The 54,582-nt window shown below is 64.8% G+C and carries 59 protein-coding genes and 1 riboswitch (2 of these 60 running past the window's edge); of the genes, 31 read left to right on the top strand and 28 right to left on the bottom strand.

Annotated features, from left to right (window positions below; translation table 11 throughout):
* A protein-coding gene (locus DEIPE_RS24470; protein ID WP_015235683.1) for a polymer-forming cytoskeletal protein crosses the window boundary here: on the bottom strand, positions 1–170 show its 5' portion. 1,243 nt of this gene lie to the left of the window's left edge; only the first 170 of its 1,413 coding nucleotides appear in the window; it begins with the start codon at positions 168–170; its stop codon lies beyond the left edge, outside the window.
* Positions 171–185: 15 nt separating this feature from the next.
* Positions 186–767 (bottom strand): RNA polymerase sigma factor, encoded by a 582-nt coding sequence (locus DEIPE_RS09105; RefSeq protein WP_015235682.1) that lies wholly within the window; start codon positions 765–767, stop codon positions 186–188.
* 196 nt (positions 768–963) lie between these two features.
* On the opposite strand from DEIPE_RS09105, the gene DEIPE_RS09100 reads away from it, so the two are divergent.
* Entirely contained in the window at positions 964–1,284 is a 321-nt protein-coding gene (locus tag DEIPE_RS09100) for an FUN14 domain-containing protein (protein ID WP_015235681.1), read from the top strand.
* Between the two features lie 60 nt (positions 1,285–1,344).
* On the opposite strand, the gene DEIPE_RS09095 is transcribed toward DEIPE_RS09100, so the two are convergent.
* Complete coding sequence (locus DEIPE_RS09095) at positions 1,345–1,824, bottom strand: FKBP-type peptidyl-prolyl cis-trans isomerase (RefSeq protein WP_015235680.1); 480 nt, start codon at positions 1,822–1,824, stop codon at positions 1,345–1,347.
* 368 nt (positions 1,825–2,192) lie between these two features.
* Between DEIPE_RS09095 and der the strand changes: the two genes are divergently transcribed.
* The 4 genes from der (at position 2,193) to DEIPE_RS09075 (ending at position 6,707) form a co-directional block, all read left to right on the top strand.
* A complete protein-coding gene (gene der, locus DEIPE_RS09090) occupies positions 2,193–3,527 on the top strand; it encodes a ribosome biogenesis GTPase Der (RefSeq protein ID WP_015235678.1) in 1,335 nt (444 codons plus the stop codon).
* A gap of 179 nt (positions 3,528–3,706) precedes the next feature.
* Positions 3,707–5,392: a long-chain fatty acid--CoA ligase gene (locus DEIPE_RS09085; RefSeq protein WP_015235677.1), complete on the top strand. Its 1,686-nt coding sequence runs from the start codon at positions 3,707–3,709 to the stop codon at positions 5,390–5,392.
* A gap of 37 nt (positions 5,393–5,429) precedes the next feature.
* Positions 5,430–6,308, top strand: a complete 879-nt coding sequence (locus tag DEIPE_RS09080; protein ID WP_015235676.1) for an AP superfamily protein — start codon at positions 5,430–5,432, stop codon at positions 6,306–6,308.
* A gap of 9 nt (positions 6,309–6,317) precedes the next feature.
* Positions 6,318–6,707 (top strand): RuvX/YqgF family protein, encoded by a 390-nt coding sequence (locus tag DEIPE_RS09075; RefSeq protein WP_015235675.1) that lies wholly within the window; start codon positions 6,318–6,320, stop codon positions 6,705–6,707.
* 58 nt (positions 6,708–6,765) lie between these two features.
* Here the strand turns inward: DEIPE_RS09075 and DEIPE_RS09070 are convergent, their stop codons facing one another.
* Positions 6,766–7,341, bottom strand: a complete 576-nt coding sequence (locus DEIPE_RS09070; protein ID WP_041230805.1) for a peptidylprolyl isomerase — start codon at positions 7,339–7,341, stop codon at positions 6,766–6,768.
* Between the two features lie 85 nt (positions 7,342–7,426).
* Positions 7,427–8,245 carry a peptidylprolyl isomerase gene (locus tag DEIPE_RS09065; protein WP_015235673.1) on the bottom strand — a complete coding sequence of 273 codons (819 nt, stop codon included), beginning with the start codon at positions 8,243–8,245 and terminating at the stop codon, positions 7,427–7,429.
* 103 nt (positions 8,246–8,348) lie between these two features.
* On the opposite strand from DEIPE_RS09065, the gene cmk reads away from it, so the two are divergent.
* Genes cmk through DEIPE_RS09045 form a run of 4 tightly spaced genes read left to right on the top strand, consistent with a single transcriptional unit; the run spans position 8,349 to position 11,050 of the window.
* Positions 8,349–8,969, top strand: coding sequence for a (d)CMP kinase (gene cmk, locus DEIPE_RS09060; protein WP_041231352.1), 621 nt, complete (start codon positions 8,349–8,351; stop codon positions 8,967–8,969).
* Positions 8,966–9,568: a lysophospholipid acyltransferase family protein gene (locus tag DEIPE_RS09055; RefSeq protein WP_015235671.1), complete on the top strand. Its 603-nt coding sequence runs from the start codon at positions 8,966–8,968 to the stop codon at positions 9,566–9,568. The genes cmk and DEIPE_RS09055 overlap by 4 nt, the downstream gene beginning before the upstream one ends.
* Before the next feature lie 48 nt (positions 9,569–9,616).
* Positions 9,617–10,591, top strand: a complete 975-nt coding sequence (locus DEIPE_RS09050; RefSeq protein WP_015235670.1) for an SDR family oxidoreductase — start codon at positions 9,617–9,619, stop codon at positions 10,589–10,591.
* A gap of 18 nt (positions 10,592–10,609) precedes the next feature.
* Positions 10,610–11,050 (top strand): Fur family transcriptional regulator, encoded by a 441-nt coding sequence (locus DEIPE_RS09045; protein WP_015235669.1) that lies wholly within the window; start codon positions 10,610–10,612, stop codon positions 11,048–11,050.
* A gap of 88 nt (positions 11,051–11,138) precedes the next feature.
* Here DEIPE_RS09045 and DEIPE_RS09040 read toward each other — a convergent pair whose 3' ends face one another.
* The 5 genes from DEIPE_RS09040 to purE form a co-directional block, all read right to left on the bottom strand.
* Positions 11,139–11,702, bottom strand: coding sequence for a 5-formyltetrahydrofolate cyclo-ligase (locus DEIPE_RS09040; protein WP_015235668.1), 564 nt, complete (start codon positions 11,700–11,702; stop codon positions 11,139–11,141).
* Positions 11,703–11,782: 80 nt separating this feature from the next.
* A complete protein-coding gene (gene mltG / locus DEIPE_RS09035) occupies positions 11,783–12,781 on the bottom strand; it encodes an endolytic transglycosylase MltG (RefSeq protein WP_015235667.1) in 999 nt (332 codons plus the stop codon).
* Positions 12,778–13,770 (bottom strand): carbohydrate kinase family protein, encoded by a 993-nt coding sequence (locus DEIPE_RS09030; protein WP_015235666.1) that lies wholly within the window; start codon positions 13,768–13,770, stop codon positions 12,778–12,780. The genes mltG and DEIPE_RS09030 overlap by 4 nt, the downstream gene beginning before the upstream one ends.
* A gap of 59 nt (positions 13,771–13,829) precedes the next feature.
* Positions 13,830–14,933, bottom strand: coding sequence for a 5-(carboxyamino)imidazole ribonucleotide synthase (gene purK / locus DEIPE_RS09025; protein ID WP_015235665.1), 1,104 nt, complete (start codon positions 14,931–14,933; stop codon positions 13,830–13,832).
* Positions 14,930–15,415 carry a 5-(carboxyamino)imidazole ribonucleotide mutase gene (purE, locus tag DEIPE_RS09020; protein WP_041231349.1) on the bottom strand — a complete coding sequence of 162 codons (486 nt, stop codon included), beginning with the start codon at positions 15,413–15,415 and terminating at the stop codon, positions 14,930–14,932. Before purE ends, purK begins: the two co-directional genes overlap by 4 nt.
* Before the next feature lie 119 nt (positions 15,416–15,534).
* Between purE and DEIPE_RS09015 the strand changes: the two genes are divergently transcribed.
* On the top strand, positions 15,535–16,713 hold the full coding sequence (locus DEIPE_RS09015; RefSeq protein ID WP_015235663.1) for a bifunctional folylpolyglutamate synthase/dihydrofolate synthase: 1,179 nt from the start codon (positions 15,535–15,537) through the stop codon (positions 16,711–16,713).
* An 85-nt stretch (positions 16,714–16,798) separates the two neighbouring features.
* Here DEIPE_RS09015 and DEIPE_RS09010 read toward each other — a convergent pair whose 3' ends face one another.
* Positions 16,799–16,990: a hypothetical protein gene (locus DEIPE_RS09010; RefSeq protein WP_015235662.1), complete on the bottom strand. Its 192-nt coding sequence runs from the start codon at positions 16,988–16,990 to the stop codon at positions 16,799–16,801.
* A gap of 324 nt (positions 16,991–17,314) precedes the next feature.
* Between DEIPE_RS09010 and DEIPE_RS09005 the strand changes: the two genes are divergently transcribed.
* Both DEIPE_RS09005 and DEIPE_RS09000 read left to right on the top strand, forming a co-directional pair.
* Positions 17,315–17,554 (top strand): hypothetical protein, encoded by a 240-nt coding sequence (locus tag DEIPE_RS09005; RefSeq protein ID WP_015235661.1) that lies wholly within the window; start codon positions 17,315–17,317, stop codon positions 17,552–17,554.
* A gap of 144 nt (positions 17,555–17,698) precedes the next feature.
* Positions 17,699–18,037, top strand: a complete 339-nt coding sequence (locus DEIPE_RS09000; protein ID WP_015235660.1) for a cupin domain-containing protein — start codon at positions 17,699–17,701, stop codon at positions 18,035–18,037.
* Between the two features lie 145 nt (positions 18,038–18,182).
* Here the strand turns inward: DEIPE_RS09000 and DEIPE_RS08995 are convergent, their stop codons facing one another.
* Positions 18,183–18,818: an HD domain-containing protein gene (locus DEIPE_RS08995; protein ID WP_015235659.1), complete on the bottom strand. Its 636-nt coding sequence runs from the start codon at positions 18,816–18,818 to the stop codon at positions 18,183–18,185.
* 293 nt (positions 18,819–19,111) lie between these two features.
* Here DEIPE_RS08995 and DEIPE_RS08990 point away from each other — a divergent pair, with 293 nt between their 5' ends.
* The 6 genes from DEIPE_RS08990 to DEIPE_RS08965 all read left to right on the top strand — a co-directional run bounded on the left by DEIPE_RS08990 (position 19,112) and on the right by DEIPE_RS08965 (position 29,314).
* Positions 19,112–19,525 (top strand): GPW/gp25 family protein, encoded by a 414-nt coding sequence (locus tag DEIPE_RS08990; protein ID WP_015235658.1) that lies wholly within the window; start codon positions 19,112–19,114, stop codon positions 19,523–19,525.
* Between the two features lie 2 nt (positions 19,526–19,527).
* On the top strand, positions 19,528–21,549 hold the full coding sequence (locus DEIPE_RS08985; RefSeq protein ID WP_015235657.1) for a putative baseplate assembly protein: 2,022 nt from the start codon (positions 19,528–19,530) through the stop codon (positions 21,547–21,549).
* A 130-nt stretch (positions 21,550–21,679) separates the two neighbouring features.
* Positions 21,680–22,561 (top strand): phage tail protein I, encoded by an 882-nt coding sequence (locus DEIPE_RS08980; RefSeq protein WP_015235656.1) that lies wholly within the window; start codon positions 21,680–21,682, stop codon positions 22,559–22,561.
* Between the two features lie 88 nt (positions 22,562–22,649).
* A complete protein-coding gene (locus DEIPE_RS08975) occupies positions 22,650–26,810 on the top strand; it encodes an FHA domain-containing serine/threonine-protein kinase (protein WP_015235655.1) in 4,161 nt (1,386 codons plus the stop codon).
* 171 nt (positions 26,811–26,981) lie between these two features.
* Positions 26,982–27,569 (top strand): CIS tube protein, encoded by a 588-nt coding sequence (locus tag DEIPE_RS08970; protein WP_015235654.1) that lies wholly within the window; start codon positions 26,982–26,984, stop codon positions 27,567–27,569.
* Positions 27,566–29,314: a VgrG-related protein gene (locus tag DEIPE_RS08965; protein ID WP_015235653.1), complete on the top strand. Its 1,749-nt coding sequence runs from the start codon at positions 27,566–27,568 to the stop codon at positions 29,312–29,314. The genes DEIPE_RS08970 and DEIPE_RS08965 overlap by 4 nt, the downstream gene beginning before the upstream one ends.
* Positions 29,315–29,331: 17 nt before the next feature.
* On the opposite strand, the gene DEIPE_RS08960 is transcribed toward DEIPE_RS08965, so the two are convergent.
* The 6 genes from DEIPE_RS08960 to DEIPE_RS08935 form a co-directional block, all read right to left on the bottom strand.
* Positions 29,332–30,156: a Pvc16 family protein gene (locus DEIPE_RS08960; RefSeq protein ID WP_015235652.1), complete on the bottom strand. Its 825-nt coding sequence runs from the start codon at positions 30,154–30,156 to the stop codon at positions 29,332–29,334.
* Between the two features lie 61 nt (positions 30,157–30,217).
* Entirely contained in the window at positions 30,218–30,535 is a 318-nt protein-coding gene (locus DEIPE_RS08955) for a hypothetical protein (RefSeq protein WP_015235651.1), read from the bottom strand.
* A gap of 63 nt (positions 30,536–30,598) precedes the next feature.
* The gene (locus tag DEIPE_RS08950; protein ID WP_015235650.1) at positions 30,599–30,820 is read right to left on the bottom strand and encodes a dodecin; all 222 of its coding nucleotides are present in this window, start codon (positions 30,818–30,820) and stop codon (positions 30,599–30,601) included.
* A 151-nt stretch (positions 30,821–30,971) separates the two neighbouring features.
* Positions 30,972–31,643 (bottom strand): DUF1648 domain-containing protein, encoded by a 672-nt coding sequence (locus tag DEIPE_RS22160; protein ID WP_015235649.1) that lies wholly within the window; start codon positions 31,641–31,643, stop codon positions 30,972–30,974.
* The gene (locus DEIPE_RS08940) at positions 31,640–31,927 is read right to left on the bottom strand and encodes an autorepressor SdpR family transcription factor (protein ID WP_015235648.1); all 288 of its coding nucleotides are present in this window, start codon (positions 31,925–31,927) and stop codon (positions 31,640–31,642) included. The genes DEIPE_RS22160 and DEIPE_RS08940 overlap by 4 nt, the downstream gene beginning before the upstream one ends.
* A 107-nt stretch (positions 31,928–32,034) precedes the next feature.
* Entirely contained in the window at positions 32,035–32,835 is an 801-nt protein-coding gene (locus DEIPE_RS08935) for a CPBP family intramembrane glutamic endopeptidase (RefSeq protein WP_015235647.1), read from the bottom strand.
* Between the two features lie 151 nt (positions 32,836–32,986).
* Here DEIPE_RS08935 and DEIPE_RS08930 point away from each other — a divergent pair, with 151 nt between their 5' ends.
* The 7 genes from DEIPE_RS08930 (at position 32,987) to DEIPE_RS08900 (ending at position 40,463) form a co-directional block, all read left to right on the top strand.
* A complete protein-coding gene (locus DEIPE_RS08930) occupies positions 32,987–33,757 on the top strand; it encodes a LamB/YcsF family protein (protein ID WP_015235646.1) in 771 nt (256 codons plus the stop codon).
* A gap of 10 nt (positions 33,758–33,767) precedes the next feature.
* Positions 33,768–35,270, top strand: a complete 1,503-nt coding sequence (gene pxpB, locus DEIPE_RS08925; RefSeq protein ID WP_015235645.1) for a 5-oxoprolinase subunit PxpB — start codon at positions 33,768–33,770, stop codon at positions 35,268–35,270.
* Between the two features lie 93 nt (positions 35,271–35,363).
* Positions 35,364–35,447, top strand: a riboswitch (cyclic di-GMP riboswitch).
* Positions 35,448–35,512: 65 nt separating this feature from the next.
* Entirely contained in the window at positions 35,513–35,998 is a 486-nt protein-coding gene (locus DEIPE_RS08920) for a hypothetical protein (RefSeq protein ID WP_015235644.1), read from the top strand.
* 59 nt (positions 35,999–36,057) lie between these two features.
* Positions 36,058–36,831 (top strand): FimB/Mfa2 family fimbrial subunit, encoded by a 774-nt coding sequence (locus tag DEIPE_RS08915; RefSeq protein WP_015235643.1) that lies wholly within the window; start codon positions 36,058–36,060, stop codon positions 36,829–36,831.
* 1 nt (position 36,832) lies between these two features.
* Positions 36,833–39,364 carry an NEW3 domain-containing protein gene (locus tag DEIPE_RS08910; RefSeq protein ID WP_015235642.1) on the top strand — a complete coding sequence of 844 codons (2,532 nt, stop codon included), beginning with the start codon at positions 36,833–36,835 and terminating at the stop codon, positions 39,362–39,364.
* Positions 39,361–39,900: a hypothetical protein gene (locus tag DEIPE_RS24930; RefSeq protein WP_015235641.1), complete on the top strand. Its 540-nt coding sequence runs from the start codon at positions 39,361–39,363 to the stop codon at positions 39,898–39,900. The genes DEIPE_RS08910 and DEIPE_RS24930 overlap by 4 nt, the downstream gene beginning before the upstream one ends.
* Before the next feature lie 140 nt (positions 39,901–40,040).
* The gene (locus tag DEIPE_RS08900; RefSeq protein ID WP_041230801.1) at positions 40,041–40,463 is read left to right on the top strand and encodes a hypothetical protein; all 423 of its coding nucleotides are present in this window, start codon (positions 40,041–40,043) and stop codon (positions 40,461–40,463) included.
* Positions 40,464–40,468: 5 nt separating this feature from the next.
* Here the strand turns inward: DEIPE_RS08900 and DEIPE_RS08895 are convergent, their stop codons facing one another.
* From DEIPE_RS08895 to DEIPE_RS08870, 6 genes are all read right to left on the bottom strand, one after another.
* Positions 40,469–40,735 carry a hypothetical protein gene (locus tag DEIPE_RS08895; protein ID WP_015235639.1) on the bottom strand — a complete coding sequence of 89 codons (267 nt, stop codon included), beginning with the start codon at positions 40,733–40,735 and terminating at the stop codon, positions 40,469–40,471.
* Between the two features lie 180 nt (positions 40,736–40,915).
* The gene (locus DEIPE_RS08890) at positions 40,916–41,869 is read right to left on the bottom strand and encodes a ring-cleaving dioxygenase (protein ID WP_015235638.1); all 954 of its coding nucleotides are present in this window, start codon (positions 41,867–41,869) and stop codon (positions 40,916–40,918) included.
* Positions 41,870–41,886: 17 nt separating this feature from the next.
* Positions 41,887–42,288 carry a VOC family protein gene (locus tag DEIPE_RS08885; protein ID WP_041230800.1) on the bottom strand — a complete coding sequence of 134 codons (402 nt, stop codon included), beginning with the start codon at positions 42,286–42,288 and terminating at the stop codon, positions 41,887–41,889.
* Entirely contained in the window at positions 42,288–43,136 is an 849-nt protein-coding gene (locus DEIPE_RS08880; protein ID WP_015235637.1) for a VOC family protein, read from the bottom strand. The genes DEIPE_RS08885 and DEIPE_RS08880 overlap by 1 nt, the downstream gene beginning before the upstream one ends.
* Before the next feature lie 14 nt (positions 43,137–43,150).
* Positions 43,151–43,780 carry an NAD(P)-dependent oxidoreductase gene (locus tag DEIPE_RS08875; RefSeq protein WP_015235636.1) on the bottom strand — a complete coding sequence of 210 codons (630 nt, stop codon included), beginning with the start codon at positions 43,778–43,780 and terminating at the stop codon, positions 43,151–43,153.
* A gap of 30 nt (positions 43,781–43,810) precedes the next feature.
* Positions 43,811–44,368: a DoxX family protein gene (locus DEIPE_RS08870; protein ID WP_015235635.1), complete on the bottom strand. Its 558-nt coding sequence runs from the start codon at positions 44,366–44,368 to the stop codon at positions 43,811–43,813.
* Positions 44,369–44,521: 153 nt separating this feature from the next.
* Here DEIPE_RS08870 and DEIPE_RS08865 point away from each other — a divergent pair, with 153 nt between their 5' ends.
* The 3 genes from DEIPE_RS08865 to DEIPE_RS08855 are packed head-to-tail and all read left to right on the top strand — an operon-like array spanning position 44,522 to position 46,553.
* The gene (locus DEIPE_RS08865; protein ID WP_041230799.1) at positions 44,522–44,857 is read left to right on the top strand and encodes a winged helix-turn-helix transcriptional regulator; all 336 of its coding nucleotides are present in this window, start codon (positions 44,522–44,524) and stop codon (positions 44,855–44,857) included.
* 11 nt (positions 44,858–44,868) lie between these two features.
* Positions 44,869–45,615 carry a GNAT family N-acetyltransferase gene (locus DEIPE_RS08860; protein WP_015235633.1) on the top strand — a complete coding sequence of 249 codons (747 nt, stop codon included), beginning with the start codon at positions 44,869–44,871 and terminating at the stop codon, positions 45,613–45,615.
* Positions 45,612–46,553 carry a glutathione S-transferase family protein gene (locus DEIPE_RS08855; RefSeq protein ID WP_015235632.1) on the top strand — a complete coding sequence of 314 codons (942 nt, stop codon included), beginning with the start codon at positions 45,612–45,614 and terminating at the stop codon, positions 46,551–46,553. Before DEIPE_RS08860 ends, DEIPE_RS08855 begins: the two co-directional genes overlap by 4 nt.
* Positions 46,554–46,698: 145 nt before the next feature.
* On the opposite strand, the gene DEIPE_RS08850 is transcribed toward DEIPE_RS08855, so the two are convergent.
* From DEIPE_RS08850 to DEIPE_RS22155, 3 genes are all read right to left on the bottom strand, one after another.
* The gene (locus DEIPE_RS08850; protein WP_041231340.1) at positions 46,699–47,247 is read right to left on the bottom strand and encodes a flavin reductase family protein; all 549 of its coding nucleotides are present in this window, start codon (positions 47,245–47,247) and stop codon (positions 46,699–46,701) included.
* A 168-nt stretch (positions 47,248–47,415) separates the two neighbouring features.
* Complete coding sequence (locus tag DEIPE_RS08845; RefSeq protein WP_015235630.1) at positions 47,416–47,637, bottom strand: hypothetical protein; 222 nt, start codon at positions 47,635–47,637, stop codon at positions 47,416–47,418.
* 375 nt (positions 47,638–48,012) lie between these two features.
* On the bottom strand, positions 48,013–50,808 hold the full coding sequence (locus DEIPE_RS22155; RefSeq protein ID WP_015235629.1) for a PAS domain S-box protein: 2,796 nt from the start codon (positions 50,806–50,808) through the stop codon (positions 48,013–48,015).
* Between the two features lie 625 nt (positions 50,809–51,433).
* Here DEIPE_RS22155 and DEIPE_RS08835 point away from each other — a divergent pair.
* Together DEIPE_RS08835 and DEIPE_RS08830 are read left to right on the top strand one after the other, a co-directional pair.
* A complete protein-coding gene (locus DEIPE_RS08835) occupies positions 51,434–51,760 on the top strand; it encodes an ArsR/SmtB family transcription factor (protein ID WP_015235628.1) in 327 nt (108 codons plus the stop codon).
* 207 nt (positions 51,761–51,967) lie between these two features.
* Entirely contained in the window at positions 51,968–52,519 is a 552-nt protein-coding gene (locus DEIPE_RS08830) for a DUF6428 family protein (RefSeq protein WP_015235626.1), read from the top strand.
* Between the two features lie 232 nt (positions 52,520–52,751).
* On the opposite strand, the gene DEIPE_RS08825 is transcribed toward DEIPE_RS08830, so the two are convergent.
* Complete coding sequence (locus DEIPE_RS08825) at positions 52,752–53,927, bottom strand: M28 family metallopeptidase (RefSeq protein WP_015235625.1); 1,176 nt, start codon at positions 53,925–53,927, stop codon at positions 52,752–52,754.
* Positions 53,928–54,037: 110 nt separating this feature from the next.
* Between DEIPE_RS08825 and lepA the strand changes: the two genes are divergently transcribed.
* Positions 54,038–54,582, top strand: the 5' end (the start) of a protein-coding gene (gene lepA / locus DEIPE_RS08820) for a translation elongation factor 4 (protein WP_015235624.1). It continues 1,261 nt past the right edge of the window; the window shows 545 of its 1,806 coding nt (coding positions 1–545); its start codon is at positions 54,038–54,040; its stop codon lies off the right edge, out of view.

Here is a 54,582-nt window from a genome sequence, read left to right as displayed (position 1 = left end):
GGCGGACTGACGCGCGGCAGCGCGTACAGCGACGCGTGCACCTGCTTGAGCCGTTCGAACTCGGCACGCACGTCGCCGTGTGACAAAGCCGTATCGAGGGCCTGACGCTCTTCGGTCGTCAGCTTCCCATCGAGCGCCTTGTGCATCAGGTTTCGCGTGCTGCTGTTCACGGCGTCACACCTTCCTCAATCCACATCCACCACTCCACCAAGCAGGCCGGAGAGCATTTCCTTGGCCCGAAAGACCCGGCTTTTGGCAGTGCCCACCGCGCAACCTTGCAACTGCGCAATCTCGTCGTACGAGAGGTCCTCGACGAAACGCAGCACCACCGCCTCGCGGTACTCCAGCGGCAGCTCGGTCAGGGCGCGCTGAACACGCTCGGCCGCGTCCACGCTCTCGGCCGCCTGCACGGGCGAGCGGTGGTGAGACACTGCCTCGAAGCCCACCTCCTCGGACGCTTCCTCGATCGAGAATCGTGGAAGCTGCTTGCGGCGGTGACGTTCGATCTGGGTATTGCGGGCAATCTGATAAAGCCACGGCAGAACGCGCTCCCCGGCCCGAAAGGTCGCAATCGAGCGCCACGCCCGGTAGAACACTTCCTGTGTGAGGTCGAGTGCCTCGTCCTTGTTGCCCTCGAGCCGGAAGAGGTAATTGTACATGCGCCCTTCGTGTGTGCTGATAAAAGCGTGCCACGCGCCTTCGTCGCCGGCCCGCAGTTCGGCGAGCAGTTCGTGGGTCAGAACCTCGGCTTGCGGCACGCTTTTCATTACGTCACCTCGGGAAAAAAGTTCCGGCACCTGGGCCAGTCTTTTCAATGTACCCGACGCGTGTAGTTAACGTGAGCGCACTTGTGTGCGCAGCGGCGTGCAGATTGCAGTCACGGGAACGTGACTGCCGGATTTTCCTCCGGCTGGCCGCTGCTGTGGAGTTTCCGTTCGCAGCTTGCTCTATTCTGAGCTGCGAATGTCCGTTCCCGATCTGCTGCGGCCGCTGTTGCCCGATCTGTCCATTGGCGGCGTGCTGGGCTTCTGTGCGGGTTTTGCCATCAAGAAAGTCGGGCGTGTCATGATCTTCGCGTTGGGCGCATTATTCGTAATCGTGCAACTGCTGGCCTACTTCGGCTTTCTGAGCGTCAACTGGGGCCGGGTGCAACTGATCGCCGAACCCTGGCTCAAAGAAGGTGCCCAGCAGGGTTCGGCGTGGCTGCTGGACGTCCTGCGCGCCAACTTGCCCTTTGGTGGCGCCTTCGTGGCCGGACTGATGCTCGGACTGCGCACCAGGTAAAGCGCCACACAAAACAGGAGCGCCGGGTGAGGACACACCTCACCCGGCGCTCCTGACCGCTTACTCTTCTTCGTCGAGGTCACCGCCGTGCACGTGACCGTGCTCGAGTTCCTCGCTTGTCGCGTCGCGGATGCCCTTCACGCTGACCTGAAAGTCCAGCGTTTCTCCGGCCAGGGGTGGGTTGAAGTCCACGCGCACGCCCTCGGGCAGCACTTCGATCACGGTGAGGGGCGTGATGGAGCCGTCCTCACTCTGGGCGTAGTAGCTCGCGCCGACCTCGACGTCGTCCTCGAAGTCCTCGCGGGGCAGCACCTGCACGTTTTCCTCGTCGCGCTCGCCGTAGCCTTCCTCGGGAGGCACGGTGACCTGCAGTGAATCACCGACCTGCTTGCCTTCCAGGGCGCGCTCCAGGCCGGGAATGATGTTGCTGTGCCCGTGCAGGTACACCAGCGGCTCGCCGGGTTCACTCTCGTCCACGATCTCGCCACCGACCCGCAAAACGTATTCCAGCTCAACCACTTTGTTTTCTGTAATTTTCATGATGTCTCCTGTGATTCCCGAGGCGCTCAAACGCATTTCGGCGTCGTGGACGCGCTTTTTCCTATCCGTGTGGACAGCAAAGACGAGGTAGGCTCAAGTGTAACACGGGTGTTTCGGCCCCCACCACTTCATCATCTGAACGAGGTAAACTGAAAAACTGCGGCCAGGAAGGTGAACCCGCCTTGGCCAAAACTCAACGAAACAGCGCCGCGCCCTGAAGGGATGCGGCCTCGGCGCGCGAAGCTTCGACTCGGCCTCGCGCGGCACCGAAAGGAGTCTTATGACCATCAATGTTCATGTCGGCGTGCCCGGACCACGGGCGGCCGTGGCCCTCAGCCGCTTCGCCTGGAAGCGCTTGGAGGGGTGTCATGCATAAAGTCGCCATCGTCGGTCGTCCCAACGTCGGAAAATCCAGCCTGTTCAACCGCCTGATCGGACGCCGCGAAGCGGTCGTCGCCGACTTTCCCGGCGTCACCCGCGACGTCAAGGAAGGCGTGATGCTCTACGAGAACCACCGCATCGTCCTGATGGACACCGGGGGCCTGTGGAGCGGTGACGAGTGGGAAGCGCCCATTCGTGAAAAAGCCGAGATGGCCATGGAAGACGCCCTGGCGGTCATCTTCGTGTGCGATCCGCGTGAGGGCCTGTCTGCCGCCGATTACGAGGTCGCCGACTGGCTGCGCCGCCTGAACCTGCCGGTGGTGCTGGTCGCCAACAAGATCGACTCACTCAAGCACGATGTCTACCTGGCCGAACTGTGGGGCCTGGGGTTTGGTGAGCCCCTGCCCGTCAGCGCCGAGCACGCGCGCGGTCTCGATGACCTGATGGACCGTGTGGTGTCGCACCTGCCCGAGGACGACGAGGACGTCTCGGAAATCGCCCCTATCCGGATTTCCCTGATCGGGCGGCCCAATGTGGGCAAGAGCAGCCTGCTCAACGCCATCACCGGCAGCGAGCGCGTGATCGTCGCCGACCAGCCGGGCACCACCCGCGACAGCGTCGACGTGGACTTCGATTACGCCGGGCAGCGTTTCGTGCTGGTGGACACCGCTGGCATTCGCAAGCGGCCCGACAGCGCCATCGAGGAGTACGCGATGATGCGCAGCGAGGCCGCCATCAAGCGCAGCGACATCATCTGGCTGGTCGTGAACGCCGGAGAACTCGGCGACCACGAACTCAAGCTCGCCAACCTGGCGTACGACAGCGGCAAGCCGGTGATCGTGGTGGTCAACAAGTGGGACCTGGTGCCCGACGAGGAGATCAAGCGCACCACCCGCGACCTCGACATCAAGCTCAACCACATTCACTTCGCGCCGCGCGCCTATACGAGCGCCATCAACGACTATGGTATTCACGACATGCTGGCCGAGGCCATGAAGCTCTACGCCAAGTGGCAGTCGCGCATCGCCACCGCCGACCTCAACCGGATGCTCGAAATCTGGCAGGTCAAGCAGCGGGTGCCGAACTTCAACGGCAAGCCGCTCAAGATGTACTTCATGACGCAGGTCGAGACTGCGCCGCCCAACTTCGTGATCTTCTGCAACCGGGCGGATTTCGTGACGCGCGCCTACGAAAACTTCCTGCTCAACCGCATCCGCGAGGACCTTGACCTTCCCGGCATCCCCGTGAAGCTCACCTGGCGTGAAAAAGGGCCTTACAAAGGCAAAAAGAGCAAGACAAAAGAAGAAGAAGTCCAGAAGTGACCCCCGCCCCGCAGGTGCGGGGCTTTTTTTGCCGTACCGAGGGTGAGGAAAGGCCCGAGCAGTGCCGAGGAAAGTGGGGGCGTGGGCGAACTCTTTTGGATTGAGTACAATACCCCCAACCCATCCGCTCACCCCAGGCGCTCGCGCGTCGCCTTTTCCCTTTCCTGCCGGAGGATTTTATGCAAAGCACCATGATGGACGTGCAGCTCAACATGCCGTACCTGCTGGAGTACGTGAACCGCCGCTTTCCGGGTAACACTGTCACGACCCTGCTGCCCGTCGGTGTGGACGCTGAAGGCAAGCCCGTGCCGGGACGCCATCAGTACACCTACCGCGACATGTACCGCCGGGCGCGGCAACTCGCGGGCGCCCTCCGGGCGGCCGGTCTACAAAGCGGTGACCGGGTGGCGACCATCGGCACCAACACCTACCGCCACCTGGAAGCCTACTTCGGCGTGCCCTCGGCCGGGCTGGTGCTGCACACCGTCAACATCCGCCTGCATCCCGAGCAGATCGTCTACATCATCAACCACGCCCAGGACCGCGTGCTCTTGATTGACAACGTTCTGGCGAGATTGCTGCCGGCCATTTTGCCGCACTGTCCCACCCTGGAAAAAGTCGTGATCATGGGCCCGACTCCGCAGGCCGTGCCGGGGACCCTTGATTACGACAGCTGGATCGCCGAGCAGGACGAAGGCGCCTTCGTGTACCCCGAGATCGACGAGCGCAGCGCGCTTGGCATGTGCTACACCAGCGGCACCACCGGCAATCCCAAAGGTGTGGTGTATTCGCACCGCTCGACCGTGCTGCACAGTCTGGCGGTCAGTCTGCCCAGCGGTCTGACCCTCAGCCCCAGCGACACGGTGCTGCCGGTGGTGCCGATGTTTCACGTGATGGCCTGGGGTTACCCTTGGGCGGTGCCGCTCACGGGCGCCAACCTCGCACTGGCCAGCGTCTTCAGCGACGGCCCCACCCTCGCGAAGTTCATGCAAGACGAGCGCGTCACCGGCACGGCGGGGGTGCCGACCATCTGGCTGGGCCTGCTCAGCGAGCTGCAGCGTGCCCAGGCAGCCGGAACGCCCTACGACCTGAGCGCCATGAAGGCCCTGGTGGTGGGCGGCAGCGCGGCGCCCGAGGGCATGATCCGCGCGTTCGATCAGCTGGGCCTGACCATTCTGCACGCCTGGGGCATGACCGAAACGAGCCCGTTCGGCACCGCTTCACACCTGCCCACCCACGTCGATCCCAGAAGCGACGATGGTTACCGCCTGCGCGCCAAGCAGGGCATCGCGCCTTTCATGGTCGACTTGTGCCTCGTCGATGACGACGGCAAGCTTCTTCCGCACGATGGGCGCAGTCTGGGACGTCTGCTGGTGCGCGGTCCCTGGGTGAGCGGCCATTACTATCAGAACGCCGAAGCGAGCGAGGCCAACACCATTTACCTCGACGGACCTTTTGGCCGGACGCAGTGGTTCGACACGGGGGACATCGCCACCATCGACGAATACGGCTACATGACCATTGCCGACCGCGCCAAGGACCTGGTCAAGTCGGGCGGGGAATGGATTTCCAGCGTGGACCTCGAAAATGCCCTGATGTCCCACCCGGCCGTCTCGATGGCCGCCGTGATCGCCGTGGGCCACCCCAAGTGGGACGAGCGTCCCATGGCCGTGGTCGTCAAAAAAGAAGGCGCCGAGGTCACGCCCGAAGAGCTGCACGCCTGGCTCGAACCGCGCTTTGCCAAATGGTGGCTGCCCGACGCCTACGAGTTCGTGGAGAGCATTCCGCTGGGCTCGACCGGGAAGTTCATGAAGCGTGAACTGCGTGAGCAGTTCAAGGACTACCAGCTGCCCGCCCTGGCGTAGACCACACCCGTTGCGCGAAGGGGCACACTGGAAGCATGTGCCCCTTCGTTCTTTGCCGTTCGGTCCCTGGCGCGTGAGCGGCCTGATCTGGCTGGCCCTCGATGGAGTCGGGCATCCCCTGGACGCCCCCGACCACAGCCCCTGGAACACCGCGCTACCGACGTTGCGACCCCTGATCGACGCCGGGCAGGCTTTGGACGCGCACCTGCACACCGAGGGCCTGCCACAGTCCGCCACCGGGCAGACGAGCTGGCTTACCGGTGAAAACGCCGCCCGGGTCATGAAGGGCCATTACGGTCCCCGTCCTGGCCCGACCCTGCGCGCCATGCTGGAGCGCAGCCTGCCCGTCCGTCTGACGCGGGCGGGCGGGCGGACCGAACTGCTTAATTTTTATCCTTCCGCGTACTTCGAGCGGACCCGCCCCCCCACGCGCAACCCGTACGGATGTTTTCCGTGGAGCGTGCTGCAGGCCGGTCGGACGCTCAATCCGGCCGGGTTTCCGCTCGTTGCGCCGACCCTGGGATTAACCTTCGAAGCACCGCACGCGCCGACGACCGGCCTCGACCACCTCCGTACGCTCGGCGAAGCGCTCGGCCACGCGGCACTGCAGGCCGACCTGCTGATTCTCGACTTGTGGTTTTCGGACTTTCTGGGCCACGCCGGCGGGCCGGGCGAGCGATCCGAACTGCACGCGGCCGCCCGCGCCTACCTGACGCGCCTGGACGCGTTGCTCGAAGGCCTGTCGCAGACCGGAGCACGGCTGGTCGTCACGTCTGACCACGGCAACTTCGAGAATCTGGGCATCAAGACCCATACCCACGCCCGCGTGCCGTTTGCCGGTGCGGGCGTGGAGCTGCCCGCCGCGGACGGCATCACCGAGGGAGCGCAGGCCATCGCCGGGCTGCTGGGGCTCTAGAATGAACAGGTGACCGATTCCACGCCGCAAAAGCTGCTGGCCCTCGATGTCAGCAAAAATCGCATCGGCTTTGCGGTGAACGTCGGGAACCTGGCCTTCGGACGTGGCTCGCTGGAGCGCAAGAAGCACGCCCGCGATATCAACGCGGTGCTGGCCCGCATGCGGGCCGAGGGAGCCGAGGCACTCGTACTGGGCTTGCCGCTGCGCACGGACGGGCAGCCTTCACCGGTCGCGCAGCGCGTGCGTTCGTTCGGTTACGATCTGGTCAAGGCGGGCGTGCGCGTGTACTACCAGGACGAGCGCTTCACGACACGACGTGCACGCGAGCTGGGCGCGCAGGACCTCGATGAGGCGGCCGCCGTGCAGATTCTGGAGCTGTTTTTGCAGCGCGGCGGATAAACCGAAGGACGAGGAAAGCAGGAGGAACGCGCGTTCCTCCTGCTTTCCTCGTGAAAGTTCAGCTGTTCTTTTCAACCACGTAGGCGCGTTCGATTCGGTCAGGAGTGCCAGGGTAGCCCGGCTGAATACGCGTGAGCTTGTCGAGAATGTCCAGACCCTCGATGACGCGGCCGAACACCGTATGACGACCGTCGAGGTGTGGAGTCGGGCCGAAGGTAATGAACAGCTGCGAGCCGTTGGTCCGCGGACCGGCGTTGGCCATGCTGAGCACGCCCTTCTGGTCGTGGCGCAGCTCGCGGGTGAACTCGTCCTCGAAACGGTAGCCGGGACCGCCCGTGCCAGTGCCGGTCGGGTCGCCCGTCTGTGCCATGAAGTCATGAATGACCCGGTGAAAGACGATGCCGTCGTAGTAATGATGACGAATCAGGTAAACGAAGCTGTTCACGGTGACCGGCGTCTGGTCTGGGGTGAGCTCCATCACCAGCCGGCCCTTGTTCGTTTCGAAAATTGCGAGGTAGGCCTTGCCGGGCTGGATACCCTGACCGAGTTCAGGCGCGCTGGCGAAACGCGTCTGGCGTTCTTCGCTCAGAAAGGGCGTCAGTTGATAACCTTCGGGAATGGTGTAGTCGCTCATCGTGTCAACCTTAACGCACAAGACGCCGCGCGTCATGCACAACAAGTGAAGCCGCCGGTTATGACCGGCGGCTTCTGGCGCAGGATTACTTGTTTTTGGTGACGATGTAGACGCTCTGCATCCGGTCGACTTCACCTTCGGCGGGCGCCTCGTACTTCTTGATCTGGTCGAGCACGTCCAGGCCCTGCACGACCTTGCCGAACACCGTGTACTGCCCGTCGAGGTTCGGAGCGGGCGCCAGGGTGATGTAGAACTGGCTGCCGCCCGAGTTGGGGTCCTGCGAGCGGGCCATGCCCAGCACACCTTTCTCGTCGAAGTTGTACTTGCGCCGGATTTCCAGCGGAATGCTGTAACCCGGTCCGCCCGTCCCCCAGGCATTGCGCTCGTTCTTGAGCGTGTTGGGGTCGCCACCCTGCACCACGAAGCCCTCGATCACCCGGTGAAAGGCCAGGCCGTCGTAAAACTTATGACGCGCCAGCCACACAAAGGAATTGACGGTGGTCGGCACGTCCTCGTGCAGGTCGATGACCATCTGGCCACGGTTGGTGTTCACGACTGCCGCGTAGTCCTGTCCTTCTTCGAGCTGAAAGTCAGGTTCTTCCTTGAAATCACGCTTCGGCTGCTCGCTGAGGTCGGGAACGCGCGTGTATCCCTGGGGCACCCCGGCTGCCGGGGGAGTCGCGCTGCTGGCCGGAGCGGACGCCTGTGAATTCGCGCCCTGGGCGGAAGCAGCGCCCTCTGCGCTGTCGGAGGCTGTTGCCGTTCCGGTGTCCTGGTTGCCCTCTGCCGGTGCCGAGGTGCTCTCGGTGCTGCTTTCCGTGGTGCCGGTGGCGCCCGTCGTGTCGCGGTCCTTGCAGCCGAGCAACAGCGCGGGCAACAAGGCGATCAACAGAAATTTTCTCACCCGAGCAGTCTAGCGCGCACGGCATGAAAAGCTCGCCCCGCTCCCATGAGCTGCTCTCGGGAAGGGCACTCCGAACGGCCCGAAACGCACTACAATCGTGCTCGTGATCGTGACGATTGACGGCGTGGCCGCCAGCGGAAAATCCAGCGTGGCTGCCCGCGTCGCCCAGCAACTGAATCTGCCGTTCGTGAGCAGCGGCCTGCTCTACCGCGCCGTGGCGCGGCTGGCCCTCAAGCACGACGTACCGACGCAGGACCAGGAGGCGCTGCTGCGGCTGCTCGACTCGCATGCCCTGGAGCTGCGTCCGTACGCTCAGGGCAACGAGGTGTGGTGCGAAGGAGAAGACCTCACGCACGAACTGCACACTGCCGAAGTCGACGCGGCCGTTTCGCGCGTCGCCCAGCACTCCCAATTGAGGGCCTGGGTGAATGAGCAGTTGCGGGCGCTGCCTGAACCCTTCGTGGTTGAAGGGCGTGACATGGGCACGGCAGTCTTTCCGCAGGCAAGTGTCAAGTTCTACCTCACCGCCTCGGCGCGCGTACGGGCCGAGCGGCGTGCCGGGGAGCGCACCGGGGACGTCGACGCCGTAGAAGCCGCGCTGCGCGAGCGCGACCGTCACGACGCCGCGCAGTCACGTCCGGCGCCGGACGCGCTGCTGCTCGATACCAGCAACCTGAGCCTCGACGAAGTCGTTTCGTGCATTCTGAAAGCGGTACCTGCATGACCAGACCCAAAAAGGCCACCCAAGGACAGGCGGCGTCCAACACCAAGCGGATCAATCCGGTCATGTACGAACTGGTGCAGCTGGCCACCGGCATTCCGATCCTGCTGGGCGGAGGCCTCAACGTCGAAGGCCGCGAACATATTCCCCGGCAGGGCCGGGTGGTCATCGCCGGGAGTCACACCCTGTCGCTCGACCCGTTCGCCATTTCGCACGCCATGCCTCGTGGTCGGCGTATTCAGTACATGGCCAAAAAAGAGCTGTTCGACAACCCCTTTCTGGGCTTCGTGATCGGCACCGGTGGCAGCTTTCCAGTCGACCGCACCGGCAACGATGTCGGCGCCATTCGCACGGCCCTGCGCATCCTGCAGGCCGAAGGGGCGCTGGGAATCTTTCCGCAGGGCACGCGGGGTGGCACGGCTTTGCAGGGAGGCGCGGCCCTGATCGCCCTCAAGGGCAAGGCGCCCATCGTGCCGGCCAGCGTGCGCTATGACCGCGCCAAACGGCGCTGGTTCGTGCGCTTCGGACCGCCCATCGCGCCGGAAGGCAAAGTGGCCGAGCTGACCGAGAAGATCAGGGAAGCGTTGCGGACACTGGAATGATCTGACTGACTGGAAACTCAGCAAGAAGGCGCACGACAGGAGGATGTCATGAAGGTCTTGTTCATCGGTGGTACCGGCATCATCAGCTCGGCCTGCACAGAACTGGCCCTTTCACGCGGAATCGAGCTGTATTTGCTCCATCGTGGCCAGACTTCGCTGAGGCCCGTCCCAGAAGGGGCGCGGGTGCTGCAAGGCGATATTCGTGATCCCGAGTCGGCCCGCGCCGCGCTGGGTGAGCACACTTTTGACGCGGTGGTGAACTGGGTCGCCTTCACACCCGAGCACGTCGAGACCGATCTGGCGCTTTTCGAGGGGCGCACGGGGCAGTACGTGTTCATCAGCTCCGCTTCGGCGTATCAGACGCCGCCCGTGCATCTGCCCGTGACGGAATCGACTCCGCTGATCAATCCTTTCTGGCAGTACTCGCGCAACAAGATCGCCTGCGAGGAACGCCTGATGCGTGCTTACCGCGAACAGAATTTTCCGATCACCATCGTGCGGCCCTCGCACACCTACGACCAGACGCTCCTGCCGATGGATGGCGGTTATACGGTCGTGCGGCGCATGCGGCAGGGCAAGAAGGTCATCGTGCACGGCGACGGCACCTCACTGTGGGTGCTCACGCACCACCGGGATTTTGCGCTCGGATTCGTGGGGCTGCTCGGCAATCCGCACGCCCTTGGAGATACCTTTCACATCACCTCCGACGAGCTGCTGACCTGGAACCAGATTTTCGAGACGGTCGCCCGGGCAGCGGGCACGACCGTGCAGATCGTGCACGTGCCCTCCGCCCGTATCGCCGCCGCCGACCCCGAGTGGGGTGCGGGTCTGCTGGGCGACAAGGCGCACAGCATGATCTTCGACAACACCAAGATCAAGCGGGTGGTGCCGGAATACCGGGCGGTCATTCCCTTCGCGCGTGGCGCCGAGGAAATCATGGCCTGGTACGACGCCGACCCGGCGCGCCAGAAACACGACGAGCGCCTCGACCGCCTGATGGACGACCTGATCGCCGAAAGCTGAGCCTGCTGATGTCGGCTGATGAGAAGCGGTCAGCTTCGCTTTTACGCCCTTTGCTATCCTGAGGACGTGAAAATCACGCGTCACACCCGGCAGCGCCAGGCGGTGCTCGATGTGTTGCGCCAGACCCGCACCCATCCGGACGCCGCCTGGATTTTTCAGGAAGTTCGCACGGTGGTGCCCAACGTCAGCCTTGGCACCGTCTACCGCGCTTTGGACGCCCTGGCGCGCGAAGGGGTCATTACCACCATCGAACGGGCCGGTGAGCGGGCCCGTTATGACTACAAGCACACCGACCATCACCATGTGGTCTGCCGGTCATGCGGCGCGATTTTCGACGTGGACTGTGCCGCGCCTCCTCCGCTGACGAGCGCTCAGCTTCCTGCCGGATTTCGCCTGACCGAGGTGGTGCTGGAGTTTCATGGGGTGTGCGCGAGCTGCCACGAGGACGCGCAGAACTGACATTCCTGCCTGACCTTATGGTCTATCCACACGGCGAGCGACGTCCATGTGCGGCGCGAACCCCGGTTCCTGAAGGCGCCTCAAGCGCTCAAGGCATTCCGGCGCTACTTTTATCGCGTGCAGGCTGCACGCCCTGTTCGGTGGCAATGAAGTGCATGCGCACGTCATGCGTCTCGCCTGGAAGTTCGGGCAGCAGCAAGGCCGAGCCGGTCACGCCGATCAGGGGCACGCGGAGCGCTGGCAGCAGGCGGTCATAAAATCCACCGCCGTACCCCAGGCGCACTCCGTACACATCGAACGCCAGGCCGGGCACCAGCACCGCTTCGATGTCCTGGTGCGGTACCTGTGGCGCGTGTGGCGGGGGCTCCAGAATACCGAGCTTGCCCCGCTGCGTGGCACTTGCCCAGGGATGCAGGGTGAGGTGCGGTGCGGGGCGCCACCGGGCGCGGGTGGTAAACAGTTCGAACCCTGAGGCCAGCGCGTCCACGCTGGGTTCACCGCCAAAAGCCCGGTAAGCCAGAACCCGACGGATGTTGCGCGACCGCAGCCACGCCGCCAGGTGGGCGGTCAGGAGGGGAGAGACATCGGGAAGCCCGGCGCGTCGTGCCTTGGCCCAGACGCGCAGGGAGGCTTTGGTCGGGGCGGCCTGCATGTTAGATGGTTCCTCCTGGGAAAGGTCGCCCTTCTGCTTGGCCGTGCCAGGCGGCTTGAACGGCGTTCGGCGGTATGGCTTCAGCGGTACTGGGCGATATCGCGCAGGTGGGCCGCGTACGTGGCATTGACGCGGAATTCGCCTTTTTTGCCGTGCAGGAAGTACAGCGCGTCTTTGCCGTTCACGCTGCGCTGGGGATTCAGGACGGCGAGCAGCGCTTCCTGACCGGGATTGTTGATAGGGCCCTGAGGCAAACCGGCACGAGTGTAGGTGTTGTAGGGCGTATCGCGGGTGAAGTCGCCCTCATAGCGGTTGAGCTGCGGCAAGTCCTTGCCGAGGCCGTACGCCACGGTCGGGTCGGATCCCAGGGTCATGCGCAACTCCAGCCGGTTGAGAAACACGCCGGCAATCAGGGCCATCTCTCCGGAGTGGCCGGCCTCGGCCTGCACCATGCTGGCCAGCGTCACCCAGCCGTACACGTCCAGACCCAGCTTTGTGGCTTTCTCGATGCGTTCGGGCGTGAATTCGCGGTTCATGCGTTCAGTCAGGGCCCGGACGATTTCCTGTGGGCTCGCTTCGGGTCGGAAGGGGTAAGTCGCGGGATACAGGAAGCCCTCCAGCGACTTCCGGGCGTACGGGCTTGCCTTGACGTCGTTCAGTGCCGTGCGCAGCGCTTGGGCGCTGCCAAGTCCTGCTTTTTCGATGATGCCTGGCAGGTCTTTCAGGCGTTTGCCTTCGGGAATCGTGACGGTCACGATGCGGGGCCGACCAGGCCGGGCGAGGGTGTCGGCCACCTCGAAGGCGCTCATGTCCCCTGTAAAGTCGTACAGCCCATCGCGCAAGTTCGCGGCGCTGCCACGAAAGCGCATGATGGCGCGCAGGGCGTCTGCCGACTTGACGATGCCGCGCTGCTGCAACTCGGCTGCGACCCGCGCGAGGCTGGCGCCGGGTTTGACTTCCAGGGTGGTGTTCGCGCCTCCCGCCGGGCGGGTCAGATTATGCACGTAGAAGCCCACGGCGCCGCCCGCCAGCAGCAGCAGCGCAAAAAACACCAGCACAAGGCGGCCCAGCAGCTTCATTCTCGCCACTCCGGCTTGGCGTGGCTGCCTTGCGCCACCATCTCGTGGCGCGCGAGACGGCCACGCAGATCCTCGTCGATCGGTGCGCGCGCGCCGAAGCGGCTGACCACCCAACCGGCCACGTCCGTCGCGCAGCGGGCCGCTGCCAGTGGATCGCCGAAACGCAGCAGGTGCCCCAGGTAGGCGCCACCAAACGCGTCACCGGCTCCTGTCGCGTCGATCACGTGATCGCGCGTGGCGGGCACGTGGATTGGCGCTCCCTCCCGGAGGCCCAGCAGCGCACCTTGCGCGTCGAGCTTGAGGGCCACTTCTGCCTGGGCAAAGCGCTCACGCAGCCATCCCAGCATGGCGTGCGGCTCGCTCTCACCGCTGATGGCGCGCGCTTCGTCAGCGTTGGGCAGCAGCAAATCGAAAGGAATCTGGTCCATCAGGTGCAGAAAGCTGTCACGTCCGAACTGCTGAATCATCTGGAAGCTGCCCGGATCGAGCGACACCGTCGCGCCCGCTGCCTTGGCCAGCTGGGCGGCGTGCAGGGCCGCACCGCGTGGCGGATCTGAAAACAGGCTCCAGGCCGTCAGGTGCACGTGCCGTGCCGTTTGCAGCGCTTCGGTGGGCAGTTCCCACGGTTGCAGGTACCAGTCGGCACCCTGACCGGAAAGCATTGCGCGCTGACCGGTGTGATCGATCAGGGCGAGAATCACCCCGGTGGGGTGCTCGTCGGTCGTCACGATATGAGGCGTGACGCCTTCGGCTTCGAGGTCCAGCACGGCCAGCTGACCGAAGCGGTCCTGCCCGATCTTGCCGCTGAAGCCGGTCGGGTACCCGACGCGCGCGGACCATACCGCGAGGTTCGCGGCGCTGCCGCCGCCGGACAGTTCCAACTGCCCGGTGGTGTCGCCGCCCGGCAGCAGCAGGGTGTCGGGTTTGGCGAGAACATCCCAGGCGAGGTCACCCAGGGCAAGCAGCGGCGCGCGGTCAGAAGCGGACATCACCGTGTATCATAGCGAGCCCGGCGTGAGCAGAAGGGTGCTTCGCGTGATCGGCCGTGTCATTCGGTCCCGAGCAGCGCTTCAATCCGCGCGGCGCGCTGCAGCACCAGCTCGCGCGTGTCACCCACCACGTTCACGTGCCCCAGCTTGCGTCCTGGCACGTTGTCCTTGTGGTAGAGGTGCAGGTGCGCGCCTTCTTCACGCAGGAGTGCCTGCCAGTCCGGCGCTTTTGCGCTCCAGCCGAGCAGGTTCACCATGGCGCACGGCCTCAGCGGTGCGAAATCCTGCAGCGGCAAATCCAGCACTGCGCGCAACTGCGCCTCGAACTGGCTGATCCCCCCGCCGTTCTGGGTCAGGTGGCCGCTGTTGTGAACGCGCGGCGCGATCTCGTTCACCAGCAGCTTTCCGCCTTCGAGCTCGAAAAACTCGAAGGTGAGCAGCCCTTCGAGCTGCCAGGCCTGCGCGGCCGTGGCGGCCATCTCGCGGGCACGACGGGCGGTGTCGGCGCTGGAGGCGGCCGGAAAGACCGAGCGGCGCAGAATGCCGCCTTGGTGTTCGTTTTCGATCAAACCACCAAAAGCGAGTTCTCCCGCCGGATTGCGCGCCACGGCCAGACTGACTTCGCGTACAAAGGGCACGACGCCTTCCAGTACGCACTCGGCGTTCAGATCCGCCAAGGCCTGTCGCAGCTCTCCAGCCGAGCGAACCCGGTGCTGACCCTTGCCGTCGTAGCCCAGTTCGGCAGTCTTGAGGATTCCCTCGCCGCCCACGGCCAACAGCGCCTCCTCGGCCTGCTGCACGTCATGCAGCGGCCAGAAGGGTGCCGTTTCGAGCCCCAGTGCCTGCAGCGCCTGTTTTTCACGCACACGGTGGCGGGAGCGCTCCAGAATCTCGGGGGCCGGACGAACGGGTACTTGGCCGTTCAGGTAAGTCAGGGCCTGCACTGGCACGTTCTCGAATTCCAGTGTCACCACGTCACACTGCGCCAGCGTCTCCAGCGCCTCTTGGTCGGTGTAGTCGGCGGCCAGGTGAAGGGCGGCGAGCCGTGCGGGTGCCTGGTGCGACGGCTCGAGGATTTGCGTCTGAACGCCCAGCGGTACACCGGCCAGCGCGAGCATCTGGGCCAGCTGCCCGCCCCCCAGAATCCCGACGGTGCGCTTCACGCCTCGCCCGCCTCGGGGTAACCCTCGAAGAAAGGCTCCGCCAGGACCGCGTCCGTCTGGCGGGCCCGGTACGCGTTCAGCTGCTCGCGCACCTGCGCGTCCTCGGCGGCGAGCATGGCCGCCGCGAACAGCGCGGCGTTGCGCGCCCCCGCCGTGCCGATGGCGAAAGTGGCCACGGGCACGCCGGCCGGCATCTGCACGATCGACAGCAGCGAGTCGAGTCCGCTGAGCGCCCTGGACTGCACGGGCACGCCCAGCACCGGCACCCGGGTAAAGGCGGCCAGCATGCCCGGCAGGTGCGCGGCGCCGCCGGCGCCCGCGATGATCGCACGTAAATTCAGCCGCTCGGCACGCGCTGCGTAGCTTTGCAGCAGTGCCGGGGTGCGGTGCGCCGAGAGTACCCGGACCTCGAAGCCCACACCGAGTTCGCGCAGCACCTCCAGAGCCCCCTGCAGGGTTTCAAAATCGCTGCGGCTGCCCATCACGACGCCGACCTGAGCCGAAGTTTCCAAAGCACTTCTCACGCGACCTATCATAAGGGGCCGCGGGGTCCACCGGCCCCAGGACCAAACAGCGCAGACCCTGTCGGCACTTTTAACCCATGACCACGCCTCACGAATGGCTTTTTCACAGGACACGCGCGGGCGCGCCTCGTGACCCGGCGCGTTCCCGTGCGTTGCTCGACGCCCTGGGCGCACCCGACAAAGCGTTTGACACCATCCGTGTGGTGGGCACAAACGGTAAGGGTTCGACCTGCGCGATGCTCGAAGCAGGCCTGCTGGCCGCCGGAGAGCGCGTGGGGCGCTTTACCTCCCCGCACCTGGAGCGCTTCGAGGAGCGGATACGGGTGAACGGTCAGGAAATTTCGGCAGAAGACACCGCGGTCTTCGTTCAGTGGGCGCGGCAGCACGCTCCGGGTGAGCCTTTTTTTGATCTGGCCCTGGCTCTGGCCGTCAGCACGTTCGCGCGTTTCGGCGTGACGACCGCGGTCGTCGAGGCTGGCGTGGGCGGGCAGAGCGACGCGACCCACGCCCTGGGTCACGTGCGTGCGGTGCTGCTCACCAACGTCGCCCTGGACCACACCGCGACCCTGGGTCCGACCATTGCCGCGATCGCCCGGGACAAGGCCGGCGCCGCGCGACCTGGCGTGCCCCTGCTGACCACCGCAACCGGGGAAGCCCTCGCCGTGATTCGTGAGGTGGCCGCCCTGCGCGGCGCGCCGCTGTTGACCCCCCAATCACACCCACAGCTGTTCTTTCTGCCCGCTCCGCCGCGACTGCGGGGCGCGCATCAGGCGGACAACGCCCGGCTGGCCCTGGCGACGCTGCGGCTGCTGGGCTTTGAGGCGGGAGAGAAAGTCGCCCTGAGCGCCACGCACCCCGGACGGCTGGAGCGCTTCGAGGTTCAGGGGCGTGAAGTGTGGCTGGATGGAGCTCACAATCCGCACGCGGCTCGGGCGCTGGCTGCTGCGGTCGGGAGCGTGCATACCCTGCTGTTTGGCGCCTTTGGCCGCAAGGCGGTCGCGGACATGCTGACCGAGTTGAGCCCGCTCGCCCGTGAGCGGGTGTTCACCTGCCCGGGTGAGGGTGCAGCGTCGCCCGCCGAGCTGGCAGCCGCCTACGCCGGACACGCGGAGAACGATCCACGACAGGCCCTGAAGCGGGCGGTTCGGCTGACTCCCCGAGGTGAGCGGCTGCTGGTGACGGGAAGCCTGTACCTCGTGGGAACGATTCGGACTTTTCTGATCGGCGGACAGGCACTCTTCCACGACCAGCCCTGACACACTCCTGAAAGCCCAAGGGTGGCAATACAAAGTAAGGACGGGACGGCCCGTGGGCCGTCCCGTGTCATCGTTCAGCGGACGTTTAAAGGTCGCCTTGACGCTCGCGGTCCTCGACAATCTTGCCGAGAATAAAGAAGGTCGGGGGCCACTCGCCGACGAACAGCCCGGTGTGCTGGCCTTCGGTGCCCGTCTTGGTCTTGCCCGTCAGGTAAGACGCGGCCGACGCGGTAATGGAGATAAAGCCGAGGGCGTACAGGATGGTCGATAGTTTCATGGGTGTCCTCCTGCTCAACTTATAGATGGCACAAAAATAGGAGGCATTGGAGCAAGGTGAACGGGTCTTGCTTTTTGCGCCGGACCACCTCGACGCGACGACGCGCCCGATTGCGCGTGCAGCGCTGTTTAGCGGCAAACGAGTGCGCTTGACGCTAAACAGCAGATGAACGCAGTGGAAACGCTTCCTGCACTCATTTCTGCCGGGGCCGGTTCCTGAGGGTGTCCACCCGAGGAATGGGATGCCGAGGAGGCATGCACAGGGGGCGTCAGCGGAAAGCCCGTACGCTTCCGTGTGCCATGTCCTGAAAGCCTGGAGGTTCTGATGATCGATACGCTGACCTGCCACTGGGTTCCCAATACCGTCGACCGTGTATTGGTGGTCACGACGCATGAAAAGGCCGAAGTGCACATCGACCGGATACGGCGCGTGCTGGGCTGCGAAGCACTTGAAGCCCTCTACCTGCGCGGTCACTTTGCGCTGAGCACCTCGGGGCGCGCGACCTCACAGGCGATGCAGGCGCTGACAGCTTCATCCATTACCTTCGCCCAGGCCGCCGACTGACCGGAGGAACGTCCGGTTCCGTCGCTGCGCCGGGCGTCTTGTATGACGAACTGCGGTCTGCAGGATTGATAAGCCGAACTTAACCTGTTTTGACCGTGAGTCTGGCAATCACTTCCTACCGTGAGGGTGCACGAGGAGGAGCGTATGCCGGACACCACCGTCATCAAAGTCAATTCACACCACTCGCCCAAAGGAGCCATGGGGCAGAAGTACCTTGCCAGTGGCAAGGCCATGTCGATGCGCCTGTGGGAAAACGAGCAGGGCTCTGACAACGATCTGCACGCGCGGGACTACGAAACAGTCGGTTTCGTGATTTCGGGTCGTGCGGAACTGCACGTCGAGGGTTCGACGGTCGTGCTGGAGCCGGGCGACTCCTGGGTGGTGCCGCAAGGCGCGAAGCACAAATACAACATCCTCGAAGCCTTTACGGCCGTCGAGGCGACCCACCCACCCGCCCAGGTCCACGGGCGCGACGAAAAATAACGGATTCAGAAAGGGCTGGACGTGCCGGCGGGCGGCACGTCCAGCCCTCAGCCTCTGGCGGTCTTGCGTTCGCAGTGAACGGGTCGGGCACGGACGTCTCCAGGTCAGGAACCCGAGGTCAGGAACAATCGGCACAGCGTTTTTGTCAGTGCGACCGGTCGTCGCGCAGCAGTCCTCTGTCTACGGCCCGGTCCAGCAGCTCCAGCGCGAATGACCACATCACCGGCGAGGTGGCCGCCACCGGAGCGATCCGCCGTACCACCTGGGAATGGGTGATGCCGTTGCGCACCCAGCTCACGCCCCCGCTGTAGTAGTTCTGCACGAGCGGCAGCAGACGGTCCACCGCGTTCGCGTACTGGGCCTCGGGCGTGACCCCCTCCTCGAACTCCCTCCACAGGGCAGTCCAGCGGTCACGCTGCCCTGTGGGAAGCAGGCCGAAGAGTCGCCTTGCCGCAGCCTGCTCGCGTTCCTCTTTGTCGGCGTAGCCGGCCGTGTCGTACGCGAAGGTGTCACCGGCGTCGATTTCCACGATGTCGTGCAGCAACAGCAGCTGAATGACCCGGGCGAGGTCGGGTCTGGGTTCCGGCGTGTATTCGTGCATCAGCATCGCGAACATGCTGATGTGCCAGCTGTGTTCGGCGCTGTTTTCCCGACGGGCCCCGTCAAGGGTGAGGGTATGGCGCAGCACGCCTTTCAGACGGTCGATCTCAGCGATAAAGGCCACCTGCCCTGACAGGCGGGCATCGTCCAGCCAGCTTTCCGTTCGGGATGCGTCGGTCACGCGAGTACTGTAAAGCGCCAACCCGACGGCGCGCGAAGTTCAACGGGGAATACCAGGGTGGCCTGGCTGACTGAGCGAAGCAGTCAACGCCGAACGGAAGGAGCGTGCTCGGCTGTCCGTGAGGACGTCTGGGCCGGGTTTCCGGTGGCCTGGTCATTTTTGCACGGGTCCCCGGAAGGCTTTTGCTAGGTTGAAATCAGCGCTACAGCGCGATGAAACCCACGCCAACCGTGAGCGGCCGTGGGCTGCTTTGTCGCGCCAAGCGGCAGGGCGAGACTTCAAGGAAGCGGAGCGTGTCGGTGTTGAGCGATCATTTGGGAGTTGGCTGGGCTTTTCCGGTCGGGGTAAACGCACGGGGCCGCATCGCGATGGTGCACGGAGAACGCGCGGTGGAACAGTCCATCCTGATGATCCTCATGACCCCCAAAGGACAGCGGGTGATGCGCCCGGACTTCGGTTGTCAGATTCACGACCTGCTCTTCGCGCCCAACGACGCGAGCACGCTCGGTCTGGCGTCCTTTTATGTGGACGAGGCGTTGCGGACCTGGGAAAGCCGCATCGAGGTGCTTCAGGTGAGTGCCCGGGCAGATGACGACCATCCCGAGCGCATCGTGCTCGACATCCGCTACCGTCTGCGCGCCCAGCAGACCGAGCACGCCCTGGTTTTTCCGTTCGACCGTCTGCCCACCGAAGCCGTGATGAGGTAAGTATGCCGCTGCCCACCGTGAACCTGGATGACCGCCGCTTCGACGACATCGTCGCGCAGGCCAAGCAACTGATTCCGCAATACTGCCCGGAATGGACCGATCACCATACCTCTGACCCGGGCATCGCCCTGATCGAGGTGTTCGCCTGGATGACCGATCTGTTGCTGCACCGCGTCAACCAGGTGCCCGACAAGATGTTCATCAAGTTTCTCGAAATGGTCGGCGTGGCGCTCGATCCACCGCGCGCGGCCGTCGCGCCGGTCACTTTTTATCTCTCGGCACCTCAGGAGCGCCCGCTGGTCATTCCGGCAGGAACCGAGGTGGCCACGGTGCGCACCGAGGTGTCTGACGCCATCGTGTACTTGACCGAGCAGGTTCTGACCATTCGCGTACCACGTCTGACCGGTGCCTTCACTGCCAACGCGCTGCACGGTGAGGGCGCGGCCACCACCATTCATGATCTGACGCGGCTGGGTGTGCTGGGCTACAAGGCACCGGTGTTTTCGCCCGAGCCTCGTGCGGGTGACGCCTTTTACCTGTCGTTCGCTGACGATCACAGCCAGCACGTGCTCGCCGTGGTCATGGCCTGCGAAGTGGCCGGCGGTGCGGGCGTGAATCCCAAAGAGCCCCCGTTCGTGTGGGAAGCCTGGCAGGGTGGACTCAACCGCTGGGTGGCCTGCACGGTGGAATATGACGGCACGGCCGCATTCAACGTCTCAGGAGAGGTGATCGTGCGCCTGCCCGGCATGGCCGAGGAGGAATTCTTCGGTCAGCGTGGCTTCTGGCTGCGTTGCCGTCTGACGAGCGAGCAGAATTATGCTGGATACAAAGTCTCGCCGGACATCGAAGGACTGCGCATCGAAGCGCGCGGTGCCACCGTCACGGCGCGCCACTCGATCGTGGTCCAGGGCGAAGTGCTGGGCCGCAGCGACGGCACGCCCGGGCAGTCGTTCAAGCTGCTCTACAGCCCGGTGCTGTGGCTCGATCCTGAAACGGACGTCGTGGTGAGCGAGCTGCCCGGCGAGGGCAATGTTTCCTGGCACAGCGTGGCAGACTTCGCGGACAGTGGTCCTGAGGATCACCACTTCAAGCTCGATTACAGCGACGGCACCATCACTTTCGCCCCGGCCCTGCTGCAACCCGACGGTACGGTCTACCGTTTTGGCGCGGTGCCGCCCAAAGGCGCGACGCTGCGCATGCAGCGCTATTGCTACAGCGGGGGGGTGATCGGCAACGTCCCGGCGCAGGCCATCTCGGTGCTGAAATCCTCGATTCCTTACGTGGCGCGCGTGGTGAACCACGCGCGTGCCCTGGGGGGACGCAACGCCCAGAGCCTCGAAGACGCCATGATCAAAGTGCCGCGCGTGCTGCGCACCCGCACCCGCGCCGTGACCGCCGACGACTTCGAATTTCTGGCCCAGCAGGTCGAAGGAGTAGCGCGCGCCCGCTGCGTGACGCCGCACCACGCTTCCCAGACGAGCGGGGTGGGTTATCCGGGTCAGATTCGTGCGCTCGACGTGCAGCCCGGACAGGTGAGCGTCGTGGTGCTGCCCCGCATCGAGGTTCCCGCCGGGCGCATCGCGCCCGATCTGCTGACCCTGTCGGCCGAACTGCGCGCCAGCGTGCAGAGCTTTCTCGACGAGCGCCGTCTGGTGGGCACTTCGCTGGAGGTGCGCTCTCCGCAGCTGTTCTGGGTATCCGTGCACAGCCTGCTGCGTGTCCCGAGCGGCGCTTCGCGGGGATTGCGCGCGGACGTCAAGCGTCAGGCCGAAGAAGCGCTCTACCGCTATCTCAATCCGCACCTGGGTGCCAGCGGGCGCGGCTGGGAATTCGGGCGCTCACTGGCGGTGGCTGAACTGTACAGCCTGCTGCGCTCGATTTTCGGAGTGGACTTCGTCGAGGACGTGCAGTTGTTCCTGACCCAGCCCGGGCAACCCGAGTCGCGCCAGCCAGCCGCAGGTCAGCTGCCGCTGCCCCCGCAGGGCCTGATCGTTTCCGATCAGCACACGGTCCTGGTGGAGTGACCGAGGTGACGCGACTTCACTTCAACGCCGCACCGCCTGCGGGCGCGATCATCTTCGTGTCCGCAGGGGTCTGCGGACACGAGGCAATTCGAACTGCTTCCGGCATGGGACCAGCCCTTTCGGAGCGGGTATGAGCGGTCAGCTGTTCGTGCAGCTGCAGGGTGAGACCGTCAAGATGCTCGCGCTGGACATGAACCTGCTCTCGATCGGGCGCACCCCTGACAACGGCCTCGCCCTGCCCCATCCCTCGGTGGCGATCCGGCACGCCGAAGTGCGGCGTCTGCAGGATCAGGTCATCATCACCGACCTTGGCGCGGGGGACACCTTCTTGTCGGGAAAACGCCTGACGCCTCACCAGCCGCAGGTCCTGGATGACGGCGCAGTACTGCAGGTCGGGCCGTACGTGATCACCTACACGCTGGTGCAGCATGTGCCTGCCTCCCTTCACAGTGCCGATCCGCTGCCCCCCGAGTCACTCGATGACCTGCGCTTCGTGCCCCTGCAGCCTCCCCGCGCGAGGTATCCCGCACTCCCCGCTGAGGGTGCCGCGAGTTCTTACCTGAGTTACCTGCCGGCCCTGTTCACCGAGTCGGACTTCGCCGGACGCCTGCTGCAGATTTTCGAGAACGTCTGGGAGCCTTTGCAGCATCGCCAGGACTTTGTCGACATGTATTTCGATCCGGCCACTTGCCCCGAGCCATTTTTGAACTGGTTCGCCGAGTGGATGGGCCTGAGCGTCGATCCGCACTGGCCCGAATCGCGCCGGCGGCAGTGGCTGAGAGAAGCCATCAATCTGCAGCGCTGGCGCGGAACGCGCTATGGCCTGATGCGCATGCTGGAAATCTGCTGCGGCGTGACGCCGCGCGTGGTCGAAGATCCACACCGACCTTACCACCTGCTCTTCGTGCTGCCCGACCCGGCGGGAGAACAGGACGTCACCCGCGAGAACATCGAACAGGTGATCGCGCAGCACGTCCCGGCCCACGTGATGTACGAGGTGAGGTACGTATGACGCCCGCGTCCAGTTTCCGCTCTTTTCCCGCCCGCCACGCGGCGTCCGGTGGGGCAGCACGCTTCCAGAACACGAAATGGTGTCACACATGATCAATCAAGGCTCGGTTTACGAAGGCTACCGGCTGCAGCGCGCTCTCGGTCAGGGCTGGCTTGGTGCGGTGCACGCTGCGCAGGACCTCGACGCGGGTGACCTGATGGCGCTCCGGATCATCGCGCCCGAACACCTCGGGCAGCCGCAGCTTCTGGCACAGCTTTCCCGTCTGATCGACAAGGTGCACCGCCTGAAGCATCCCGGAATTCTGGAAGTCGGACGCCTGGTCGAAACTGAACACCGCGCGTACTACGCCATGACCCTGGCGCAAAGCGGCTCCGTGCGGCAACTGCTGCAAAGTGTGGCGCGTGAAGGACAGTACCTCGATCTGCTCGTCACGGTGGAGCTGGTCCGTCAGGCGGCGGCAGCGCTCGATTTCGCACACCGGGCCGACCTGATGCACGGCAACCTGCGCCCCGAGAATGTGCTGGTGCAGCCGGGCCGCGCCTTGCTGGGACGCCCTTCTTATACCGTGCAGCTCGGCGACTTCGGCGTGGGAGAGCTGCGCGCCTTCACCTACGGCACCCATGACCGCCTGATCGTCACGGCGCCTGCGTACATGTCCCCCGAACAGTGCCGCGGTGTGCGCGGCGAGCAGCGCAGCGACGTGTACGCGCTGGGAGTCGTTCTTTACGAACTGCTGACGGGGATGGTGCCCTTCGAGACGCGTGACCCGGCCGACGCCCTGGAAAAGCATCAGCACGTCGCGCCGATTCCACCCGGTCAGATCCGCCGCGACCTTCCCGAAGACCTCGAGGAAATCGTGCTGACCTGTCTGGCCAAGGCGCCCGAGTACCGCTACCCGACGGCAGGTGACCTCGAAGCGGCCCTGCAGGGGGTCCTGAACCGCCTGATGCCGCAGGGTCCGAATCCCACGGTGGTGCTTCCCGAGCTGCCCCCCTTCGGTCCGCCCCCCTTCGATCCGCCCCGGGACCGGGCCAAAGATCCCCGCCTGGTGATCCTGGACCGTGAAGGCCGCGTGCTGCGCGTCGAGACCCTGGCAGGGCAAACAACCACGCTGGGCCGCTCGGGCAAGAACGACGTGGTACTCGATCATCCAGGTGTCTCGCGTCATCACCTGAATGTGGAAGTGGAGGGAGAGAAGGTCTTCGTGACCGACCTCAGTTCCACCAACGGCACCCGGCTCGACCGCCTGAAGCTGCCGGCCATGAAACGCGTGCCTTGGGCTTACGGCAGCCTGCTGCACCTGGAGCCTCACTGGATCGCGCTGATCGCGCCTCAGAAAATTGCGCCGCCCGCGCGCATCAGCGTGTCCAGTGAAAGCACACTGACCCTGGTTCCCGGCGAGACGTACAGCCTGAACGTGCAACTGGCGAACACGGGCCGCACCGTCGATCACTTCATGGTGTCGGTGGAAGGGGTGGCGAAAGAATGGATTCTCAACGCTTTTCACGAAGTGCAGCTCAATCCCGGCACCCGCGGTGAGAGCGCTTTGCAGGTGCGGGTACCACGCAGCCCGGAGGCCCGGGCCGGGGAATACCCGGTCAGGGTGATTGCGTGTTCACGCGAGAATCCCGAAGAGGTGGGCTTCTCGCCGATGACCTGGACCGTTGCTCCGTTCACCAGCACCACCGTGGACGTTTTGCCCAAAAAACGCAGTGCCTGGTTCTCTACCCGCTACGAGCTGCGTATCACCAACGGAGGCAACCTGCCCGTCACGTACTCGAGCAGCGTGCGCGACGACGAGGACGCCCTGAGGCTGGAATCTCCCCTCAGCATGACGCGCGTGCCGACAGGCGGTGACCTGTCCCATGCCCTGCCATGGCGGCTGATGGTGTCCACCTGGAGCCGGCAACTGCGCGAAGGCGTCGGCAAGGTGCGTGTGGCCCCCCTCTCGCAGGATGTGCTGGTAAACCCCGGTGAGAGTTACGGTGAACCCATCAGGGTGAGGCTGCCTCCCCGCTGGATTGGCACGGTGCGCCGTCACAGCCTTCAGGTCGGCGTGCAGAGCAATCAGGACCGGCCAGGTCCGGTCACGGTCAACTTGCAGCACAACCCGTTGCTGCCCGTGTGGTGGGTGCCGTTTCTGCTGGCCGTGGGAGCGTTTGGCTTCTTCTGGGCCACGCGCCCGCCGAGCATCGTGGAGTTCGAGGCTTCCCCCAAGAATCCGCCGCTGGGACAACCCTTCACGGTCCGCTGGGAAACCCACAACGCCCGCCGCGTGAAGCTGATGGACCAGGAATTGCCGGCCGGCACGGACGGCAAAGGAAGTTTCACGGTGCCCGGCCTGAGCGAGGCGACCGAGCTGAAGCTGACGGCTTACAGCCGCTTCAAGAATGCCCACAAAGCCCTGCTGGTGACTCCGAAGCTGCCCGCGCCGGTCATCGAGCGCTTCGAGGTGTCGTCCCTGAGCGCCCCCGTCGGCGACACCGTGACAGTGCGCTGGAAGGTGGCCAACGTCAAAAGCGTGACGCTGGAGCCCTTCGGCACCGTCGACGCCAGCGGTGAAGCCAAACGCAAGATCACGGCGGACATGGCCTTTCGCCTGCTGGCCTCCTCAGGAGGTGAGAACGTGGTGCGCAACGTCGAGGTCAAGGTGCTGGCCCCGGTGATCGAGCTCTTCAAGGTGACCCCGGAAAATGCCGAGGTCGGACAGACCGTCACCATCCGCTGGAAGGTCGCGCACGCCACCAGCGTCACCATTGATCCCCTGGGAACGGTGGGCGCGAGCGGCCAGACCCAGCTGACCGCCCAGCAGAACACCGTGTACCGTATTACCGCGGCCAACGGTCAGGCCAGCGTGTCGAGCAGCGGGGCCGTGAGCGTCGTGGCCCGCGCTCCCCGGGTGGTGGCGTTCACGGTCAACCCGGTGAACGTGAAACCCGGGGAGCGCTACACCCTGAGCTGGCAGACCCAGGACGCCTCCAGCGTCGAACTGAGCGGTCCTGGCGGCTCGCAGTCGCTGGCCGCCAGCGGCAGCGTCGTGCAGCGCGCACCCGGTCTGGCGGCTCCCGTGACCCTCAACCTGATCGCGCGCAACGCGCAGGGTCAGCAGGATGCCCGGTCGGTCAGCATGCTGGTCGTCGCGCCTCCCGAAGTACCCGTGGTGACCAAAGCGCCCATCGTGCCGCCAGCTTCGGTCCCGGCTCCGGTGCCGCCCCCCGCGCCAGCAATCAAGGCGCCACCGGTTCCGGCGCAGCCCCCCACACGGCCCGAGATCAAGCTGTTCAGCGTCTCGGCCAGGGAAGTCACCAAAGGAGACAAGGTCACCTTGAAGTGGCAGGTCGGCGGGGTCGGCAAAGTCACGCTGGAGCCGCTGGGGAAGAGCTTCCCGGCGCAGGGATCGGTCACGGTGCCCGTTTCGCGCAACACCACCTACATCCTCAGCACGGGTGGAAACGATCCGGTGCAGGCCCGGCAGGTGGTGACGCTCAAAGCAGTACTTCCTGCTCCGAAGCCGCTTCCCGCGCCGCTCCCGGTTGCTGCTCCCAAACCGGCCCCGAAGCCTGCACCTGCGCTCAAGCCCGCACCTGCACCGAAGTCCGCCACGGTCTCGACGCCCACGGCCCTACCCACACCGGTCACTCCTGCGCCGACGCCTGCCGCGATTCTCAGTTTCACCGCCAGCGACGTCAACGTCACCGCTGGCAGCAGCGTGACGCTGTCGTGGAACGTGCAGCACGCCAAAGAGGTCAGCATCAGTGGTCTGGGAGATGTCGAGGAGCAGGGAAGTCAGGATGTCGTGGTCATGCGCTCGACCAGTTACCTGCTGCGTGCCCGGGGTGAAGACGGCAAGTCGATCACCAAAACCGTACGGGTCAGCGCCGAGCGCCTGGCCGCGTCCAGATCGCAAATTCTGCCGGGCAGCGCCGTCCTGAACGGCACCTGGCAGCACAGTTTCGGCCGCCTGACCTTGCAGATCGACGGCAGCGACGTCACCGGAAGCTTCATGAACGACCGGACGGGAGAGCAGGGCGCCGTCAAAGGCAAGCTGATTCAGGGAGGTTCTTCTGCCTTCACCCTGAACGCCCGGATTCTGCTGGACAACAAGCCCGAGGAGAACATCGCCTTCGTGGTGTCGTTCAACGAAGAACTCAACGCCTTTTTTGGACCGTACAGCTCGCGCGCCGCACGTGAACGCTGGTGTGGCTGGCGACCGGGCGGCACGCCCCCCGCGGAGTGCCAGGGAAACTGAAGTGACACCACGGGCCCGGTCTTCCCGGCCCGTGGCGCAATTTGCAGCGCAGGCCCCGGTGCGCGCAGTGACAATGTCCGGCAGACAGCGCTCGCAAGACAGCGTCAGCAAGGAAAGGCGTCGCGACGCTGGATCAACGAAGCAGAAAAGTGCACGAAGCAGGAGAAAGACATGTCGAACGGTCAGCTGGTCAAAGCGTCCATCAAACCCGTGAACCCCGAAGGTGAAGCGATCGAGTTCATGTTCAACCCCAAAGAGTACACCCTCAGCAAGACCGCCAACTGGCCCGAATCGAGCAGCAGCACCTCGGACGCCGGGCAGAAGAACTTCGCGGGCGGCAAGGGCGCGACGCTCAGCCTGCAGCTGTTCTTCGATACCTACCTGCACCGCCGTGGACGCGCGATGGACAGCGTGGAGGACGTGCGGGTCTACACCGACCGGCTGTGGCAGCTGCTGCACATCGACCAGCAGACCAAAGACCCCAAGACCGACAAGAGCAAGCCACCCGAAGTGCTGTTTCAGTGGGGCAGCACCTGGCACTTCAAGGCGGTCATTCAGAGCATGCAGCAGCAGTTCACGCTGTTCATGCCGAGCGGCATGCCGGTGCGGGCGATGGTGACGCTGGAACTGCAGCAAAGCGCGGATGCCAAACTCATGCCGACCGGTCCCAGCACCTACCAGATCAGTGAGCAGACCCGCCGCGCGTCCGGCAACACCAACACCGACCTGCGCAAGACGCACACGGGGAGTGACAGGTGAGCGCCGGGCGGAGCGTGGACGGCGCCATCTCGCACTTCTACCTGAAGTTCGACGGACAGGACGCACCCGTCGAGACCATGCGCCGCCTGCGGGAAGTAACGGTCGAAAGCAGCCTGCACCTGCCGGACGTGGCCACGGTCATCTTCCGGGACCCGGAATTGAGGCTGATCGACGATGACGTGTTCAAGCTGGGCGCCACGCTGGTGGTCAGCACCCGCATCGGCGAACGACAGGGTGAACTGTTCGACGGCGAGATCGTCGAAATCGAGCCGCGTTTCACGCTGCACGACCAGTTTCTGGTGATTCGCGCCTTCGACCGCCTGCACCGCCTGGCGCGCGGTACGTTTGCGCGCTCTTTTCAGAACGTCAGCGACATGGACCTGGTCCGCAAGATCGCCGGTGAGGTCGGCCTGACCGCCGAAACGGGCAGCGCGAGCTTCGTGCACGACTACGTGTTTCAGAACAACCAGACCAACCTGGCTTTTTTGCAGGAGCGCGCCGCGCGGCTGGGTTACCTGCTCTACGCCGACGGCACCCGGTTGCACTGCGTGCCTCCCAAGGCCGATTCGGACGCGGTGGAACTCAAGTGGGGCGTCAACCTGTCGGAATTTCTGCCACGCCTGAGCAGCCTGGATCAGCCTGCCAGGACCATGACGCGCAGCTGGGACCCCAAAACCAAGCAGGCGATTCTGGGTCAGGCTGCTGCAGCCGAGGGAACTCCAAAGGTCGGTGAGCGCCGAACCACGGAGGATGTCACGCAGGCTTTCGGAGCCCGGCCCACCCACACCGTGACGCAGCACGTCGTGCGTCAGCAGGGCCTGGCCGACGCCCTGGCACAGGCGACAGCCAACCGCGCCGCCGAGCGGCTGATCGAGGCCAGCGGGGTGTGTGGTGGCAATCCCGCCATTACCGCCGGCGTGCCGCTCAAGATCACTGCGGTGGGGGACCGTTTCGGTGGCACCTATTATGTCTCGACGGCCGTTCACAGCTACCACGCCGAGGGCGGTTACACCACCGAGTTTCAGGTGTCCGGTCAGCAGGCCTCGGGTATTGTGGCGACGCTGGGCGCGGGAAAACGTGAGACCACCCAGATGGGGCTCGCCATTGGCATCGTGACCAACAACCAGGACCCGCAGGGCTGGGGCCGCGTGAAGGTGAAGTATCCCGGCCTGACCGACGAGCACGAAAGCGACTGGGCACGGGTGGCCAGCATGGGCGGGGGCGCTGCTCGGGGTCTCATGGCCTTGCCGGAAGTCAACGATGAGGTCATCGTCGGTTTCGAGATGGGCGACATTCACCATCCGTACGTGCTGGGTGGTCTGTGGAACGGCCCCGACGCACCGCCCAAAGCAAACAGCGAGATCGTTCAGGGAGGCAAGGTGACCCAGCGCCTGCTGCGCTCACGGCGCGGCCACCAGCTGACGTTCGATGACTCTGACGACAAGCCCTTCGTGCAGCTGGAAAGCGCGCGCGGCCACCGGCTGACCCTGAGTGACAGGGCGGGTGACGAGCATATCCTGATCGAAGACCGGGCCGGGAACCGGATCAGGTTCGACACCAGGAGCAATGCCCTCAGCGTCGACGTGGCAGGCAACGTCACGGTGACTGCTCAGGGCAAGGTGGAGCTGCAGGCCATGGCGTCCATCAAGGCGCAGGCGCCGAACATCGAGCTGAACGGGAGCGCCACCGTCAAGATCACCGGCGGCGTCGTGGAAGTGCAGGGCGGCCTGATCAAGCTGAACTGACGGCGCCGGGTGGCCGCTCAGTGCAAGACGACCCGGTAATCACCTGGCAGTGACCTCGCGTTGTGCCAGGCGTTGCTGCCGGGAAGCCGCACCTGCAGCGCGCGGGCTTCCTCGCTGCCGACGCGCAGAAAAAAGGCGCCGCCCGCATCGGTGGTGGTGACGCTGAGGCCGCCCTCCAGCCGTACCTCGGCCCCCGCCACGCCACGCCCGTCCGGGGCGAGCAGCTGCCAGCCGAAACGGGTCCGCTCCCCGGCAATGTCGCCGGTGTCGCTGCGCCGGAAGCTGGTTTCCTGGCCCAGTACGAGCGGCGTGTGAAACTCGATGTTCAGATCGAGCGGCACGGTCAGCACGTAGTGCAGCGACGGGCGGGCGTGGTTGCCCAGGCCGCTCCAGACGTCTGACAGTCGGGCGTTGTGATCGGGCTGGGAAACAGAACCCAGGATACCCACGTCCAGCGCCCGCACGCTTTCGGGCAGGTCGGCCTCGGCCCATTCGGCGTGGCGCATCAGGGTTGCCAGAACCCGCCAGAGCAGCAGCCATTCCTGCTCGTCCATCTCGCCGACCTGTGACTTGAAAAAGACGTTCACGAGGTACTTCAGGTCCATGCGGCGCGGCCTGAGGCGGCGCGAGTCGAACTGGCCGTTCCGGCGTACATCGAGGTCGTGACTGCGCAGGCGCACGTTCTCGATCATGTCGTACAGGTAGAAGTTGATGGTGGGACGGTTCACGCCCGACGTGAACTCACGGGTGGGCGCGGCGAAGCGGACGTCGACCTCGGCGGGAGGAAGGCGGGCGTCGCGGTAGATCATGGCCCTCAGGGCGTCCTGAATCGAACCGATCATGGTCGTTTCCGACTGTAGCTTATGGTTATCACGACGGCGCGCGAGATTGAGCAGGCCGACTTTACTTGCGCGGGCGCTTGAAGAAAAACTGCTGACCCAGGTCCGAGCGGGTGGAGGAGACGAGTTCCCAACCCTGCGCGCCCAGCACGTTCATGACGCCCGAGAGCAGGTACACGCCCGGCGTGGCCTTGCCGCCGAGCTTTTCGAGCAGTTCTTTGGGAGAAGCGGCGTCGACGGCGCGCTTTTCAAGTGCCCACTGGTAGGTGCCGCGCGCGTCGAACAGCAGCACGCCGTACTCCCACCTGGGTGGTGCGGAGGACGGCGCGGCAGAAGCGACAGTGCACAGCGCAAAGGTCATGGCAGTCAGGGTGCGGTTCATGCCCTGACCTTAAAACGCCCGGGCAGGTGCGGCAACGGCGCAGGACCCAGTTGTGCCGCCCTGTTACAGGCTCTCGCCGTCCTCGAGGGTGAAGCCGATCTTGACGGTCACCTGATAATGCGCGATGTTGCCCTCGGCGAGGTGGCCGCGCGTTTCGACCACCTCGAACCAGCGCATGTGGCGGATGGTTTTCGAGGCGCGTGACACGGCGTTCTGAATGGCGGCTTCGATGCCGTCCGGTGACGATCCGACCAACTCCACGATCTTGTAGACGTGCTCACTCATGCAGTGCTCCCTTCGGCCAAGCGCGGGCGACGAGGACGGGCTTCCCGGCTTGCGTGCGGTCATTGTACGAACGCGCCCGAGGGGGTTGATTCCACTGGTGGAGTGAAACGCCCATGATTTCTTCACGGCTGCGCCTTGAACGTGATGTTCCTCAGCGAGGTCCGTGCGAGCCTGTGGTGGAATTTTTGCCGCTCCGCCACGAGGACATGTCGAGGCCCAGACGGATCATCATGATCAACAGGCCACCCAGCAGACCGAAAGGAGCGACCCACGGCGTCAGCCAGACATCGGGCAGCAGCAGCCCAGCGAACAGCAGGGCACTCCCGAAGAACGTCAGCTGCACCGAGCTGCGTTTGGTGGTGGCGTACCAGGCGCGCTTGCGCTCGGGAGTCCACGTGTCGACGCGTTCGAACCGTCCGCCCGGGTGGGCTTTTCCGAGGACGTTGCCCAGCAGCGCGAAGATGATGCCGACGGCAATGATGACGGTGCGGGGCACCTCCCAGTCGAACACCATGCGCAGCGTCAGCAGGGCAGCGGTGACGCCCATCACCAGCCGAACCGTGCGCAGGACGGTGGCGTTCCGCGCTCCGTGCGCGCTGAAACGCTCCACGGCGAGCATCAGCAAGGCGTTGCCCAGCAGCAGGCCAGGAAGGAGCAGGAGGCCTTCGGCGCGGCTGCCGAAGCGGTCGGGTTCACCGTTCAGGCCCCAGTGCACCGGAATGACTTCGGGGCTACGGGGCCACAGGTAGGCGCTCGCGGCGAAGGTCACGGCGAAGGCGAGCAGTGTCGGCCACTCTTTGCGGAGGTCGTTGCGTCGGATCATGTCTTCTCCTCGTTTTCCCTGGGCGTATCGCGTCCGAACAACTCGAACAGGCCGGACAGGACGTCTTCGAAAACGGTGGTGTGCAGGCGGTAGATGACGGTGGTGCCGCGTTTTTCGGTGACGACCAGATCGGCGGCCTTCAGGACGGCAAAATGTCCGCTGAGGGTGCTTTTGTTGAGCGCAAAGAGCGCGGCGAGCTCTCCGGCGCTTTTCTCGCCTTCCTTGAGGACCCGCAGAATTTCACGTCGTGTCGGGTCCGCCAGGGCCTTGAAGACGTCGTTCATACGTGCAGCCTGGAGGCCAGATTGGCCGGCTGGCGCTCGAGGTGGGCGGTGCGGGTGGGGGGCATGGGTGCTCCTGCGGAAAAATGTGAAGGAGAAGCGCTCTGGCCTCAGACCGCGAGGGGCGCGAGCAGCCAGAACAGAACGTGCGTGAAGGCGTGGGCGCTCATACCAGCTTCGAGGCTGCGGCGCCAGAACAGCCAGCCGTACCAGAGTCCACCGATGGCGTTCAGCACGATGGTGCGGACGACAAGCAGGAGATCGAGGGGCGCGAGGCTGGCGACGGCGGGCAGGTGACCGAGCCCGAAGAGCAGCGCGGCGACAATGATGGCCGTCCAGAAGACCCAGGGCGCGGGTTGCGCGGCGCGGCGTTGCAGGGTGCGCCACAGCGCCCAGGCGATGAGGGACATCACGCCCCAGCGCATCAGCAGTTCCTCGGTGACGCCGCCGTAGAGCAGGGCGCTGGCGCGCGAGGCGAGCGTGACGGTCTGGCTTTGCACGGCGCTCTGCCAGGCTTCGCTGAGGTGCGGGCGAAAGGCGCGGTCGAGCAGGAGGATGCCCAGGACGACGGGCACCGTGCCGAGCAGCGCCAGGGGAAGCTGTGAGCGCAGCGCGGGCCACAAGGGCTGCCCGTGGAGGGTCCGGCCGAGCAGCAGCGAGCGGCTGTTCAGGGCAGGGGAGACGATCGTGCCGAGGGCGACGATCACGCCGAGCTGAACGGCGCTTTGCGCGACGACCAGCGTGATGAGCAGGGCGAGCGGTGGTGTGGGGGCGGTGCTGCCCGCCATCAGGGAGGAGAGGGTCGGGCCGAGCGTGGGGACGAGGGAGAGCACGCCGAGCAGACCGAGCGGGTAAAGGCTGAGAAAGGCGCGCAGAAAGGGTCTGGAGGTAGGGGCGTTCAGGCTGGTCATGCGTCTCCTGGGAAGCTGGTGATTGTTTGATATTTTGCTAATTTGGAAAATACCGAATTAACCAAAGAATGTCAAGCGCGACCTTCCCCTTCCAGTCCAAGAGCGCTCGGGTAAAGTTTGAACAGACCCCGCTTGCTCTACAGGAGACTCCATGACCGAAATGCAAGTCGATATCAACGCCGACGCCGGTGAGTCCTACGGCGCCTGGCCGATGGGCCGCGACCACGAACTCTTTCCCTTTCTCAGTTCGGTCAACCTCGCCTGCGGCTTTCACGCCGGCGACCCCCTGACCATGCAGCGCACCGTCGCGCTGGCACGCGAACACGGCGTCGCGGTTGGCGCGCACCCCGGTTACCCCGACCGGGTGGGGTTCGGACGGCGCGACCTGGCCGCCGGAGCAGACGAACTGTACGCCGACACCCTCTACCAGATCGGCGCGCTGCAGGCGTTCGTGCAGACAGGGGGCCTGAGACTCAGCCACGTCAAACCGCACGGCGCGCTGTACCTGCGCATGCTGCGCGACGAAGTGACCGCGCGCGCCGTCGCCGAAGCCGTCAAGGCCTACGATCCTGGCCTGCCCTTTTTCGTCCTGAGCGGCAGCCTGATGGAACGCGTGGCGCGCGAACTCGGTCTGCCCGTGGTACTGGAAGTCTTTCCGGACCGCGCCTACCTGAGCGACGGCCGTCTGGCGGGCCGCGACCTGGCGGGATCGGTCATCCGCGATCCCGCCGAGGCGGCCCGCCGCGCCGTGATGATGGTCACGCAGGGCCGCGTGCAGGCCCTGGACGGCGGCTGGGTCGAGCTGCAGGCCGAAACCCTCTGCATTCACGGTGACAACCCCGAAGCGCCTGACATCGCGCGCACCGTGCGCCAGGCCCTGGAAGCCGAGGGCGTGCGGGTCCGCGCGCACTCGCAGCGCTGAGGAGGCCCGCTTGAGCGTCCTGGGCTTCTACCTGCGCTTTGCCGACCGGATGGACGCGCAGGCCAACGCGCGCCTGCAGGCCCTGACCCGCCGTCTGCTGCAACACCCGCTGCCCGGCGTGACCGACCTGATTCCCAGTTACGCCAGCCTGTACATCGAATATGACCCCACCACCGTGAACGAAGCGCGCGTGAGAAGCTGGGCCGCGCAGCAGGGGGCGCAGGCCCGCACCGAGGAGCCCGGGCGGACCGTCACCATTCCCGTGCGCTACGACGGCGAGGACCTGCCCGAAGTCACCGCGCGCCTGAAGCTCTCGCGCGACGAGTTCGTGCGGCGGCACAGCGGCGCCGCCTACCGGGTCTACGCGGTGGGATTCAGCCCCGGCTTTCCCTTTCTGGGTGAGGTAGACGCCGATCTGCGCCTGCCGCGCCGCCCCAATCCCCGCGCGCGGGTGCCCGCCCACTCGGTGGCGATGGCCAACGCGCAGACCGGCATCTACCCGCTGGCGTCACCGGGTGGCTGGAACCTGCTGGGGCACACCCTGGTGAGCCTGTATGACCCGCACCGCCCGGAACCCTTTCTGCTGGAAAGCGGTGACGAGGTGCGCTTTCAGGAATCGGGCGGCGACATTCCGCCCGAGCCGCCCGCGCTGGAGCTGCTGCCCGCATCGCCGCAGCTCCCGCTCTTTGAGGTTGCCGCGCCCGGTCTGCTCGACCTGATGGTCGACATGGGCCGCCGGATGGTGGGGCGCTTCGGCCTGAGCCGCACGGGCGCGCAGGCCCCCGCCCTGGCGCGCCTCGCGAACCGGCTGGTGGGCAACGACGCGCACACGCCGCTGCTGGAACTGAACGTGCAGGGTCCGGTTCTGCGGGCCCTGCGAACGGGCAGCGCCGTCTTCGCCGGGTACGGAATGACGCCGCTGCTGAACGACCGGCCCGTGGCGCCCTTCACCACCTTCACCGTGCGGGAAGGCGACACCCTGCGCTTCGCGGGTGCGCCGTTCGGTGTTCGTGGCTACCTCGCGGTGGCGGGCGGGTTCGAATCGCGCTCGTTTCTGGGCAGCGCCTCGGTCGATCTACGCGGCCTGGTGGGGCGACCCCTGCGCCGGGGGGACGTGCTGGGCGTGGCCGCGCCTCGCCCGGTGCAGGCCGGGTTCTCGTTCACGCCGTACTTCCCGGCGCGTGACCCCGAAGTGCTGCGCCTGCTGCCCGGCCCGCAGGCCTCGCCCGCCGCTCTGCGCGCCCTGGCGAGCGGCACCTTCACCGTCAAAACGGCCGACCGCACCGGGGTGCAGTTCGAGGGAACGCCGGTACCGGGAGGGGAGATCCTGTCGGAAGCCGTGCCCATCGGGGCGGTGCAGGTCACGCCGGGCGGCACGCCGATTCTGCTGCTGCACGATCGGGGAACGCTGGGTGGCTATGACAAGCCGGCCCTGCTGCATCCCGGCGACTTTACACGGGCGTCGCAGCTCCGGCCGGGCGGCCGGGTGCGGTTTCGCGTACTGCCGAATTGATGACGAAGTCTAGAACCAACATGCGGAATATTCTTGTAAGAGTTCTGTGAGAAACCTCGCGTATATTACAGGTACTTCGTTCAGAGAAAGCCTCTGACGAGGAGACGCGAAGAACCCCGCCCTTTAATCGGGCACCTGGGACGGGGGGAGCGAGTGGTGCGACCGGCTTTTCGTCTGTTCCCTCTATTCAGAGAGGTGAACCCTTTACACCCACGATTGGGTGCCTAAAAAGAGGTATTTACATGCGTAACCTTAAAGTTGTTCTTGCTGCCCTTGCCCTCGGCGCCGCTACCACCGCCTTTGCTGGCGCGGGCCCTGCCACCAACACCGTCACCCTGACCAACGACATCAAAGACACGATTGTGGTGGCTGGACCAGTAACAATCTCTATCACGGAACTTGGGAAGGCATTCGCTAACGCCAATGCCACGCTCGCTTACAGCACACACGCTGAGGACAAGATTGGCGTCACTACCCGCAAAGTTCTCGTCAAGGCTACGGGCGTGCCCACCAACGTAACCGGCAGTGTTGCGTTCACCCCTACCGCCGCCCTTGGCGACCCTAACGGCGTCGGCTCCACCCAGACGCTGGGAGCTGAAGCGGCCCTCGTTACCGGAATTACCCAGTTCATCACCCAAGACGCTGCAGCCCTTACCTACAGCTTTACGGCCACCAAAGGCTTCATTGGCGGAGACGTCACCGTCACCTACACCCTCGCCGACGAGTAAATCAAGCGATAAAGGCGCGTCTGGCCTCTGGGTCAGACGCGCTTTTCACGAAGGTGCCCATGATGAACAAAGCCTTGTTCGCCCTCGCAGCGCTCACCCTAAATGCTACTGCCCTCGCGGAAGTTCGCCTGGAAGGTGCACTCACCCATCACACGACGCTCGCGCCCGGTGGCGTCTACAAGGGCACGCTCACACTCTCCAATCCTTCCGAAGCTCCAGCCCGCGCGACCATTTCGCTCACCGACTACCACTTCCAGGCAGACGGTACGACTAGTCATGATCCTGCTGGCACCCTCCCTCGTTCCAACTCCAAGTGGATTGCCCTCGACACCCACGAAGTCACGCTCCCAGCAAAATCCAAGATGGTCGTCCATTACACCCTGACCGCACCCGCGAACGCCATCGGGACGTACTGGAGTGCCATTCACGTCACGCCGGAATTGCCACCCGCGACGGGGAGCGGCCTCACGGTCCGCAACCGTATCAGCTTCATGGTGCAGGTCGTCGCTGACCTGCCCGGTGGGGACACGAAAGTGCGGTTCAACAACCCACAACTGCTGCGTGACGAACAGGGAAAGCTTGCCTTCAGTGTCGACACGCACGCCGAAAGCGAACGCTGGATCGTCCGGAAGCTTACCCTCGAAGCCTTCGATGACAAAGGTAAGCTCGCCGCGACCGTCACAAGCCGTTACCGTCGCCTGTACCCAGGCACGTCCTTGCGTGACACTTTCGCCCTGGATCTCCCGAATGGCAAGTACACCCTGGTAGTCATAGCCGACGACGAGGCCCAGGATCACGCTTTTGGAGCGCGTTACCAGGTCGAGGTGAGATAACGTGCTTGTCCGGCGGGCAGCGCTTGTACTGGCACTCACGCTGGGGTTGCTGCCCAATGCCAGCGCGCAGCTTCAGCTGAGAGGTGGCGTCGTCGAGGTCACCGAACGTCAAACGGCCACGCTCGCGGTTCATCTGAGCAACGAGGGTCCGGAGTCGCGTGACGTGCAACTCCAACTCGGCCTGCCCGCAGGCTGGGTGGTACTCGTTTCACCCGGCACCCTCACGTTGGCGCCAGGTGAAGCGAGGGTAGAAATGGTCGTCGTCCGTGTCCCCCGCAGTACTCCCGCCGGCACGCACACCGTGATGGTGAGCGTGAATAACGTCCGGACTGAAATGGGCGTGCGCGTCCCACAACGTGACGCCCTGCACGTGCGAGCACTGTCCGCGAGTGCCACAAACGGACAGGCTGAGGCAACCTTCCAGGTCCGCAATGACGGCAACGCGCCTGCCCAGGTGGCTCTTAGTGCTGCCGGCCAGGGTCAGCCACGCGTGACCCCGGCCACCCTGACTCTTGCCCCCGGCGAAATCCAGGATGTGCGGGTCTCCGGATCCGTGCCAGCGCACTTTGCTAAACACAGCGTGACGCTGCGTGCGCGCACCTCGGGTGCCGCGGCCGAGCAGAGTATCAGCGCGGATGTCCTCTCACCCGCGCCCGCTGCGGGTACCGCCCGGCATACCCTTCCCGGCGAAGTGCAGGTCGTCGGTGGGGATGACGGTCTGCGGTTTCGCTTTTCCGTGTCCGGCCCCCTCACGCCGAACGTGAACTTGCGCCTGAGCGTCGAGCCTCGTCATTTCGAAGCAGAAGTCCGCACGCCAGATGTCCGCGTTAGCCTGGGGCCCACCACGCCCGGCTTCTCCAGTTTCACTGTCCGCCCTCCGGCAGTGGCGCTGCAGAGTGAAATCTACAACACAGGCCTTGGCAATCTCCGCACGTACGCCGGTTTGCGTCGTGACCGTCCCGGTGAACTTGTCGCCGGTATAGAACTCGGCCAGCGCATGGCTTGGGGTGACGCGCGCGTGGCTGTCGACCTCGCTGCTGGAGGTGTGACGACCACCCTCGCCGCGCAGGCAGTTACACCGGGCGTGACCACCCGCGGGGAACTGGGTGTGCGAGGTGACGGCGTTGCCGTGAAGGGAGACGTCGACGTAACCCTGAACGACAACGCTTTGAACGTGCAGCGGGTGGGTGGAGGCGCTCGTTACCGCATGCCCGGCTTCGACAGCACCCCCACCGGGCGTGCAGACGCGGAACTGCGCCTGGGTGCGCAGGTGAGTTCCTTTGGCGTCGGGGCAAACCTGCGTGGTGGCGTCAACCTTGTCACCGCGAACGCTGTTACCGCCAGGGACGCAGAATTCGCTTTGCAGGTGCGGGACACCCGCATGGAGCTGCGCGCCGGAGTGACGTGGTCCGAACAACTCACCACCCAGAAAACCACCATAAAGACCAGCTTTGGTGCCGGTTATAAGTTCGACTGGGGACACCTCAAACAGGAACTCACGAATGAACGGACCGTTCAGGCGGGCGCTCAGGCGACGAACGCCTTGCGGTACTCCGCGAGTCTCGACTATCCCATGACCAGCGGCACGAACACCATCATCCTCAAACCCAAGCTCAACGTGGCGTTCGATCTACTCGGCGGCACCAGCCGCGTGGGCGGAAGCATTGAGGGAAGCTGGCAGGCTGAGAACGGCTTACGGGTGAGCGCCGGCGTCAGTCGGCCCGACTTCTCACAGAGCGGATTTGGTTTAAATGCTGAAGTCGATAAGTCCCTGGCGAACGGCAACTCGCTGCGGATCAGTCTCTCCCAAAACTTCGGCCCTGTTTCCAGCACCCAGGCTCGCGTGACCGCTCGCGTGCCGTTCGCCCTGCCCCTGTACCAGCGCACAGATATGGGGAGCCTCGAGGGGCGCGTCCTTGACCGTCAAGGCCAGGGCATTCCAGGCCTCACCGTGCAGGCACAATCGTATCTCGCGGTGACCGACGCGAGCGGAACGTACCGCTTTCCAGCACTCGTGCAAGGCGACCAGCTCGTTCTGTTGCGCGCGCCGGCGGGCCAATGGTGCACGCCGCCTCGTAACATCCCCGTGTTCGGTCGCCAGATTACCCGGCACGACCTTACCTGCGTTCCCGCGACCAGCACCATCATGCGACTCGTGTCCTACGTGGTCGGAGAGAAAGCAGAAGCTCCGCTGGAACTGCCCGGCATCCGTGTCGCGCTGGAGGGAAAGCTCGGCCGCTTTGAGGCCACGTCGGATTTCCTTGGCCGCCTGACCTTCGGAGATTTGCCAATCGGCAGCTACCAATTGAGCGTCACGCCCGCTGCACCCGCGCAGTTCAAGGGCTTGACCGTTGAACTGCCCGACACCGTGGATCTCGCCGCAGGTCGTACAGAGTTGTCCTTGCGTTTTGCGCGCAAACCTCGTGTCGTTCAGATGCAAGAGGAAAATCCGACGATTGTGCCCAGCCCAATTGTCCCCCTGCCCAGCGTCCCGGCGACGGGCCCAATCGAGAACCCGGGAGGCAAACCATGACTTTACGTCAAGACCAAAAGAAGTCGCTGAACACGTTCTACCGCCAAGCTAGCGTACTCGACCTGGCTTGTAGGCACTTTCCGCGGGCAACGTCAAAACATTTACCAGCCAAGGTGCTGGCGAGTCTTCTCGCATTCGCCGTTACAGGTCAGGCAGCCGCGGACGTCATTTCTATCACTGGTGACATCACCGTGACCTTCAACGCACTCGGTGCCGGTACCATCAGTGGTACCCCTGCTCTCTCGTATAAGACGGTCGGTCCGGTGACGACAGTCGGCGCCACCAAGCGAGCCATCACCGTGCGGCTCATTGAAGCTCTTCCACCGGGCGTCACTGCCACCGTGAACTTCGTGCCCAATACTGGCAACGGCACCTCGATGGGCCCCTTGACGCTCTCGACGAGCGCGCAAATTCTTGTCGACTTGATTCTCGCTGATATCGAACAACCGTCCAAGGCCCTTAATTATACCTTTAATTCCAGCAGCGGCTTTACCAGTGTCAACATCAAGGTCGAGTACACCCTGATCGACAATTAGGCGACATTGGTGACAGGATCTACTCGACCTTGACACGACAGTTGCCTTAGCCGTTGAAGCCCTCTTGATGTTCACGCGCACCAGCAGGCAATGCCATGGGGTGTCCTGACGTAAAGATGTTGATTGGAGTGGGGAGTCGTATGACGGTGACCGCTGAAGCGCCCATCAAACTCCTGGAGGTCGCCCGGCACCTGCCAGAGCTGTCACGTTACGCACCCGGGAATCTGCTGTGCATCGAGCGCCGGGGCCGCCCCTGGCGCCTTGCCTGGATTCGCGAGGCAGACGCGGGCACCGTGACGACGGCCAACGGCTTTGTCTACGACCGGATGAGCGGTGTGCGGCTGGTTCCTGCCGAGGGCGGCACCGACACCGCCTGCCCGCTCACGCTGGAGCGCCTGGAGTATCTGATGGTGCTGGAATTTCTGAAGTGCGCCGAGAAGATCAGGCCGGCGCACCTGCCCGCCAGCCGCGTTCAGTCGTTCGCGCCAGTCGCCCGCGCGTTCCTGCAGCTGATGGATGAACAGGGCAGCGCACCCGACGGGCGCCTCACCGAGCGGACCTGATTCCCTCAGTTGCTCGAATGCTCAGAGCCGTCTGTATCACTGCGATATGACCGCTCGGGCAGGTGCATGGTGCGCGAGCGCCATCCCAGCTGCATGAACGCCTCGTTGCGCAGGTTGCTCAGGCGCGCGTAGGAATCGAGCAGGGTCTGCTGTATCTCATCGCACACGCTCGATTGCGGCAGGGAAGGCGCGACAGCCTCCAGCGCTTCGAGCTCCCGTCCCAGGGCTTCGAGCAGAATGCGAATCGAGTCGCAGGAGCGGGGCACGGACATCTGATTGCCACTTTAGGTGAGTGACTTCTGTGCAGCATGGCAACGGAAGGCCCCTGGGTTCATGGCTCCTTGAAGCGGGCGACTGCGTGAACGCTTGCCAAATTCGCCCGGCGGGTTTTCGAGCAAAGCATGTGAAAAGCGGCCACATGATGAGGGGCAGGCTGCCCCTCATCATGTCGCTCAGTCGATTGGCTTGAGGTTCGCCAGGATCTCGGCTCGGCGCGGCTCCAGAAAGGGAGGCAGCACCACGCTCTCGCCCAGGGTGGCGGGGTCCTCGTCCACCGCGAAGCCGGGACCGTCGGTAGCCAGCTCGAACAGGATGCCGCCCGGCTCACGGAAGTACAGGCTGCGAAAGTAGTAGCGGTCCACCTCACCGCTGGTGCGGATGCCCATGTTGGCCAGGCGCTCCGTCCAGGCGTGGTACTGCTCCTCGTCGGGCACCCGGAAGGCGACGTGATGCACCCCGCCCGCGCCACCCTGCGCGAAGGGCAGGCCCGGCTGCACGGCCACGTGCAGTTCCTTGTCGGGCCCGCCCTGGCCCATCTCGTAGACGTACACGGTGTGCTCGGGAGTCTCGGGGTGGGCGTACTGCCGCACGGGCCGCATGTTGAGGGCCTTGGTCAGCACGATGTCGGTGGGGCGCAGGTTCGGCACGCTGATGGTGATGGGTCCCAGGCCGCGAATCTGGTACTCGGCGGGTACGGAGCTGCGCTCCCAGGGGTGGGTCTCGTCGCCGGCGCCGCCGTCGTCGATCAGGGTGAGGCGCTGGCCTTCGGGATCCTCGAAGTCGAGCACCAGCCGGGCGTCGCGTTCGCTGATGGTGCCGGTCTGCACACCGTGGTCGCGCAGGTGCGTTTCCCACCAGCGCAGGGCGCCTTCACCGTGCACGCGCAGGGCGGTGCGGGTGATGCTGTGCGTACCGCGCTGTTCACGGGGCACGTTCCAGTCGAAAAAGGTCAGGTCGTTGCCGGGGCTTCCCACCGCGTCGGAGTAGAACAGGTGGTAGGCCCGCACGTCGTCCTGATTGACGCTGCGCTTCACGAGGCGCATGCCCATGACGGCCGTGTAGAAGCGGTAATTCTCGCGGATATTGGCTGAAACGGCAGTGAGGTGGTGAATGCCGGTGAGGTCCATCGGGTGCCTCCAGAGGGTCAGGAAAGAAGTTTGAGGTTGGCTTCGATGTGCGCGCGCTGGGGCTCCAGAAAGGGTGGCAGGGCCAGACGCTCGCCCAGGGTGGCCGCATCCTCGTCGACCGCGAAGCCCGGGCCGTCGGTGGCCAGTTCGAACAGGCTGCCGCCTGGCTCGCGGATATAGAGGCTGCGGAAGTAATAACGGTCCACCTCGCCGCTGAAGGGAATACCGCTGCTCGTCAGGCGCTCGGTCCAGGCGTGGTACTGCTGTGCAGGCCTGAGCCGGAAAAGCTGGCGTCGGGCAGGGCTGTGTAGGAGGTTTCGGGAAAGGTCATGAGTACCTCGTCCTGCGGCAGGCCGCGCGCTCCGGAGTTCGGGCAGCGTGCTGTGGCTGGGTATGGGGTAATTGAGGGCCGGGGTCATCAGACCGTGAAGCTCAGGAGATTTCCGGCCGGATCGCGCACGCTGAGCACGCTGCCTTCTTCCGTGAAGGGAACCTCGGCGCTTCGCAGGCGCCCGGTGACGTTGTGTACGGCCGCGCCGTCCGGCAGCCGGAGCCAGGCGCGCTCCAGCTTGGCGCTCTGCGGGGAGGCGTCGGGGCCGTTTTCGCTTTGCCAAGTGTTCAGGCCGAAGTGATGGTGGTAGCCGCCGACCGACACGAACAGCGCGCCCGGCCAGCGGGCCACGACGTCAAAGCCCAGCACACCCGTGTAAAAGGCTTCGGTGGCCGCGAGGTCGCGCACCCGCAGGTGAATGTGGCCCATCACGGTGCCCTCTGGCGCGCCGGTCCAGGGAAGTTGCGCGCCGCTCTCGCTCACCAGGCCCTGAATGTCGATGGGGTCGCTTGCCATGCGCACCTCGCCCGCGTTCCACTGCCACTCGCCGCGCGGGCGGTCACGGTACACCTCGATGCCGTGCCCGTCGGGGTCGCTCAGGTAGAACGCTTCGCTGACCAGGTGATCGCTCTGCCCCAGGCGCAAGCCGAGGCGGGCGGCGTGCTGCAGCCAGCGGCCCAGATCGGCGCGCGAAGGCAGCAGCAAAGCGAAGTGGTAGAGGCCGGGCGAGTTGCGCGGTGACATCGGCGCACCGCTGCGTTCGTGCAGCACCAGCAGCGGGCGGCCCGGAACCCCGAGCTCCAGGCGCTGACCGTCCTGCTTCAGGACAGCCAGACCCAGCGCCCGCTGATAGAAGTCAGCGCTGCGCGCGAGGTCGGCGATGCTCAGCTCGACCGGTCCGAGTTGCAGGTGGGGGTGCAGGGCAGGGGTGGTCATGGGGCTCCTGACGGTCAGTACGCGACGCTGAAACGCCGGCGTTCGTGGCGTGGCCCTTCGAGTTCGTTCAGGACGGCCACGGCGTAATCTTCGGCGCTGATGAAGCTCCGGCCCTGCCCGTCGGTCATGAGCGTGTCACCACCGGTGCGAAAGGAAGCAGTGCGTTCTCCTGGGGCGATCTCAATGGCGGGGCTGAGGTACGTCCAGTTGAGTTCACTCGTGCGCAGTTCCTGCAGCACCTCACGGCTCTGCTGGGCTTCGGCCTTGTATTCCTGCGGAAACTCGGGCGTGTCGATCAGGGCCAGGCCGGGCGCGACCTCCAGGCTGCCAGCGCCGCCCACCACGAAGAGGCGTGTTGTTGCTGCGCTCTTCACGCTTTGCATCACGGCCCGCGCCACCTCGGGTACGGGGGTGTCGCCGGGTTTGCGTGCGGTGACGGACAGGATGATGGCGTCGTGTTCCCGGGCGAGTTGTGTGAGCAGCGCCGTGTCCGTAGCGTCACCGTGTACGGTGCGCAGGTGTGCGTGTTCACTCAGGGTGCCCGCGCGGCGCACGAGGGCGGTGACCTCGTGGCTTCGGTTCAGGGCTTCTTGCAGGATGCGTCCACCGACGAAGCCGGAAGCGCCGATCAGAAGAATCTTCATGTTGTACTCCAGGGTGGGGGAGGAAAGCAGTCAGGTGATGAGCGGGCCTGCAACGTCTGCTTCAGGCCCGCCCGGAATCAGTCGGCGGCCTGGGTGCCGGCAGCCGGCGCTTTGCGCGTCATGAGGGCCACCAAGCACGCTCAGTGCGGCGAGCACGGCGACCACGCCCGAGAGGGCGGCGGGAACGCGGAGTCCCAGGGCGCCGTCGAGCGAGTAGGCGCCCGGTCCGGCGATGGCAAGGGCAGTGGCGGTGGCGGCCACGATCAACGGGTATTCGTAGCCGCCGTCGGTGGCGAAGACTTTGGGCCAGTGGGCGAGGGCGATCGCCATGACCATCGTGGCGGCAACGGCGATGGCGCCGAGGGGCGTAAGCAGGCCGAGTGCGAGCAGCAGGCCGCCGCCGAACTCGCCCAGTGCTGCCGCGAGCGTCCACAGCGGGGCAGGCTTGAGGCCGAGGCTGGCAATCCAGCCCGTGGTGCCTTTCAGGCCGTAGCCGCCAAAGGCACCGAAGAGTTTCTGGGCTCCGTGCACGGCGATGAAGAGGCCGACGGCAACGCGGATGATGAGCAGGGCCAAGTCGATGTTCATGGGTGTTCCTCCGGGTGCGGGTGGACAGGACCGTGTCGTTTGGACGGCGGTGTACTGACTCCTCGACTAACTTTCTGTAAGTAACTATGTCAAACATAGTTGCGGATGTCAAGCCGCTCACGAAAAGTAAGCGGGGAAGAGTACACTGAAGACATGAATGACTTCGACCACGCCCTCTGCCCCCGCTACCACCGCGCGGTCGAGATCATCGGGCGTCGTTGGAACGGCGCCATCCTGCTGATGATGCTGCGCGGCGCCACTCGCTTCACCGAACTGCGTGGGGCCATTCCCGACATCAGCGACAAGATGCTCAGCGAGCGCCTCAAGGAACTCGAACACGAAGGCCTGATTCGCCGCACGGTCATTCCCGACACCCCGGTGCGCGTCGAGTACCAGCTGACCGACAAGGGCCGCGCGCTGCAGGCCGTCGTCGAAAGCATCAGCAGCTGGGCCGAGGCGTGGGTGGACCACGCCGAAACCGTCTCCTGAGAATCGTCGGCATGCCCCGGTCCTCCCCTCACGAGCGCACCCTGTCCGAACAGCTCCGCAATCCCGTCTGGCACGCCCTGCAAGGTCCACAGCGATGCTACGCAATCAGCACCCCGCAAGCGGCCCGCTTTCATCCCGACTTCGCTTCCCAGGCGGCGCTCGGTCAAGGCACCCCGCAAGCCTGGGATCAGCTGCGGACACTGACCGGCGCGCAGGAGTCCGTCGACCTCTTTCATGACGAACCACTGAAGATCGGTGAAGGATGGGAGCGGCGTTTCGAGGTGCCTCTCGTGCAGATGGTCCTGAAGTCCTCACCCGAGGTGAACTCGCCACGGCCCGGTGTGCGCATCGAGGCGCTGGGCGTTCCGCAGGTGCCTGCCATGCTGCAGCTCGTCGCGCTCACCAGGCCCGGCCCGTTTCGTTCGCGCACCGTCGAACTCGGGCAGTACCTCGGTGTCTGGCAGGAAGAAACCTTGATCGCCATGGCCGGGCAGCGCGTCCGGCTCGAAGGCGCCGGGGAAATCAGCGGCGTCTGCACCCACCCCGACTTTCGCCGCCGGGGCCTCGCGCTCGCGCTGGTGTCGCGCCTCGCGCGGGACATGCAGGCGGCCGGGGTGCTGCCCTTTCTGCACGTCAACGCCCAGAACACCGCCGCCATCGCGGCGTACACCGCGCTCGGCTTCCGTGTTTCGCGCGAAATTCGTGTCAGTGTCGTCCGACCGCTTGCCCACCACCAAAACCCCAGGGAGCATTCATGACCAGTCAGTTTCCCGCCGAAACGAGCAAGGACGGCGCCTTCGTCCGCCAGCGCTACCAGTTCCGTGGCCGCCTGAGTGCGGACGGCTCCTCGGGCTTTCCCTCCCAGGCGGGCCGCTATCACCTGTATGTCTCGCTGGCCTGCCCCTGGGCGCACCGCGCCATCATCGTGCGCGAACTGCTGGGCCTGCAGCAGGCCGTGCCCATGACCGTCGTGGACCCCGTGCGCGACGAGCGCGGCTGGGCCTTTCGCGAGGGCCCCGGTCACGGACGCGATCCGGTGTGCGACTTTCAATTTCTTTCCGAGGCTTACCTGCGCACCGATCCCGGCTACACCGGCCGCTACACCGTGCCCTGCCTGTGGGACACCGTCACGGGGCGCCTGGTCAGCAACAACTACCCTGACCTGACCATCGACTTCGAAACGCAGTTCACGGCCTTTCAGCGCACCGATGCCCCTGACCTCTACCCCGAGGTCCTGCGCCCCGAGATCGACGCCATCAACGAGCGGATCTACGAGGACGTCAACAACGGCGTCTACAAAGCCGGTTTCGCCACGACCCAGGAAAAGTATGACGAGGCTGTCATGGCCCTCTTTGCCCGCCTCGACGCCCTCGAAGCGCACCTGAGCACGCAGCGCTACCTGGTGGGCGGGCAGCTCAGCGAGGCCGACATCCGGCTGTTCACCACCCTGGTGCGCTTTGACGCCGTGTATCACCTGCACTTCAAGTGCAACCTTCGTCGCCTGACCGACTATCCCCACCTGTGGGGCTACGCGCGCGACCTGTACCAGCGCCCCGGTTTCGCCAGCACCGTGGACTTCGATCACATCAAGCGGCACTACTACCTCACGCACGAACGCCTGAATCCCAGCCGCATCGTGCCGAGAGGTCCGCTGCTGGACTGGAACGCCCCGCACGGGCGCGGCCAGCTGGGCTGAGTACCTCCATGATGATCGCTAGATCATCCGAGCGGCGCGAGTGTGGAAGAAAGTACGTCCTGGCGGGAATGGAGGGATGGAGCGCTGTTGGCGTAATCCCGGAATGTTAGCCAGGACGTACTTAAGCGAACGGCGGTGGGCCCTCTCAGCCGAACTGCTCGGAGGGCACCACCACCCGCTTGCCGCCCGTGTTCAGGCAGACGTACTCGCTGCGCCCGAGGTACACGGCCGCCTCACCGCGAAAGAGCAGGCGCTCATCGAAGGCACCCTCGTCGTACCAGACGCGCTCGACCTGCCCTACGCACCAGTCGTGGTCACCGGTCGTGACGACCTGGGACAGCGAGCAGACATAGGTCAGGTAGGCCTCCGCAAGTACCAGCTCCTCGCCGGGGTGAGGGGTCAGGCCGAGCTGCCCGTACTTGTCCGCGCCGTCATGCAGGCTCAGTACGCCCGCTCCCTGCACGGCGCGAGCGTGCTCGAAGGGCAGGAAGTTCAGGGCGAAGCGGCCCGAGGAGGTCACCAGGGCGTGCGTCGCGCGTTCGCGCCCGATGGCCACGCCGTACAGCGGGGGATCGCTTGACAGCGCGGCGTGCCAGCCGGCGCTCATGACGTTGCGCTTTCCCTGGTGCTCGGCGGTGACCAACGCGACGGTATTGGGGTAATACCCAAAGAAGCGGGGGGTGGAAGCTTTCACAGCCTTGTTATACGCGCTCGTGTTCTGCACCTTGAGATGCCGAGCCCGGAGGTAAGCCTGGCCAGGTATTTTGGTCCGGTCGGCGGCGGGAGGCAGTAATCCGCCAAAGCCCAAAAGAAGCGGCGCTCCACTGGTTGGGCGCCGCTTCTTTTGAATGTATGTCGCTTCTCAGCGAGATGGCTGGCGGGCTTGACGGTTATCGTCTGCCGGCTTGGCGATGCAGATGGACTTGCCGATGGCATTCACGGCGGGCACCTTCGGCTGAGCTTTTCCACCGCTCTTTTCAAAGCCCATATTCTTGCAGGTCGGCGTCGTCGGTGCGGGTTCGGTCGCGTATGCCAGAGAGCCAAAAGCGAGTGCGGAAATGGCCAGCAGGACTTTTTTGTTCATAAGTTCCTCCAGTATCAGCAGGCGCCGGGATGTCGTTGTTGGGGAGTTGAGCGTCTGTATCTCAGTATTCGCAGGGCTCATGGTTGCTTTTTGAGTAAGCTGAAGGTGAGACGGGGGTGTGGATCCTCAGCTGCGGTAACCTCAGGACGGTGCTCCGAATTTTGCGCTCCCAGAGGGCGTTTTTATCCGTAGAGGTTCTGTGGGCAGCCGCTGGGCATGAGTTTTTTTTCAATACTTGGGACAGCTTTTCGTGCGTCCTCATGATATTGCCTTGAGTTCATCACAATTCTCGAGCGCTGCGGCGGCGCACCAGGCTGCCTTCTTCGTTGGGGTGGCCAGTCCGAGTTTCCCGCCGCCGTCCGGCCTGCGCGCGGGTCACTCCGTCGTGGCAGTGGCGGACAGGGTGAAGTGAAACACACTGCCCTCACCCACGGTGGACTCCACCCAGATGCGTCCCCCGTGGTGTTCCACGATCTTGCGGCAGATGGCCAGCCCGATCCCCGTTCCATCAAACTTCTCGCGAAGATGCAGACGCTGGAAAATCACGAAAATCCGTTCGAAGTACGGTTGTTCGATGCCAATCCCGTTGTCACGCACCGTGAAGTGCCACATGGCTCCTTCGCGGACGGCGCCGATGTGGATCTGTGGTGTCACGTCCGCCCGGCGGAACTTCAGGGCGTTCCCGATCAGGTTCTGAAAGAGCTGCGTCAGCTGCCCCGCGTCGCCGGACAGGCTGGGAAGCGTGTCATGGGTGATCAGGGCGCCTGTTTCACGGATGGCCAGAGCGAGTTGCGCCCGTGCAGCGTTCAGGGCCTCGGTCACCCTTACGGTGCTTCGCTGCGGCGTGGCGTTCAGGCGCGAGAAACTCAGCAGGTCCTCGATCAGGCGTTTCATGCGCTGCACGCCCTGCGTGACGTGGGTGATGTACGTGTCGGCGTGCTCGTCCAGTCGACCCTGGTACCGTCGGGCGAGAAGTTCCGTGAAGCTCGCCACGGTCCGCAGGGGTTCTTGCAGGTCGTGCGAGGCGACGTAGGCGAACTGCTCCAGCTCCGCGTTGCTGCGGCGCAGCTCCTCGTTGGCCTGACGCAGTTTCTCTTCTGAGCGCTTGCGTTCGGTGATGTCACGAAACGTCACGACCGCTCCCTCGATCTCACCGCGGGCATTGCGCAGCGGCGTCGAGATGTACTCCACCGGGAAGCTCGTTCCGTCCTTGCGCCAGAACACCTCGTCGTCCACCCGGCGCACCGCACCATCGAGGCGTGAGCAGTAAATCGGGCACTCGGACGAAGGGTAGTGCTCGTCACTGGCTTTGGTGTGGTGGATCAGCGCGTGCTGAGATTGCCCGAGCAATTCTTCGCGCGAGTACCCGATCATTCTCTCTGCGGCAGGATTGGCAAAGGTGGTGAGGCCCTGCATGTCCACACCGAAGATGCCTTCGCCTACCGAGTCGAGCAGCAGGTGATTGAAGGCACTCACGCGCTCAAGTTCGGCGTGCGCGGCGCGCGTTTCGGTGATGTCGTGCATCGCCACGACCGCGCCCAGTTTTTCACCGGAGGTGCTGTAAATGGCGTTGCCGTTCGTCCGCAGGTAACGCGCCTGACCGTCCTGCGGAACGACCACCATGTCCACGTCGCGTACCCGTTCACCTGAAAAGGCACGGTAAAGCGGAATCTCTTCGGTACGCAGGGGCGTCACGCCGTCCGGCTGATACAGCCGGTAACGATCCGCCCACAGTTCGGGCGGGAGCGGTTCGGCAGGCAGGCCGTGCAGTGCACGCGTAGCACGGTTGAACACCGTCAGCACGCCGTTTGCGTCGCACGCGACGATGCCTTCGGTGAGGCTTTCGAGCATCGCCTGCATGAAGCTGCGCTCGCGCTCCAGTTCACTTGTGCGCTCCTGAACACGCTGCTCCAGCCTTTGATTGAGTTCCCGTACCGAGTCGTACAGGCGTGCTCGTTCCAGCGCCTGAGCGCACTGCGTGGCCAGTGTGATCAGAAAACGGCGGTCAGCGGTTCCGAACGCCCGATCTCGCTTGAAGCCCAGGATCAGGGCCCCCACCACGCGCCCGTTCATACTGAGGGGCAGCAGCGCCGATCCACGCATATCCCCACGCTGCTCTGCCAGGTGCGGATACTGCACGTTGATGTCCTCGCTTGTCAGAAAGCGGGCCACACCATCACGAATGATCTCGGTGATAGGAATGGAAAGCGACAGCGGAATTCTGCTGAAGCGCTGCACCATGTCCTCCGGGTATCCGCGGTGGGAAAGCGCTTCGAGGTGCTCACCGTCCGGGCTGACGAGCATCACGCCGCCCGCGTCGGCCTGCAAGGCGCTCAGGCCCTGCGAGAGGACGATGTCCACGACTTCTTCTTGCGACAGTGCGCCCGTGAGGGCCGTCGAGACGCTCTGCCAGCGTTCCGCCTGCAGTTCTGCCTGAACGCGGTCGGTAATGTCACGTGAAACGGCCAGAAAACGCTCCAGCTCCCCGCTGGGGCCATACATCGGGGAAACCCGCACGTTCCACCACTTGGGCGTCCCCGCGAAGGTGGGGCAAAAACCCTCGAAGAGCCCGACCCGGCCCGCTCGCGCTTCTTCAAGGGCCCCTTCGACTTGTGAGCGCATCGCACCGGACCAGAATTCCGGCCAGAAGGCATGATCGCACACGCCGAAGTCCGAGATTTCCATCTCCTGCATGCCCCCGGCGTTCATGTAGACCAGGCGACCCTGGAGATCGATGAACTTGATGCAGTCCCGGCTGGTCTCGATGATGTGACCGGCGTCTTTCAGACGTTGTCGTTGCGCGTGAATGTCCGTGCAGGTGCCACACCATGCAAAACCGGCGTTGCCCTGCTCAACAGGCTGGTACTGGCAGAGCATCCAGCGAAACTGCCCGTCACGGTGTTGCAGGCGAAGCTCAAGCGAACTGGTCTGCCTTTCCAGGCGCGCCTGCTGCCAGCTGGCCTGCACCCGCTGCCGGTCGTCCGGATGCAGGATGGACAAAAAATCCTGCTCGGTTGGGGAAACGGCATGACCGGTGAAGGTACGCAGACGCTGGTTGGTGTAGACCCACTGGCCTTCGTCATCCGTGCCCCACATCAGGTGAGGAAAGACGTCGAGGATGTCCTGCGGATCGACGGAGAAGGGTCGGCCCGACGGACCTACAGGAGACATGCTTTTAAGTCTACCGTATTCCTCATTCCCATTCAGGCACTCGGGTACCACTCCTCATATACCCGTCTCCCGTCGGCGCGATCATCCAGTGCACCCGGCGTCGTCCGGCGTGGTGAAGTCCTGGGTGAGAAAGATCTGTGCCCGGCGGGAATCTGCGGTGAGGGTTTTCGTACAGAGTTTTCGTACAGCACCCGGGCCACGCGTTTCCGTTGCAGGTGTGCCGGATACTCGCCGATTTCTCCGCCCAGGGTAGCCTGCCTGCGGCTGAGCGTTGGCTGAACAGGTAAGCCCGCCGGGCCTCTTTGCTGCCCCTGGTGATGACGCGCAACTGGGCGTGACTCAGCGTGGTCAGGGCCGCTCCGTTTCCCTGAGTTGCCGCAGAACATCGCTTTGGCAAGCCAGGTTCGCTAATTGCGCTGCGTTCAGGTCATGACGAGGTTCTTGAAGAGGCCCGGATCGGTTGCGCGCGTTCCCGCCGTGCAGGGCTTCTTGCGGCGTCGTACGCACTTGCTGGTGTCCTGCCGGACGACTGCCGTGATGACGGCTTTGACTTCTGGTGTGGGCAGGAGAATTTTCGGGATCGCATTGAATTGACAAATCTCGATGCGTGACGTACTTTTGATTCATGGATTTCGATGCAACGGCGCAGGTGTTCAAAGCCCTCGGTGACCCTCACCGCCTGAAGGCCCTGCACTTCATCGCCACCGCCGACGCCAGGTGCTGCTCGACCGGTCAGGGCATCTGCACCTGCGACGTTCAGGACGTTCTCGGTCTTGCCCAGCCCACCACCAGCCACCATATGAAAATTCTGGTGGAAGCCGGTCTGGTCGATGTCGAGAAGCGCGGTAAGAACTCCTACTACACCCTCACCAAGCGGGGCCTGCTGATGGCCCGCAGCGTGCTCGATCGACTGACCGCGGCCGTGCCGCGACGCCAGAAGGAGGCCGTATGAGCCCCGAGCTTCAATTCCGCTTCGCCCAAGACCGTCACCAGCCGCTCCTGAGAAAAGCCGAGCGACAACGCAAGACCTGCGGCGCACCGAACATCAGGATTGTTCTGCCTCGCCTCGCTTTCGTTTTAACTGCGCCCCGCGCCTGCACCGCCTGCTGAGTTTTTTTACCTCAATCCATCGACATCTTTAAATATAAGGAGGAGTACCATGACGCAGACCCTCACCACCCCCAACCGCACCCAAGCCTTCCTCGACACCCTCGCCCCACACGCCGGCAAGGCCCTGATCCTTCAGCTTCATGGTGAAGTCCTCGTTCCCACCGGTTACCACGTCACCGAAGTCAAAGCCGTCACCATCGAAGCGATGGACTGCGCTGGCCGCGCCGCCGCCTGGCGTGAAACCGTCATTCAACTCTGGAACGGCGGCGGTGAAGAAGACCGCGGCTTCATGACCGTCGACAAGTTCCTCGGCATCTACGGACGCGTCGCCAAGCGCGTTCCCGTGCAGGCTGACTCCGTACTGCGCTTCGAGTACGGCGACACCGTCCACCCCACCATCCAATACCTCGTCACCAGCATCGAGGTCCAAAGCGAGCGCGTCCTCGTCAACCTTGGCTACCCCGGCGTGTCGTGCAAACCCAACGACGAACGCCTCGCCGCCGGGCAGTCTGCCTGTGGCGGCCCGAGGAGTGGCAGCGTGGAACCCGTGACCCTGGAAAACATTGCCGTGCAGAAGAGCAAAGGAAGCTGCTGCGGGTGAACAAGGGCGGGAACAGCAGGGGAGCGCGGGCCGCTCCCCTTCCCGCGTGTACTGCGGTTGCATTCTGCGGCCTGACGGTTTGAGGGTCACGACCGCGATAGAAGGATCAGGCCCGGATTTTCACGGCTCCCGGTTGGGCAAACGAAGTCATGGCAGCTTTCGTGACGGGTCCACCTCTGCCAGCTCTGCACGTTGTGGTTTCTGCGTTCAACAGGTCGGCGGTGAGTGGAAGTCAGCGAACTGGTGCGGCGACCAGGACGGCGTCGGCCACCTTCATGGCCAGATCGACGGTCTCGCTGATCAGGGCTGGATCGGCCTTCAGGTCGCCCGGCTGATGGTACTGGGGGTCAATACCCCGATGAAAAAACAAGGCGGGCGTACCAGCCTGCAAGAAGGGCGCGTGGTCGCTGCCGTTGCGGTCCTGAAACGCCTGCAGGGTCGGCGCGGCTTTGCGCGCGAGTTCCTGCAGGGTGGTGTCTCCGCCCACCGCGAGCGGCGTGACGTTGACGCCCACCATGTCGAAGTTGAACATCGCCCGCAGGCCCCGCGTGAGGTCGGCGTGACCCTGCACGAAGGCACGCGAGCCGCGCAGCCCATCCTCCTCGCCGTCGAACAGCACGAAGTAGCTGCGCGCCGACAGGGGCGTGTTCACCGCGCGGCGCGCGATGTCGAGCACGGCCAGCGAACCCGAAAGGTTATCGTTGGCACCCGGAGAATCCGCCACCGTGTCCATGTGCCCGCCGAACAGCAGCTCGGGCTTCACGACGCCTGACTTGAACGCCACGATGTTGACTCCCCGCACGTCACCTTCACGCACCCGCACGCTGAGGGTCGCGCGCTCACCTGCCCGCAGGGCCGCGCCGACTTCGGGCGTCACGCCCAGCACGGGCAGCTCGACCCGGTCGCCCAGCGTGCCGCGCAACTCGCCGGCCGTGTTGTTCACCACGATCAGGCCGCTCGCTCCGGCGGCGCGGGCGTTGCGGGCCTTGTCGGCAAACGGAATCTGCCCTCGCGCCACGACAGCAATCTTTCCGCGCACATTCGCGCGCGTAAATTCTTCGGGCGTGCCGACCCCCTCGACCCGCGCAAGTTCGGCGGTGACCTCGCCCCCGACCGTGCCCTGCAGGGCGCGCCCCGTCAGGGCGTTGGCGCCCGCTCGCACACCCGAGCCGAGATCGTCGAAACGAGGATAAGTAAAGCTTTCGCGGCGGGTCTCGTACCCCAGCGCGCGAAACTGCGCTTCGAGGTACGCGCGGGCCTGCTCGTTGCTTTCGCTTCCGGCGACACGCGGTCCGAACTTTATGACCGCATCGAGGTTCTCGGCGATGTTCGCTCGGGCAGCCGAGGACAGCAGGGCAGGGGACAGCACAAGCGCGCCGACGGCGGCGCGCAGCATGAATTGGCGCATGACTACAGGAAAGCACGAAGGAAGGTGAGACAACACGAAAGTCGGTGAGCTGGGTGCGCGCACCCGAAGGTCCGCATGGTGAATTCACCGCCCCGCGCTAGACTGCCTTCGTGTTAGTCCGGAATTTTTCCATCATCGCCCACGTGGATCACGGCAAGTCCACCCTGGCCGACCGCATCCTCGAAAAACTCGGCGCGATGGGCGAGCGTGACAAGCGCGACCAGACCCTGGACACGCTGGAGCTGGAACGTGAACGCGGCATCACCATCAAAAGCACCCCCGTGCGGCTGACGTACCACCGGCCGCTTCGTGAAGACGGCACGGGCGGCGAGGTGTACACCTTCAACCTGATCGATACTCCCGGACACGTCGACTTCAACTACGAAGTCTCGCGCTCGCTCGCCGCCTGCGAGGGCGTGCTGCTGCTGGTCGACGCGTCGCAGGGGGTCGAGGCGCAGACCATCGTGAACGCCTACCTCGCCATCGACAACAACCTGGAGATCGTGCCGGTCGTCAACAAGATCGATCTGCCCGCCGCCGATCCACAGGGCGCCGCGCAGGAACTCGAGGACGTGATCGGCATTCCCGCCGAGGACGCGGTGTTCGCTTCCGGCAAGACCGGTGAGGGCGTCGAGCAGATCCTCGAAGCGATCGT

The organism is Deinococcus peraridilitoris DSM 19664 (assembly GCF_000317835.1).
GTDB lineage: Bacteria > Deinococcota > Deinococci > Deinococcales > Deinococcaceae > Deinococcus_A > Deinococcus_A peraridilitoris.
The sequence above is the reverse complement of the archived record's forward strand: the minus strand, read 5'-3'. Positions and strand labels throughout refer to the sequence as shown.

Bases quoted from the DNA above. Each gene is read 5' to 3' on its own strand.
- DEIPE_RS09105 (WP_015235682.1), bottom strand. From the start codon at position 767: ATGAAAAGCGTGCCGCAAGCCGAGGTTCTGACCCACGAACTGCTCGCC.
- DEIPE_RS09100 (WP_015235681.1), top strand. From the start codon at position 964: ATGTCCGTTCCCGATCTGCTGCGGCCGCTGTTGCCCGATCTGTCCATT.
- DEIPE_RS09095 (WP_015235680.1), bottom strand. From the start codon at position 1,824: ATGAAAATTACAGAAAACAAAGTGGTTGAGCTGGAATACGTTTTGCGG.
- der (WP_015235678.1), top strand. From the start codon at position 2,193: ATGCATAAAGTCGCCATCGTCGGTCGTCCCAACGTCGGAAAATCCAGC.
- DEIPE_RS09085 (WP_015235677.1), top strand. From the start codon at position 3,707: ATGCAAAGCACCATGATGGACGTGCAGCTCAACATGCCGTACCTGCTG.
- DEIPE_RS09070 (WP_041230805.1), bottom strand. From the start codon at position 7,341: ATGAGCGACTACACCATTCCCGAAGGTTATCAACTGACGCCCTTTCTG.
- DEIPE_RS09055 (WP_015235671.1), top strand. From the start codon at position 8,966: ATGACCAGACCCAAAAAGGCCACCCAAGGACAGGCGGCGTCCAACACC.
- DEIPE_RS09050 (WP_015235670.1), top strand. From the start codon at position 9,617: ATGAAGGTCTTGTTCATCGGTGGTACCGGCATCATCAGCTCGGCCTGC.
- DEIPE_RS09045 (WP_015235669.1), top strand. From the start codon at position 10,610: ATGAGAAGCGGTCAGCTTCGCTTTTACGCCCTTTGCTATCCTGAGGAC.
- DEIPE_RS09040 (WP_015235668.1), bottom strand. From the start codon at position 11,702: ATGCAGGCCGCCCCGACCAAAGCCTCCCTGCGCGTCTGGGCCAAGGCA.
- mltG (WP_015235667.1), bottom strand. From the start codon at position 12,781: ATGAAGCTGCTGGGCCGCCTTGTGCTGGTGTTTTTTGCGCTGCTGCTG.
- DEIPE_RS09030 (WP_015235666.1), bottom strand. From the start codon at position 13,770: ATGTCCGCTTCTGACCGCGCGCCGCTGCTTGCCCTGGGTGACCTCGCC.
- purE (WP_041231349.1), bottom strand. From the start codon at position 15,415: ATGGGCAGCCGCAGCGATTTTGAAACCCTGCAGGGGGCTCTGGAGGTG.
- DEIPE_RS09015 (WP_015235663.1), top strand. From the start codon at position 15,535: ATGACCACGCCTCACGAATGGCTTTTTCACAGGACACGCGCGGGCGCG.
- DEIPE_RS09010 (WP_015235662.1), bottom strand. From the start codon at position 16,990: ATGAAACTATCGACCATCCTGTACGCCCTCGGCTTTATCTCCATTACC.
- DEIPE_RS09005 (WP_015235661.1), top strand. From the start codon at position 17,315: ATGATCGATACGCTGACCTGCCACTGGGTTCCCAATACCGTCGACCGT.
- DEIPE_RS09000 (WP_015235660.1), top strand. From the start codon at position 17,699: ATGCCGGACACCACCGTCATCAAAGTCAATTCACACCACTCGCCCAAA.
- DEIPE_RS08985 (WP_015235657.1), top strand. From the start codon at position 19,528: ATGCCGCTGCCCACCGTGAACCTGGATGACCGCCGCTTCGACGACATC.
- DEIPE_RS08980 (WP_015235656.1), top strand. From the start codon at position 21,680: ATGAGCGGTCAGCTGTTCGTGCAGCTGCAGGGTGAGACCGTCAAGATG.
- DEIPE_RS08975 (WP_015235655.1), top strand. From the start codon at position 22,650: ATGATCAATCAAGGCTCGGTTTACGAAGGCTACCGGCTGCAGCGCGCT.
- DEIPE_RS08970 (WP_015235654.1), top strand. From the start codon at position 26,982: ATGTCGAACGGTCAGCTGGTCAAAGCGTCCATCAAACCCGTGAACCCC.
- DEIPE_RS08960 (WP_015235652.1), bottom strand. From the start codon at position 30,156: ATGATCGGTTCGATTCAGGACGCCCTGAGGGCCATGATCTACCGCGAC.
- DEIPE_RS08955 (WP_015235651.1), bottom strand. From the start codon at position 30,535: ATGAACCGCACCCTGACTGCCATGACCTTTGCGCTGTGCACTGTCGCT.
- DEIPE_RS08950 (WP_015235650.1), bottom strand. From the start codon at position 30,820: ATGAGTGAGCACGTCTACAAGATCGTGGAGTTGGTCGGATCGTCACCG.
- DEIPE_RS22160 (WP_015235649.1), bottom strand. From the start codon at position 31,643: ATGATCCGACGCAACGACCTCCGCAAAGAGTGGCCGACACTGCTCGCC.
- DEIPE_RS08940 (WP_015235648.1), bottom strand. From the start codon at position 31,927: ATGAACGACGTCTTCAAGGCCCTGGCGGACCCGACACGACGTGAAATT.
- DEIPE_RS08935 (WP_015235647.1), bottom strand. From the start codon at position 32,835: ATGACCAGCCTGAACGCCCCTACCTCCAGACCCTTTCTGCGCGCCTTT.
- DEIPE_RS08930 (WP_015235646.1), top strand. From the start codon at position 32,987: ATGACCGAAATGCAAGTCGATATCAACGCCGACGCCGGTGAGTCCTAC.
- DEIPE_RS08920 (WP_015235644.1), top strand. From the start codon at position 35,513: ATGCGTAACCTTAAAGTTGTTCTTGCTGCCCTTGCCCTCGGCGCCGCT.
- DEIPE_RS08915 (WP_015235643.1), top strand. From the start codon at position 36,058: ATGATGAACAAAGCCTTGTTCGCCCTCGCAGCGCTCACCCTAAATGCT.
- DEIPE_RS24930 (WP_015235641.1), top strand. From the start codon at position 39,361: ATGACTTTACGTCAAGACCAAAAGAAGTCGCTGAACACGTTCTACCGC.
- DEIPE_RS08900 (WP_041230801.1), top strand. From the start codon at position 40,041: ATGACGGTGACCGCTGAAGCGCCCATCAAACTCCTGGAGGTCGCCCGG.
- DEIPE_RS08895 (WP_015235639.1), bottom strand. From the start codon at position 40,735: ATGTCCGTGCCCCGCTCCTGCGACTCGATTCGCATTCTGCTCGAAGCC.
- DEIPE_RS08890 (WP_015235638.1), bottom strand. From the start codon at position 41,869: ATGGACCTCACCGGCATTCACCACCTCACTGCCGTTTCAGCCAATATC.
- DEIPE_RS08885 (WP_041230800.1), bottom strand. From the start codon at position 42,288: ATGACCCCGGCCCTCAATTACCCCATACCCAGCCACAGCACGCTGCCC.
- DEIPE_RS08880 (WP_015235637.1), bottom strand. From the start codon at position 43,136: ATGACCACCCCTGCCCTGCACCCCCACCTGCAACTCGGACCGGTCGAG.
- DEIPE_RS08875 (WP_015235636.1), bottom strand. From the start codon at position 43,780: ATGAAGATTCTTCTGATCGGCGCTTCCGGCTTCGTCGGTGGACGCATC.
- DEIPE_RS08870 (WP_015235635.1), bottom strand. From the start codon at position 44,368: ATGAACATCGACTTGGCCCTGCTCATCATCCGCGTTGCCGTCGGCCTC.
- DEIPE_RS08865 (WP_041230799.1), top strand. From the start codon at position 44,522: ATGAATGACTTCGACCACGCCCTCTGCCCCCGCTACCACCGCGCGGTC.
- DEIPE_RS08860 (WP_015235633.1), top strand. From the start codon at position 44,869: ATGCCCCGGTCCTCCCCTCACGAGCGCACCCTGTCCGAACAGCTCCGC.
- DEIPE_RS08855 (WP_015235632.1), top strand. From the start codon at position 45,612: ATGACCAGTCAGTTTCCCGCCGAAACGAGCAAGGACGGCGCCTTCGTC.
- DEIPE_RS08845 (WP_015235630.1), bottom strand. From the start codon at position 47,637: ATGAACAAAAAAGTCCTGCTGGCCATTTCCGCACTCGCTTTTGGCTCT.
- DEIPE_RS22155 (WP_015235629.1), bottom strand. From the start codon at position 50,808: ATGTCTCCTGTAGGTCCGTCGGGCCGACCCTTCTCCGTCGATCCGCAG.
- DEIPE_RS08835 (WP_015235628.1), top strand. From the start codon at position 51,434: ATGGATTTCGATGCAACGGCGCAGGTGTTCAAAGCCCTCGGTGACCCT.
- DEIPE_RS08830 (WP_015235626.1), top strand. From the start codon at position 51,968: ATGACGCAGACCCTCACCACCCCCAACCGCACCCAAGCCTTCCTCGAC.
- DEIPE_RS08825 (WP_015235625.1), bottom strand. From the start codon at position 53,927: ATGCGCCAATTCATGCTGCGCGCCGCCGTCGGCGCGCTTGTGCTGTCC.